Raw genomic sequence first — 56,560 nt, forward strand, 5'->3', positions numbered from 1 at the left:
AGGCGTGTGATTTTCTCAAGTGCTTGGGGAGCGAGTGTTGATCCGTTGTCACCCTCGAGTCCTTGGGTGTTTATGAGTTCAAACGGAATAGGTTTTGTAGTTCCGCGTACAAGAGAGTGATCGTAAAAATTTACACCGAGCCAATCAATTTTAGCATGCAATATCATCTCACTTGTCAGAATATTTCTTTGGAAGATAATTTGTTTATCCCAAATAATTCCAGGTTGTGTGTAACGAAATTCTAAGTGTCCTGTTTCTGTAGCTCTGAGCCAGGCCCAGTTACTTATTTCTGAAAGCTCTTTTGCTGCTCGAACGTCTTGTTCATTTTTGAGATCAAAAGGATCAAAAAGCTTAAACCCATAGGCAACACCCACATTGTTTGTACTTCTGGCTTTGTGAAAAGCATACACAGCTAAACGATGAGCCCGTACCGTGTTAAAGGCCGCTTCAAAACCGTTACTGAGACCTTTTTTATGTGGAGGTATTTCACCATTCACATACGCCAAATGTATAAAACCCATCGGGTCATTAAAGGTCATCCAAAGTCCACAGACGTCACTTAAGTTTTGAGCAACATATTGAGCATAGCGTGCAAAATACTCGGGGCTTTGAGCTGAAAGCCATCCACCATTTTGATTAAACCAAATGGGGTGAGTAAAATGATGAAGCGATATCATTGGTCTTAGACCCAACTCGCGCATTCTCTTAAGCACTGTTTTATAATGAGCCATCACTTCAGAGTTAAAAATGCCAGGTTGGGGTTCAATTTTTTCCCACGATAATGAAATGCGAATGGTATTTAGACCGGTACTTTTTGCAGCTTGAAGGTCGTCTTCGTATCGGTTCCAGTGATCAATAGACAAATCAGCATTATCGCCGTTAGCGATGGGTGAATTTTCGGTAGCAGGATGCTCAAATTGATACCAGTCGCCGTTTTCACCGCCACCAGTTACGCCCTCAGTTTGGTGGGCAGAGAAAGCTGCACCCCAGAGAAAGCTCTTTGGGTATTGTTTTGTCTGTGAATGTGCCGGAAAATTTATGGTGACTATACTTAAAAAAATACCAATGAATAAAAAGGTTCGCATGCTGTACATCAAAGTTCCCCATAAAAATTACCCAGGCTTCTTATGACTCATTGGGCTCAGCATTCCAAGAAAAAACTGCACGGCTAAGTTGTGGTTTTGAAATGTTGACAGTCTAAGAGGTGGGGTCTATGAACATGAAGACTTGGTTCGATAGGAGATCACACGATGTTTACAAAGATTTTAGCAATTGGGTTTGCCTCATTAATCGGTTTTTCAGCTCACGGTGCTGATAAGAAAATTCGCATCGGCCTTTCAATGGACACTCTCAAAGAAGAGCGTTGGCAACGTGACCGAGATCTTTTTGTGAAACGTGCAAAAGAGCTAGGGGCCGAGGTTCTAGTTCAATCAGCCAATGGAAACGATGCTTTGCAATTCAGCCAAGCAGAAAATCTACTCACCCAAGGTGTAGATGTTTTAGTTGTGGTTCCCCATAACGGTGTAGTAGCCGCATCGATAGTAGTAGCCGCTCACAAAGCTGGTAAAAAAGTCGTAAGCTATGACCGTTTGATTCAAAATTCAGATGTAGATCTCTACTTATCTTTTGACCCAGTTGAAGTAGGACGACTTCAAGCCGCTTATCTAGTTGAGCATGTGAAAAAAGGAAATTTCGTGTTGATTGGTGGTTCACCCACTGATTCAAACGCAAAACTTGCACGAAAAGGTCAAATGCAAGCACTTCAACCGGCCATTGACCGTGGCGATATTAAAATTGTAACAGACGCTTGGGCTCGTGAGTGGCAAGCGAGTGAGGCATTGAAGCACACGGAGAATGCTCTAAGTAAAAACAATAATAATGTTCAAGCAATTGTAGCTTCAAATGACGGAACAGCCGGTGGTGCTATATCTGCACTCAAACAACAAAATCTTGCTGGCAAAGTAATGGTTTCTGGTCAAGACGCTGATCTAACTGCATGTCAACGTATCGTTGAAGGCACACAAAGCATGACTGTTTACAAACCCATCCAAGCCCTTGCCTATAAAGCAGCTGAATCTGCAGTTGCTTTGGCTAAAGGCGAAGCTGTTGTAGCCAATACAACAATCAATAATGGTAAAAAAGAAGTTCCATCTTTATTAATTAAGCCAATTCAAGTTGATAAAAATAATATCGACTTAACAGTGGTTAAAGATGGTTTTCATCCTCGTGAAGCTGTTTACAAAAACGTCGCTAAACGCAAATAAAATTCATGACTGACAATGTGCTTCTTGAAATGCGTGGAATTTCAAAGGAGTTCTCGGGTGTCCGAGCGCTTAACCTTGTTTCTTTTAACGTAAAACAAGGCGAAATTCATGCACTGTGTGGTGAGAACGGTGCTGGCAAGAGCACACTCATGAAAATTTTGGCAGGATTTTATCCTCATCGTTCATATTCAGGGGATGTGCTAATTAATGGCAAGACCCAAGAGTACAAAGGTATTCGTGATAGTGAAAAAGCTGGAATTGCCATTATTCATCAAGAGCTATCACTTATTCCTGAGATGACCATTGGAGAAAATATTTTTATTGGCCGAGAACCTTCTTCGTTAGGATTCATCGATTGGAACACTCTTTACACTAAAACTAAAAAATTACTTGATTCAATAGGGCTTAAAATTAATCCGCTAACACCTGTAAAACATTTGGGCATCGGGCAACAACAACTTGTCGAAATCGCAAAAGCTCTGAGCCATAACCCCAGCATTCTTGTACTTGATGAACCCACATCGGCTTTAGCAAAAGATGAAATTGAAATTTTATTAAAACTTTTAAAAGATCTTAAAAACCGCGGCGTCACATGTGTACTTATCTCTCATAAACTTAATGAAGTATTAGACGTGTCAGATAGAATCACTATTTTAAGAGATGGTAGGGCAGTAAAAACACTAGAGCTTAGTGAAGCGACTCAAGATATTATTATTTCCCATATGGTTGGGCGTGAACTTAAAGATTTTTATCCACGTCTTACTCGTAAAATAGGGGATGTACTATTTGAAGCTAGAAACTTTACAGTCGCAAACACAAATATGCCCGGAAAATATATTTTAAATAATGCAAGTTTTGTCGTTAAGCGTGGAGAAATTTTAGGTATCTCGGGCCTTATGGGAGCTGGGCGTACAGAGTTTTTGCAAACTATTTTTGGTGTGAAACTTGGTAAGACCCAAGGTGAAGTTTATCTCAATGGTGAGTTATTAAAAATTTCTTCGCCTCACGATGCGATAAAAGCGGGGCTTTCGCTTTTGCCGGAAGATCGAAAACGTCATGGCTTGGTTTTAGAAGATACTGTGGCAAAAAATATGAGCCTTGCGGGCCTTAATAAAATTTCACAATTAGGAATAGTAAATTTTCAAGCAGAACGAATTTATGCACTCAAGCAACTTAAAGATTTACACATTAAAGCATCATCGATTCAAGCCCCAGTTAAAAGTTTAAGTGGTGGTAACCAACAAAAAGTAGTCATCGCTAAATGCCTTATGACAACGCCTAAAGTTTTATTTTTAGATGAACCTACGCGGGGCATAGATGTAGGTGCTAAAGCTGAAATCTATCAGCTCATGAATGAATTGGCGGCTCAAGGTTTAGCTATCGTTATGGTTTCATCAGAGTTACCTGAAATTTTGGGTGTGAGTGATCGTATAATTGTGATGAGTGAGGGGCGTATTTCGGGTGAGTTTTTGTGTGCAGATGCGACCCAAGAAAAAATCATGGCCCAGGCGACAGTGAGGATGTAATGAATTTTAAAAAATCATTAAGAACATACACCATGGTTTTTGCACTATTTGCGATCTGGGCGATTTTTGAAGTTCAGACAGATGGGGCTTTTTTACAAGCGCGCAATCTGTCTAATCTTTTGCGACAGATGTCGGTGACTTCTATTTTATCAATCGGAATGGTTCTTATTATAGTGGCCGGTCATATAGATCTTTCTGTGGGTTCAGTTGTATGTTTTTTAGGTGCAATCTTAACGGTCGCAAATACAAAAATGGGTTATTCACCTTCAGTTTCTGTGGCAATAGCACTTAGTGCAGGTGCGCTGATTGGTCTGATGAACGGCTATCTCTTAAGTTATCAGCGCATTCCATCTTTTATTGTCACACTTGGCGGCATGATGGCTTTTCGCGGAGCTGCCATGATGGTTACTAAAAACGAAACAATTCCACTTGAGGCCGGCTGGATTCAAACCATGGGTACAGGGTATGTGAATGCAAAAGCAGGTTGGATCATTTGTATTTTTTCTTTGATGGTCACATGCTTAGCACTTATTTGGGGTCGCCAATCAGAAATAAAATCGGGGCTTGAATCAACACCACTTTCAAAATTTATTTTAAAACTGCTTGGCCTCGCATTTATTGTTTTGAGCTCAATGGCTGTACTCGCTAGTTATGAGGGTATACCTATTCCTGTTTTAATAATGATAGGTCTTATGATCATCGTATATCTAGCAGCTACAAGAACTACATGGGGTCGCCATATTTATGCGATTGGCGGCAATAGTGATGCTGCATTTTTATCAGGTATTAATATTAAATTTCGCACTCTAAGTATTTATGTATTGATGGGGCTGCTCTCTGCTATAGGCGGAATTATTCTCACAGCCCGTGTAGGTAGTGCCTCGCCTGATTCAGGGCAACTTCTTGAACTCGACGCCATCGCATCATGTGTTATAGGCGGAACAAGTCTCATGGGTGGTAAAGGAAGTGTTCTGGGCGCAATACTTGGAGCCCTTGTTATGGAAAGTCTTAACAACGGAATGAGTTTGGCGAGCATTGAACCTTTTTGGCAATACATCGTAAAAGGTGTGGTTCTCGTTGCCGCTGTTTGGGCAGATATGCTTTCACAAGATGTGAAGGGCTAAAAAAAAGCGAGTGATCAGCTGATTCACTCGCTCTTATATTTTTATTTTTAAAATCAAACTACTGTTCTACGACCAACTGCTAAGCGATAAATAAACAACACAAGCATGGCACCAATTACTGATGCGATAAAACCTGCGGGTTCGCCTGCAACGTAGAAATTCATAGCTTGACCTAAGTAGCTGGCAAGAAAAGCACCAACGATACCAAGAAGTGCGGTGACAATAAAACCACCTGGATCACGGCCTGGCATCATAAACTTAGCGATAACACCAACGATCAAACCAACTAGCAAAGTCATTAAAATAGACATTGTGTTTCCCTTTCGTAAAAATTTTTAACAATCATTCCTCTGTCATATGTTACTTGAGCAACATCTGGACCGAGTCAGAACACGTTTATTTTAATTTAAAAGGAATAGAGAGAGTCACAATGACTCGCATTGGGTTAACTCGCCATGAAGTGTGATCAAATGGGAAAGCGACAAATAAAAGTAGCGCCATGGCCTAATTGGCTCTCGACTGACGCTGATCCGCCGTGACGTTGCATGATGTGCTTCACAATAGCTAAGCCTAGGCCTGTACCACCTTGTTCACGTGAGCGCGCTTTATCGACACGATAAAATCGCTCAAAGAGTCGTGAATGATGTTCGGGGGGAATTCCAGGGCCATGGTCTTTGATTTTAAGCACGACATCATGGCGTTCTTGAGTCCAGCTAACTTCTAATGCACACCCTATAGGTGTGTACTTATGCGCATTATCTAAAAGATTTACGAGTACTTGTTCAAGGCGTCGTGGGTCAGCGTAAACAATTTGTGCGTCAACATGAGTGGTTACAATTTGTTTTTTGCTTTCAAAATTTCCTTGAAGCTGATTAAGAACGCGAACCGTAACTTCTTGTGTGCGGACTTGCGCTTTTTGAAGCACATCGGTTGACTCAAGAGCTGAGAGATCTAACAAATCGCCAATGAGTGCCATTAAGCGATTAACATTTCTTGAAATAACATCTAAAAATTCTTGTTTGGGTTGAATTCCGCGTTTGCTGTCTTCAACTATTGTATCGGTATAACCCTTAATTGCTGTTAATGGAGTGCGCAGTTCGTGGGAAACATTGGCTACGAAATCAATTCTGATTTGCTCTGCACCTTTTAGTTCTGTGACATCATGAAATATTCCCACAGCTCCGTAAATCTCGCTGTTTTGTTTTCTCAAGGGTGCCACAGAAAGTGAGAAGAATTGTTTAGTATTATTTGTTTGCTCAATTTCAATAGCCTTAACTGAAGTTGATGTACCTCGATTAAGTGCAGCTTTAAAAGCTTCTAAGATTTCAGGGGCTCTAAACATTTCCCACAATCTAATATTTCTTTTTTGTAATTGCTCTTCGTTACCAAAGAGGAGGGCAAAGCGTGTGTTAAAGAAAAGTGGAACGCCTTCTTGGTCAACGGCTAAAATAGCATCAGAAATTGCTGACATGAGAGTGGTTAGTTCTTCACGCTCTCTATTTAAGCTTTCAGATTTGAGTTTGAGATCAGTTCTAATTTTATCAATTGAAAATTCAAGATCAGACCATTCTCCAAAAGAATCTGTTTCTAATGTTTCAGGATCAATCTCTGAATTTTCTGAGTGATCGGTTTGCGCCAGAGCATTTTTTGTTTTAACTAAAAGGCGGCCCAACGGAAACACCATGCGTCTTGCTGACCAAATCGCAAGGGCCATGAAAATTGATGCTACCAAAAGTAAAATAAGTGTTAGTGAATTATCAAAGAGTTTGAGGGTTTCACGTAAAGAGTTTAAAGAAACTGCACCCCAGAGAATCAATTCTTCTGGCCCTAAATAGAGTGCACCATTAAGACTGTTATCACTATTCTTGCGATCAAATTTAAAATCAAAGCCGTATGTGTTTAGTTGTGCGTCTAGAATTTCCTTACGCAAAGCAAGGTTTCCTAAATTTCCATAGTTAGGTTGAGAGTCACACAGAATTTCGCCTGAGCTTGACATAATTAAAAAGCGCATTGTGCCTTCTTTGGTGCGGTGGGTGCACCACGTACGGGCATTAGCGCGATTGAGATCCGGCGACAAGCCAACGAGAGTGTCGTGGAGTTGCTCGGCTACTTGATTGATATATTTTTGTTTGAAAAAATAACGAGCAGCGAGTCCAGATGCGCCAAGTGCTGCAACCACAAGACAAGTCTGAATAAGTACCATGCGAAAAAATATACGCCATGGAAAACTTGATTGGCTAAACAGCTTATTCTTTTTCACTTAACTCCTAATGCGATAACCAATCCCACGAATCGTTTCAACCACGTCTGCACAATCTCCCAATTTTTTTCTGAGTCCAAAAATATGGGTGTCCACGGTGCGATCAATAACAGCTACACCCTGACCTTGAACAAGCTTGATTAAATTTTCACGAGATAAAACACGCCCACGATTTTCTGTGAGGGCTGATAATAATTTAAATTCTGATGGTGTTAGATCTACTTTTATAGAGGCACAGGTTACTTCATGGGCATCTACATTAATGGTTAAGTTGCCGATGTGTTGTTTGTTTGTCTTTGGTTCTAAAAGACTCTTTGCCCTTCTTAACAAGGCACGCACGCGAGCTAAGAAAATAGAAATTTCAAAAGGTTTGGTGACGTAATCATCAGCGCCCATCTCTAAACCCAAAACCATATCAGCCGCATCTGCACGGGCTGTGACCATTAAAATCGGTACTTGAGATTTTGCGTCACTGAGTTGACGAACCCGTTTACAAATTTCAAGACCTGAAACACCAGGTAACATCCAATCTAAGATGATGAGTGCATTGTCATTATTTTGAATGAGTTTAATTGCTGATTCACCATCTTCAGCTTCAATGGTGCGTAAACCTTCACGGTTAAGGTGTAAAAGCATTAAATCACGAACATCTTTTTCATCTTCTACAACTAAGACTTGAGGATTGTTCAATGACTGATCCATCATTTCAACGACTCCTTAATTGATTCAGGTCGTGGAGAATGTCGAATGTCTTCGCCAGTAATAGCAAAAATAATATCTTCTGCAATATTTGTAGCGTGATCACCAATGCGTTCAAGATTACGTGCTACTAAAATGAGATTTAAGCCTTGCTCTACATCTTGGCTGTTGGTTTTTAGATGTTCAATAATATCGGTAAATATTTTATTTTTAAAAGCATCAACCTTATCGTCACGTTTCAAAACATCACGGGCAAGTTCTTCTGAGCTTTGAACAAAGGCATCAAATGATTCGCGCACCATAAATCTAACTTCGGTGGACATTTTAGGAATATCAATCAAAGGCTTAATCGGTAGGCCTTTTAAATATCGACCCGCATTGTGCGCAATATTAACGGCTTGGTCACCCATGCGCTCAAGATCTGTATTGCTTTTTAGAATGGCGATAATTAATCGAAGATCCTTTGCAAGTGGCTGCTGAAGGGCTAAGAGTTTTAAGCAACCATCATCAATGTCGATGTGAGCTTGATTTACCTTTTTTTCGATCTCAAATACTAAATCAAGCTTATGAAGGCTGCCCTCAATAAGTGCTTGTGTAGCATTTTCGATTGCTCGCTCGACATACCCAGCCATAGAGAGAAGTTGTTCTTTTAGCTCTCTTAAACTTGTGTCGAAATGTCGTTCTGTCATCCGAACCTCCCTGTAATATAACGCTCGGTACTGTTCTCTTTTGGTTTAGTGAAAATCTGGGAAGTATTACCAAACTCTATGAGTTCGCCCAAAAGAAAGAATGCCGTGTGGTCTGAAATTCGAGCGGCCTGTTGCATGTTGTGTGTAACAATAATAACGGTAACTGTCTTTCTTAATTCTGTCATCAATTCTTCAATTTTAGCAGTAGAGATCGGGTCAAGTGCACTGGTGGGTTCGTCCATTAAAAGTATACGTGGTTCAACTGCTAACGCTCGGGCGATACAAAGTCTTTGTTGTTGTCCACCTGAGAGACTAGTACCTGGAGCGTGAAGTTTGTCTTTTACTTCCCCCCAAAGGGCCGATTGAATCAAACTTCTTTCGACGATGTCTTTAAGAACATTGCGGCGTTTCACACCCGCTAGTCTTAAACCGATAGCCACATTGTCAAAAATAGAAAATGCAGGAAACGGATTTGGCTTTTGAAATACCATCCCGATATTACGTCTAAGCTGAACGGGGTCAACACCTTTACCATAAATATCTTTTCCTTCGAGAACCACACTTCCAGTTGCTGAAGCTCCCGGCACTTCTTCATGCAAACGATTTAAGCATCGAATGAAAGTAGATTTACCGCAGCCCGAAGGGCCGATGATCGCTGTCACTGTATTTGGGTGATAGTCTATGCTGATATTACGAACTGCATGGACTTCGCCGAAATATGCATTGAGGTTTTTTACCTCAAATATGGGTTTTGAATTTGGCGTTTCCATTAAATACTACTCCCGACTGCCACTAGCAGATTGGTTTCTCATTAACAAAAGTCTAGTTAAAAGATTCATGCAAAAAACAAGCATCACAAGTACAAATGCCCCGGCCCACGCCTGATTATGCCAATCTTCGTATGGAGAAATAGCATACGTGTATATCTGAACGGGTAAAGATGAAATGGGTTGATCAAGTGATTTTGCCCAAAAGCGGTTATTCAAAGCTGTGAATATTAATGGAGCCGTTTCACCAGATACACGGGCAATAGCTAATATGATTCCAGTTGCTATGCCACTCATACTTCCAGGTAATACAATTCGTAAAATCACTTTCCAACGTGGTAATCCCAATGCAAGGCCCGCTTCACGAATATGTTGCGGAACAAGTTTAAGAAGCTCCTCAGCACCACGTGCAACTGTGGGTATCATCAAAACACCAAGGGCTAAACCCCCTGCAATTGCAGAAAATCTTCCCATGGGCATAACAACTACGGCATAGGCAAAAAGACCAATGACAATTGAAGGAATACTTGAAAGCACATCAGTGCTAAAGCGAATGATATGCCCTAATTTTCCGTTTCCATATTCTGATAAATAAATGGCTGTAGCTAATCCCCACGGAATGCCAACACAAGATGCAAGTCCAATAAGAATGAGTGTTCCTACGAGTGCATTGGCCATACCGCCTCCAAGTTCTCCAACGGGAGCGGGAAGGGCAGTAAAAAATGACCAATTAAGGGCAGGTAATCCACGGGACATCACATACCAAAACACACTAAATAGCGGAATCAATGCAACAATGGTTGCTGAAAATAAGAGTGAGCACATCAGAAAATTTTTAATTTTTCTTTTTTTAAAAGTAACAGGAAGTTTATTAGAAAGTTGACCAGTGCGAGTTTCGATTCGTGTTCGTCGATCGGGTTTGTTTTTTAAAACAGTATTGGCTGATAATTCATTTGTATCGCTCATCGGGATGTTCCTTGAGCTTTGGTGACGCGCCAAACAAATACACGAGCCAAACTATTAATCACAAATGTAACAGCAAAAAGAGTTAATCCAATAGCTGCTAAGGCAGATAAATGTTCATCACTTACTGCTTCTGCATATTCATTAGCGATAACACTTGCCATTGTTTGCCCTGGGGCGAATAGTGATGCAGAAATTTCAGCTCGATTACCAATGACCATCGTAACAGCCATTGTTTCTCCAAGTGCTCGACCCAGACCTAAAATGATGGCACCCATGATTCCGGTTTTTGAACTTTTTAAAACTGCAATCGACATTGTTTCCCAACTTGTTGCTCCTAGAGCAAGGGCCGCTTCACGTTGAGATCGTGGAATTGCTTTAAAAACCTCACGAGAAATAGAAGACACCGTTGGTGTAATCATAATGGCTAAAATAATTCCAGCGGCGAGCATTCCCACGCCGTAAGGAGGGCCTTGAAAGAGGGGCAAAAAGCCAAGTGTTTTTGCCAGCATTGGTTCAACTGTGGTTCGGAGCCAAGGAGCTAAAACAAAAATTCCCCATAGTCCATAAACAACACTCGGGATAGCTGCTAACATTTGCACGAGAAATCCTGCAACTGTTGCAATTTTTTTATTGGCAAGTTCATTTAAAAAAAGTGCGATACCTACGCTAAGAGGAGCTGCAATTAAAATTGCGATCAGTGAAGAAACAATCGTACCGAATATTACCGGGAGTGCTCCGTAATTATGCTGTACTGGATCCCAAGCAGTGGATGTAATAAACCCAAAGCCAAATTTTTGAAATGCTGGTTTTGCAGTGCCCCACAAAAATACTGTAATGAGCACTAAAAACAATACGACCCCGAGCGCAACTGTACGCATCGAGGTCGCAAAAAGTCGGTCACCGAAGTGAACGTCTTTTGGTTGTTTTTTTTTCTTACTAAACATCGATTTTACTTCGTAACTTCAATCTTTTTAATTTTAGCATCAATTTTAGTAACCAATTCTTTTGGCAATGGTGCATATTCTAAAGCCGCACTTAATTTTTGACCATCGTAGATTGCCCAGTTTAAGAATTTCACCAAATTTGATCCTTTAATACCATTTTGTTTTCCGTAAACTAAAAGATAAGTAAAACTGCTAATAGGATACGAGTCTTTGCCTTCAGCATCGGTAATCGACATACGGAAATCTTCGGGAAAATCTTTCTTAGGAGTTTTCTTAAGAAAATTTGCAGCTGCAGCCGTAACCGCTTTGGTTTCAGGTTTTACAAATACTCCAGCTCTATTTTTCACTGAAGCTACAGGAAGTTTGTTTGAAGCAGCATAAATTAATTCAACATAACCAATACTTCCTGGTGTTTGTTTAACAAGGCCAGCAACGCCTTCGTTACCTTTGCCGCCAAGACCAACGGGCCAGTTAAGTGCGGTTCCTACTCCTACTTTTTCTTTCCAAGTAGGGCTTACTTTTGCGAGGTAATCTGCAAAAATATTTGTTGTCCCACTTCCATCTGATCTATGAGCCACCATAAGTGCTTGATCAGGAAGTTTTAAAGTAGGATTGAGTTTTACAAGTCGTGGGTCATTCCATTTTGTGATTTTTCCTAAGAAAATATCAGCGATGATTTCACCATCGAGTTTTAAATCACCCTTAACTTCAACAAGATTGTAGGTCAGTACAACAGCACCTAATGTTGTAGGAATATGGTGAACGGTAACTGGAGATTTTTTTAATTGCTCATCTGTCATGGGAGCATCTGATGCGCCAAAATCTACGGTCTTTTCTAAGAACTGACGAATGCCACCACCACTTCCGATGGATTGATAATTAATTTGTACTTCTTTATTTACCTTTTGATATTCAGAAAACCATTTTGAATAAAGCGGGTAGGGAAACGTGGCCCCTGCACCTGTGATTTCGGTAGCTGCAAATGCAGTAGAAGCAAACATTACAGCTGTGAAAATTAATGTCAAAAAAGTTATCAAAAATCGACGCATAAGTCCTCCAGTAGGTTTTAGCCTTTATACTCGGCTATTTCTATAAGAGGCAATTTAAGTCAGATGTTGAGATGCTAATTTTAAGATTTGGTTAGGATTATTAATGACGTGCTATGTAATTTATATAAGTGCGGGGCATCTCATTTGAGATGCCCCGCTATCTAAATTATCGAGCTTCTTGTAGGCGGGCAATTCGTTCTTCAAGTGGTGGATGAGTAGAAAGCAATGCAAAAAGACCTCGCGACTTACCAGATATCTTAAGACTGGCAATTGCAGGTTGAGCTTGCTCTTCATTTTCTTGAATTCCATGACGGCGTTGTAAAGCGCGTAATGCTGCGATCATTTTTTCACGACCCGCAAGGCGTGCTCCGCCGCTATCTGCTCTGAACTCTCTGAGCCTTGAGAAATAAGAAACAACAAATGCGCCTAAGATACTAAAGAAAATCTCAAGAACAATTACAGTCAGCATATGAATCATGTGTCGTGATTCTTCTTTTGCATTTTGGCTGATAGCAAAAGCAATGATTCTAGCTAAGAACATAACAAACGCGTTCACAACCCCTTGAATGAGAGTCATTGTAACCATGTCACCATTTGTAACGTGTGAAACTTCATGGGCCAAGACACCTTCAATTTGTTGATGGTCCATTTGGCTCATAAGCCCAGATGAAACTGCAATGAGCGCTCTATTTTTTGTGGGGCCTGTGGCAAACGCATTTACTTCAGGGCTTTCATAGATTCCGACCTGAGGCATTGTGCTCATTCCGGCATGACGGGCAAGTTCATGAATCTTTCGAACTAACCATTGAAGTTCTGAGTTTGAAACCGTCTCATCAATGATTTTTACTCCCATGAGCCACTTCGCCATTACACGCGAAAGTGCTAATGAAATAAAAGCGCCACCCATACCCCAGACGAGACAAAAGGCCATCAGCTGACCGTAATCAATGCCTGCTTCTGTGATGTAATAACGAACGCCAAGAACATTGAGCACGATTGAAATCGTGGTCATGACCAAGATGTTCACTAATAAAAATAGAAATATCCGTTTTGCAATTGCCATGGGGTACCTTCCTTTTTTCAAGTCAAACTAACATCTATACTATAGTGTTTTTTTCATTACTTAAAATAGATAAAATAGTATATTCAGTTCGTTTTAAACAATGTGTATATTATGAGGGATTTGTCAATGACCTGGCTAAATTATCATCATCTCTATTATTTTAGAACTATCGCTCACGAAGGCTCTATTGCCAAAGCCTCAATCAAATTAAGTCTAGGTCAACCTACATTGAGTACGCAATTGAAACAATTTGAAAATGCTTTGGGTGTTCAGCTCTTTGAACGGCGTAATAGAAAACTTATTATTACAGAAGCTGGCCGCATAGCGCTGGAATACGCTACTGAGATTTTCAATACTGGCGAAGAAATGGTTGAAGCGCTCCAAGATCGATTGGTTAAAAGTCATGTGCATATTCAAATCGGGGCATTAGATAGTGTGCCTAAATATATTATTTCTAAAATGGCACAGTATGCCTACGGCCTAGGGAATTGCACCTTGAGTATTTTAGAAGGTAAGGGAGATGAGCTATTTCGTGAATTAACCACTCATCATCTAGATTTAATTTTGTCTAACTACCCTCCGCCTGTGAGTGATCAGCAAGGTCTTTATGCAAAGAGTATTGCAAAGTTACAGGTGTATATGTGTGGTGCCGAAAAATATAAAAATCTAAAAAATAATTTTCCTAAATCACTTAATAGCCAACCCATTGTATTGCCTACTGTTCACAGTAAATTGCGTCACGATTTAGAACATTTTTTTAAACTCAATAATCTTCAGCTCAATCGTGTTGCTGAAACTCAAGATACGAGTGTTCAAAAACTTTTAGGTGTTGCTGGAGTTGGTTTGTTGCCACTTTCTGAACCAGCGGCTCAAGAAATTGCAGGTGACGGAAAGCTTGTGAAGCTTGGTATTTTGCCAAATGTCTATGAAGAAATATGGTTGATTGCAGCGTCGAGAAAAATTGAAAATCCAATTGCTCAAAAGTTGATTAAATCTTTTGCTTTGTGAATGACTTAAATTTTTTGAAGTTAGTTTTTATGATCAGAAGCGGGTAATCTATTGCCCCGAATGGTTTTGATCTTTTCTTTATTTTTTGAATAAATTGCTTTGGCTTTGTCATAACATTTATTTTGAATGGGCATGATGGCTTTTAAAGCGGGCAAGCCCTCTGAGCATTGAATGGCTACAGATTGAGCCGCCTCTTCTTCGCAGTGTTTTTTATTACTCATTCCAACTTTGGCATTTTCACAAGCTTTAATGGCATCAGCTTGGGTGGTACTAGAAAAAATTACGATGGTCATGGCGATAAATATCAAATGCATTTAAATTTCCCCGGAAGTTTTAGTATTTATATAAGTCTGCGGGTTTTGGAGAGATGATTCAAGGCGGGAGAGTAAAACTTGTGTGAATTCAGATCAAAGTCGAGTTTTATGATCACTAAGAAACAGTGGTGTGTACTTCTAGGGCATCTTTCGTCGGTAGTTGGGCAAATTTCAACCAGTCTTGCTCTACAGATCTGAGTATTAAAATTAAATCATCTAAATGAAATGGTTTTTTATAATAGCAATTTGCATGAAGGTCATAACACTGGCTGATGTCAATTACAGCACTAGAAGTACTGTAAACTAAAACAGGTATTCTGCGCAGTTTAGGATGATTTTTGATTTCTTTTAAAACTTCTCGCCCATCTTTTTTCGGAAGATTAAGATCTAAAATAACTAGGTCAGGAATCTGAATTCCATTTTCTCTATTTAAGAGATAATTAATTGCGGCTTCACCATCATGTACCACTTGAATATCACATTCAACCGTACCACTGTTTAAAACATGTTTTGTAAGGTAGGCATCGGCGAGATTATCTTCGACTAATAAAATTTTGCGTGTGCCATTCATACAATTTAAATCCTTTACTACTAACTGAGAACTGCAAATCATCCAGTGCAGTTTACGTACCAGATAAAAGTTTACTATTTAAATTTAAAAAACAGCTTAGAAGCAGTGTAGGATTTCGTTTTAGGGATATCTTAGAAATTCAAAAGAGTCATATGTGGATGAAGTTGAGGCATTTTGCCCGAAGTGACCCAGGTTTATGTAAAACTTATCGATCACAATCTTTTAAATCATAAAAAGCTCTTTGATATCATATACTTAAATATTTACCAGGGCTTAAGTTTAGGTGGTGATTAGCCGATAAACAAATATGGCAGCGTTTAAGGTGTTTTTACTGAAAAAGTGGAAACATTTATCGAATATACAATTTTTAAAACGGGTGATGATTTTTTTATTCATTTCACCGTTGTTTATTTCTTATCAAAATTGTTCGCCTGGCGGATTTAAAACAAAATCCCAAAGCACACAAGGTTCACTACCCCTTAACCCTGCAATTACAAATCAAGCGCCAACAGTTTCAATTAGTAATTCCGGTGATTGTAATTTTCCGTGTACGGCAACTTTTACGGTAACTGCATTTGATGCTGATGGAGATGATTTAGAAATATTATGGAGTGGTTGCGCATTTGGAAATTTATCAACTGGCACATGTCAGGTCACAAGTCTGGGATTTGTAGAAGCATCTGTAACTGTTAGTGATGGTGTCGGTGGTGAAGCCACTGTTTCATCAAAAATTGAAGGTCTTCCACTTAATCATGCGCCAATTGTTTCTTTAGCATCACCTCCCCATTGTAGTGCTCCATGTACAGTTACTTTTATTGCAACTGTCTCTGATGATGATAACGACATACTCACTAACACTTGGGGCGGTTGTGCCGCAGGTACTCCTGCGACTTCTACGACAGCAACTTGTGCTATGAGTAACTCCCAACTCGTAATTGCAATCTTAACTGTTACAGATAATCGCGGCGGAAGAACGCAAGTGGCTACTGAAGTTGGACAACCACAAAACCGTCCGCCAACAGCTTTTATTGTAAAGTCTGGTTCATGTGTTTATCCGTGCGATCCAACTTTTACGGTTCATGCGACGGATCCCGACGGTGATACTTTAAGTTATCAATGGTCAGGTTGTTCAGTGGGTACGGGGCGAACAATAAGTTGCCATGTTAGTTTTATTGTTCCAGTGGTGGCAACGGTTAGGGTGTTTGATAATCGTGGTGGAGTAACTCAAGTTACTGAGAGCGTGATTGGGCTTAATCATCCACCAACTGCAGTAGTAACTGGCGAAAACTGTTTTTACCCATGTGATGCAGACTTCACAGCAATCGCGACTGATGATGAGAATGATATTTTGACTTATTTGTGGAGCGGTTGTGCAACAGGTACTGCAAGTACAGCAACATGTAATGTTACTGATGGTGAAGCATACACAGCTATTGTAACAGTAAGCGATCATCGAGGGGGCATGACACAAGCTTCAAAGCAAATACGTGGAGTTCGTCCTCTGATAAAAAATATTACAATGTCTAATCTTGCCACCGGTGTAAATTATAACAAATCAACATTTGCCAGTTATAATCAAAAAATCGTTTCTAACGCGCATGGATTATTCACAACACATATACAATGGGCTAATTCAAATGATCCCGCTCTTGTGAATGCAATAACTTGGCATCTATCAATAAGTGTTGATGGAGGCTTAAGCTGGAGTACTTTATTTACTTCAAACGTGACTACATTTTCTCCGGTTGTTGAAACTGATGAAAATGGAAATATTTATTTAATGCATGGCAATTGGGCTAATGGTGATGCTCATTTTTTAAAATTTACATCTGCAAATAATTTCGCGTCACCAGTGATATCTAAAATAATAGCTGGCGGATCAGCGCAAAAGTTTTCATTTATATATGACCAAGCACAAGGTAAGTTTTATTACGCAGCACATGTGAGTAATATTAAATTCTACGTACTTGATATGAATGGCAACGTTTTAAATGGCTCTAACGGAATTGAATTAACACAACCTGGCCCTGAACCGGCTGATAGTGAGTTACCTGCCACATTTCCGCAAGCTAGTTATCCACAATTTTACTTAGCATCCGATGGTGCACTCTATTTGGCCTGGACTGTATCAGCTCGTTGGAAATATCGCTCAATACACTTTGTAATGTCTCGTGATAATAATCGAAGCATTTGGAAAAAACCTAACGGCCAAGTTTTATCTCTGCCAATAGTTTCTGATGATAGCGGGCCTACTGATCGCATTAGTTTTACAGATCATACTGAATTTGCGTGGCTTGCAAGTTTTACGGTAAAAAATAATAAAGCACATTTTGTTTATGGCAAAAATTATATTCGCTATGATCTTACAAATTTTACCTCAGACATTCAAAGTAGAGATTTAAAAGGAAGTACTCTAGGTGCTAGTAATATGTTTGGTTTTTTTGCGACCAAAAAGAATTTATCAAATAGCCCTATTTATTATGTAACTTCACCTGACACAAATGACGAAATTATTGTGCTTGTTAGCCATAACAACGGGCAAACGTGGCTAGATTATGCTCGAAGTGCAAAACTCCCGGTGGGTGCTTCAATTAATCGAGTTGGTGGGGCAAGAGAAATTACCGCTGATGGTTTTATCGTAGGTACTTTCTTAGAGCAAAATGCAAGTTTAGATAGTATGAGAGTTAGATTTATCAAAATTGAAGTGCAGTGATGATTATGATTTTTTCTTTTTTGATTTATAAATCGCATTGGCTGTTACGGCTCCAATAACAATTGTCCCGCCAATAAATGCAGCTTTTGAAGGTTCCTCTCCGTTAATCAGAAAAACCCAAATAGGATTTAAAACCGGTTCAATAACTGGAACCAAAATGGCTTCTAAAGCTGTCACGTGAATAATAGCCTTTGCGTATAAAAAATAGGGTAATGCCAATTGGATGATCCCCATAGCGATAAGTAAATACCAGCCTGTGGCATTAAGTGGTGCTTGAAACATAAAAGGAAGTGTTATGAGAAATGTCAGGATGTTTCCTAGAAAAATTGATTCAGTAGTAGATATTCCCTTTTGTCTTCTTAAAAACAATGTAAGCCAAGCAAAACTGATTCCGCTAGCAATGGCTAAAATATTGCCTAAAAAATTCTCAGTCGATAAGTTATCCACAAAAAAGATGGTCATTCCGCAAATGACGATTACAATTGTTAGCCAATCAAAACGCGTTACGGTTTCTTTAAGATACCAATAACTAAAAATGGCCACATAGATGGGTGCCGTATATTGAAGTAAAATAGCGTTGGCAGCGGTGGTCAATTTTGTAGCGGATACAAAAAGAATAACGGTCGCTACATAAGCGATCGCTGTACTCCATTGTAATTTGCTCCAAGTAAATTTAAATTTTTTCGTACATGCAAAAAGAAAACATGCCGCAACCGCACTTCGAATGCCTGCGATTGCCAGTGGGTTCCAGTGAATTGATTTTATAAAGATTCCGCCAAGACTCCAAAGTAAAGCTGTCAATGTTAAGAGTAAAATGGCTCGTTGGCGTGTCATTTATTAAGCTTTGAATCAGCTTTTTCGCTTAAACTATTAAACTCAGAAAGTGCTTGTTCATATTCTGCTGGTGCTTTCTCAGCTTCAATGAGTTTGGTAGACATCGAGGGTGGTTTACCGTCTACCGAAACACCGTACTGAGTAATAACGATTATCTTTGATACTTCGCTAAGGGTAATGGAATATTCAAGCGCACCTTGAGCGTTTCGTTTTGATACCACTTTCATATCTTCAACAAGCCCTGAAACTGTACTTAGCGTGGGAGCCGTCTCAGCGGGAATGTTGTATTCCACAGGGTCTTTCTCAGGAAACGTCATACGTATAGGTAAGTTAACATCAATGCCGAATCCAAAAATTTTACTCATAATAAAAGTAATCCCGGCAAATGTAGCAATTGTAACAGTCCATTTACCATAAACATTAAGTGCTTTTGTCATTAGGAATTTTCGGATAAAACGTGGCTGGTATTTAAACCAATAGAATTTTTTAACCTGAATATCAATTAATGCAATTTTAAATTCTTCGTAAGCTCTTGGATGTTTAATAAACCATTGCTTTAGCTTTTCTTCTAGTTTGGGGTGATTTTTAAACCAGGTAAATTGCTTAAGATCATAATTCGCCTTAAATAATCTTAGTTCTGAAGCATAAATTAAATCTGGGTCAAAGCGGTGTTTTGCCCAAACTAAAAATCTCCAGAGAACCGGACCATAAATAATTACAGGTGCATAGTAGATTTTGAGCTCGGGGCTTTGTGTTGTTTCGCCAGTCTGTGAAGTTGATTGGGGGAGTAGTTCATTAAGGGCTTTTCTGTCAGCCTCATTAAGTTTATCGTAATTTGCCCGAATATTATCAAAGAGATCGCGATCTTTTGAACGGTCAAATTCGTTTTTCTTAAGCTTTTTTAATATTTTTTTAGTTTGTTCTTCTGAAATAACTTTTGTCTTAACATCAACTGGGCCTTGTGGTCTTTCGCTCTGCTCAACTAACCAGAGATAGCGAGACTTCTCGAACTCATCAAGTTTGAGTTCAGTGCCGTGATCAATCACAGGCTTATTATTAAGCACGATTTCTTTTCCATTTTTCTTAACGAGTGTAATTTTATTGAGTCTAAACATGGCTCTATTTTGATAGCGACCATCAGTTAGGTATTCAAGTTGAAGCGTGCTGCCGTCGGGTAGTTTATCAGCAAGACTCATGACCCCTTTTTTCTCAAAATCTCTCGACTCAACTTCATAATTAAGAACGTCACCTGACGCTTCCATAAGATCTATAAAAGCCTCATGATTACTAAGTTTTGTATCAGGGCGAATTAATGTTTGGAGTTCAAAACCCCGTAAGGAGAGTAGTTTGTTTTTTCCAAAAATTGATTTTGGCTGTTTAACTTTTTCATTACCAAAAGGAGTTTGAGCTTGCATGAGGGTGGCTTTACAATTTTCAGCGATATGTTTTTTATCTTTTTTCCCAGCATGAGACTCATACGGTACAAACAATAAGGAAATAATGACGGCAAATAAAAGTTTTTTCATAGTGAAACGAACAATACTTTAAACTTAGGTAAATCACAACAATACAGCTTTAAAGTTGCGGCGTTTGAAAATTATTCAAGGTTGGCTCTGTTAAAGTTGATCATATTAATGACAGAGAAATTTTCGAAGCCCATCAGAAATTTCGATAAGTTCACGTGTTTGCGCTCGCCGAGCCATCGGCCATTCGTATATTCCAGTTCCCCAGACTTCTTTTGGAGTGTTGGCATAACGGGGAACAATATGAAAATGCAGGTGTGGTGTTTTATCTCCGATGCGAAATATATAAACATGCTCGGCGTTTAAAATATTTTCTAAAGCGGCACTAATTTTTTGAATCCATATACCTAAATATTTAGCTTCATTTTCGTTTAGTTCTGAAGGGCGAGTAATGTGTCTCTTAAGCTCAATAATGATGTGACCAAAATAGGGGTTTGGTTGATTTTCGAGTAATGGAAAATGTGCGATAAAGAGCGCGTCATTTTCAAAAATTACTCCACCGGGCAGTGATTTAAGATCTTGATGTTTTTGGCAGACGCCACACTTATCGGTCGAGCTCATCTAGTGACGACTATCATGTTGACGCTCTAAAAACAACACGGTAAGACATCTACATATAGGGGAGTCGGGTATGTTAAAAATCTTATTTTTACTGTTTCCGTTTATTGCCAGCGCACAAGTTGTTGAAGTAAATCCTCTGCATTCCACTCTTAAGTTTGAAACCTTAGTAACTAAAACTCTGGTCATTCTAAAAGAACATCGAACTACTATTGGTACTGAAACATATAATTCAATTGTATCTGGTAAAGTTCGTGTTGATGAGTTCTCTGATTTTACTTTTGAAGACTATAAGCATTTTTTAATCGAATTTAGTGAACTGGTCAGCACGAATAAACTTACTCTTGAAGATTACTCAACACTTCAAAATCCTAATTCTACAGCTTTAAAAATTATCGAAAACACAATTCAAGGTTTTGCCTATGGCAATCGTATTTATATCAATGTTCGTGATCACACACCACTGCTGCTTGCTTCTACATTAGTTCATGAAGTGAATCATGTTTTGAACCAATCTGAAAAAGTGTATTATAGGGGGCCTCGTCAGGCTTTTAGAGAAGAGTATCGCGCTTACTATGTTGAAGCCTTATTTATGGAACAAGACCTGTGGGATCCTAGGTTTTGCCGAATGCTTAAAATTAAAGTTTTGGGTTTAGTGAATGACACAGATGAGCTAAATCCTGATGAATTTCCTGATAAGCCTGACGGAAAACTTATACCCAGTTTAATAAACTGGGGTTACGGTGTTTAAAGTATAAATTGAATTTGCCTGCATGCGGGTAACTTTGGGGGAAAAATGAAAAAACACATTTTAGTTTTCATATTAGCATCGGTTTTTTCCAGCGTCGGAGTCGCATGGGCCGCATATCAATTTGGTTATGATGGTTATGATGGCCGAGATGGATCCTCGGGGCAACAAGGTCGCGATGGCCAAAGTGTCACCGTAAAAGCGAGTGGTCAAGCCGAGTCTTTAGTATTACGAGGTGAAGATGGAAGTGAGGGTTACAACGCAGAAAATGGTTCTCACGCATCAAGCTGTTGGCAAGGTCGACCAGAATATAACCTTGTCGGGGCTAGGGGTGGCGATGCTGGAAACGGTGGTCACGGCGGAAGTGGTGGTGATGGGGGCGATGTTCTTGCGTATTACGATAATCCCGCACATTTAAAAACAATTCTTGTTGATGCAGCCCCTGGTCGTGGGGCCTACGGTGGTCAAGGCGGTTATTTTCCTGGCAATGGTTGTCGTTGTGAAGTTTCAACTTGGTACATTAGAAAATGCGAAACACATTATCAAAGTGTAACAACTTGCAAACCAGTTGGTTGCACACAGGGTTCTCAAGGGTGCACATGCACAACAACGCAACAGCCTTACCAAGTTTGCACAGACCATCGCTATTACTGTAACGATGGGCGTGATGGTAATTTTGGTAGAAATGGAATAAGCGGTGTAAATGGATCTTACGGCACACTTCGTTTGGTTCCGCGCTTACAAGATTTAGAAGAAACAAATTCAAGTGCAAGTATCTCCGTTTCAAATATTTTAGCTGGTAACACAACACTTGATCGTCATGATTGGGCTCAACGCCAAGGAGCTGCAAATTTATTTCAAGCGGGTTCACGCGTTCAAGATAGCTATAGTCAATGGGTTGGAAAAACTATGAAGACTATTTCATTTAAATGGCTTGATAGTAGACGACAACCTTCATATTTCCCTCAAAGTTCATTTGAATTAGATCTTGAAGGTCAAGAAATTCTGGTTCGTGGATCAAGTAATCTTTGGCATACACATTCTCAAGAAGTTTTGGGTAATCACAAAACGTATACTGTGATAAATGCCATTCGTGATTCTGAAGTGGCAAATATGCGAATCATTGAAGTTGAAGGAAAACTTAAGGATTTAAATCTTGTTATAGAAGACCTTTCAGATGTTTCAGATTTGGTGAGCACAAAAGTTTTAGTGAAATCTGAGTGGGAGCTAGAAGCCGGTGGTGACTTTGAGGGTTGGTTACCAGAAAATTTAATTACTCGTCAGGGAAATAAGATTTACATTAATTTTGGTGGCATATCTGGCATCAAGGCAAAGAAGTTTGCAAAATACTTTGGAGAAAAATTTGAAGTAGATATCAAAATCCAAAGAGAGTTTGCTCGGCGTGCAAAGTATGTGACTAAAGATGAGTTGCCAGTATTTGAATTGAAAAAAGATCTCAAAAAACCACTGCCTCTTGAGATTAAAATGGATGATGAATTTTAATTAATTTTACTTAGCCATTGAACAAGCTCCACCATCGCCAGCGTATCTTGTCTGCAGTAAGCGACAAGGGAATGGTAGAGCTTTTCTTTTTCTTCTTGTTTTAGTGTTCCAAAAGCCATTTTCATAAACGCTTGTTGTGCTTGTTCGCCATGTTGAACCTCAAGATTTTTGTAACTGAGTTTTTCACCTATAATAGCAGGAGCTACACTTTTGATTCCAAAGCTTCCTAAAAAAGCAGGATCATAAACTGAGTTTCTAAAAATCGGTAGCGGATCAACCAGACGTGAGGCAAAATCTTCAAGTGCTTTAGAATATTTTGGAAAATCGTCCGCTAAATCTCTCATCACACCTGCTTCAAAGGCCTTGTTGTAGGCAACGATACTTCCTTTTTCACCAACACCATTGACTAAAGCTTTTGCAAATTCGTCGCGTGGGTCTGATGAGTCTTTGTGTAAGTATTCAAAGTGGGTGAGTTTGTTATCAGTGGTCAATATATGGCAGCTAAACTGAAAAGGAACTTGTTGGTAGGGGCTCGTGCCATCATAGAGTGGTAAAGCGCTGCCAATGGTTTCAAAATCTAAGAAATAAAGTGGGTATTCCCATTCTTTAAGTGAAGTTTTGATATTTTGAACATCAACCCAACGTTTTTTAGTTTGCAAAACTTCAACAGCTTTTTGTTGTTTGTTTTTAAAGTCTGAAAGTTTTAGTTTGTCGATTTCAAAAATTCCTTTTGAGTAAAACTCCCACGCTCGTTGCCCAATGGCGGGAATATCAAACACACTTGGTGTTGGGATGTGCTTCCAGCATTCACTGACAAATGGGCATTCGTAGGGAGAATAACAATGGGGGCCTATTTCTTTTTTTGGTTCAATAGCATTTTCGATGATTTGTTTGAGAGGCGTGATTGTTTTCTCAATATTGTAAATTGCAAGTTCAACAGGTTTTGTGATGTTTTCAATATTAAAAAGTTTATCTAAATCAGGCGCAATGCATGCATTATCAATATGCATGAGTGAAAACTTATCTGCCTTAAAGCCAGCATTTCTTAAAACCCAACTTTGAATAGCTACATCGGTAATATGTTCATCTTTAACTTTTGTTGAGCTTTTAACTTCGATCACATGCCAAGGTGAATTTGCATTTTTGCGCGTGAGAATATCGATGCGGGCAGTGAAGTTTTCAAATTTAAATGTCGCTTCAAAAAGTGTATTTTTACCAGCTTTAATTGCTTCTTGAGTAAGGTAGATGGATTTATCTGTGTCCCAATATTCAGCGTCAATTAATACTCCATCGGGAAATTTTTTTTGTGCAAATACTCCGATTTTATTACCTTCGTCAAAACGGGCTTGCGTTGCTGCATCTGCTTTTGCTTCAAGTTCTGGTTTAAAGACGGTGAGGTACAGACTCTTCTCGCATTGAAGGCCGCGCATAATTCGAGACTTAGATAAGGTCTTTGATTTGGGGTAATTCATGTGTCTCCATATTATATGCTGAGGTCTAATCGCAGTAATTCGTCGGTTTGTTTTTGTACAGCTTTTAGTTTAGTAATAATCTCTGGCCATTCTAATTTTAGCCCACGTGTGATCGGGTCAATGTGTATTGGGTAATAGAAATTAAACGGATCTTTTTCTCGTGGTATTGCAATCTGTATATAAAAAAGTCCGGGAGTAATTTTTCTAGCAGGTAATATGTTAAATTTTAGCTGGTCTTTTGCATTTTCTAAATGATTTATCACTAAACTGAGCAAATCCTTAGATACATTTGCAAATGAGGCAGCGTCTTTTTTGATTTCAACTGTTGTTTTTTGGCCCACATTAATTTTTAAGTATTCAAGTTGTTCTGTGAACCGAGCTGTATCTGAGTATGCTGTAGCCTCGTCTGACTGAAAATGTGTTGAGTAATCTTTGGGTAAACGAGGGTCTAGAATGCCACTTGCTGCTTTAAATCGCAGTGCTCTTAAGAGTGAAATTCCATCAGATGTTTTAATAATCTCTGCATCGGTTCGTGCATGAATCATCTCACGACTTAGTGCCATCACCTTGCGAATCAATGTGACTTTTGGGTTGAGAAGTATGCTTTGAGGGCTTGAGATGTATACTGAGTCTGCATAGCCATAAGGTGCCCAGTTGCCTGACCACTCGGTAACAGTTAATTTCAAATCTGTTTCTGCAATTGTTTTTAATGGCATAAAGAGTGTTATCCATTGGGCTTCATCTTTATAGGCTTCAATATTAAGCAAAAAGTTGCATGCTACAAAATTTGAATCAGCTCTGGCGGGCAAAACAACCAAACTAATGAGTAAAATGAATAAGCCCATGATTGGTTTCACTGTTCTTTTTTTAAACACGTGTCTAAACTCCATACAGTGATTTAACTGTTTTCTTATTAAATCTAATACGACTTAGTAAGCTTGAGTGATTTGTTATCTATCAATTCACATATTTGGATTTTCAATATTGAGGCCATAATGAATATCTGTGAACGTTGCGGTCAGAAATTTGGATGCGGAATAAAAACGGGGAGCTGTTGGTGTCAGAAAACAGCCTCTCTTGTACCAATTCCAAAACAATATAAAGATTGTCTGTGTTCCCCTTGCCTTGAGACTTTTACAAAATCTTCAGCAGCTGCAGTAGGCATTGGAGGGCTCATCGAGGGTGAAGATTTTTATTACGAAAATGGCCTCATGGTTTTTACCCAAAGCTATCATCTAAAAAAGGGTGAATGTTGCAAGAATGATTGTCGGCATTGCCCGTATTGATCGCGGGCGGCATATGAGTTGCTGGATAACTTTATTCAGGAGATGGGAGATAACTCATGAAAAAATTATATCTAGTTTTGATGGTTTTTGTAACCTTGATCACGGGCTCAGCTTTTGGAGCTGTAAAATGCTTCGCTATTCTACAAAACTCAGAGTCGAATCTGGTTTTTGAAGGAAACTGGCATGGGGGCTTACTCGTATGCAGGCGTGCGAAGGCTTCGGCTAAGTTGGCCTGTGAGGCATCCACAGCTTCTGCATGTAGTGTAATTGAATGTATAAATCAGTTTGAAGAAAGGGGAGTTTGTAAGTGAACCTTCACTTATAAATCCCCAGCGTGATTATTTTTTTACAACGCAGTGTTTTTCTTTTACTGAGCAAGGTCGTCCATGGATATAGTCATTGAGCGCTTGTACTTGAGGCTTAAGTTGTCGGTGCAAAAACATCCATTTTCCAAGATCATACATAACATCGGTGGCCTCTTTAACACTTAGGCCCTGATATTTCATTTGGTAATATGCAGCTAGTCGACCTGTGCGGTGGCATCCACAACTGCAACGAAAGGCAATCTTTTTGCCTTGGGCTTGTGCATCTTTTACCCAATTATCAAAGTCGCGCAAAAAACTCTCACTCATCGGAATTTTAGCTGATTGGCTTTCATTGTAGACAACCTTGAGTGTTGGGCAAGCACCTTGATGTTTAAATTCATATTTTTCTGCTGTTCCAGAAAGAACTGTCATTTCTTGAATTCCAAGTTTACAAAATTCTTTCATGTCTTTTTCGCTAGGTCGACTGGTTCGATATATTGCAAAGCCAGTTGTTGGATTTGAATCTATTAAATGTAAATTGTTAGCATTCGCTGTTGAGTTTAATCCTAATGCAATAAAACAAAAAGCAATCCACTTAGAATGAATCATATTTTTTCTCCTCCATGAGAGTTATAAAACTAACGCCTGATTATTTATTATCGAGCTAAGTTGGCCTTATTTTGAAATAATGTGTTTTGTTTTAGAATTTTTAGACGAAAGTCGGCGGGTCTTTAGTAATGATATGAGCCAGACTTTTTGCCTGGCTCATATTTTACTTAATAGTAATTTATGAGGTGTGTAAAGAATTATAATTTGAGTGTAGATAATGCCAGAATGTACAAAGAATGAATGATATCACGGGTAGAAATTCATCATGAGCCAGGCTACATCGATGTACTGAGAGAACTGCGAAACTCTCAACTGCTTTTGCCAATAGAGATTAAATTCGAAATGCGGTCTTGGAAACCACTGTGTGCCTATTCCGTAAGCTCTAGAAACAGTGTTGCTATCATTAAGATTTAGCTGTGAATATTCTTGAGTCACGTATCCGTGAAAACCTTGTATGAATTCATAGTTGAGGCGTTGGTAATTTACAAAGCCTGGCAAAGTTTCTGGTAAACTTTTTGATTTATAACTTTGATAATCAAATTCTGAGAGCAAGAAAAACTTTTGCGTAAAACCCAAAATAAAAAACGGACCCGCTACATGCCTAGATGCAGTGTTGTTTTCGCCGTAAAAATAACTAACCCCTGCTTTATACCGCTCCATAAAGAAATAGCTAACTGAACTGCTCAAGCCCTTTTCACGATTTAAACGAGTTGCATCGGGGCGACCGAAAAGACCTGTAAGATAGGCATTAAGGTTCTCACCTAAGTATGAAGCTTCAAGATTGTAAGTCTCAGTTCCTTGATTAAATCCAAGACCTGAATCATTGCCCTTAGTAACAGCATTGTGTTCAGGCATATTGATGCCAAAGTTATGGAGAAACTTGCCTGCTCGCAAGTGAACTTCTTCAGTGGGCTTATAAATTAAAAAATGTCGCCGGCTAAAGAATTCGCCTTTTTGAGGTGGTGTATGAATACTTCTCTGAACGCCGCCTGAAACAACTCCCGCCCATTTTTCAGATGTGGCAGCCATTTCAAGGTCAGTTTGCATCGGAAAAAATGCAGCTTCTCTGAGTGTTGGGGTATCTCGATAAATTTGAAGGAATCTTAAATCACCTCCGCCATGTATCCATGTTGGAAACTTAATTGCTCCATAGGCGAATGCGCCTTCACCCTCGCGACCCCAAGTTGAAAGAACCTCTTTAGTGAGTTCGCGACCGTAAGGTGTAAGCACCCCGCCGCCTGACGGACTTACGTGACAGGAAATACAGTTAACGTAGCCGTGTCTTACCATTTCTGGAAAGCCAACAGCTTCGTTTGGTCGAAGAAAAATACACACTGTTAAAAAAAATATTATTTTCATCATTACCATCTACCAGTGATAGAGCCCGCATTAATTGACTCTATCGCACATGACATTTGTTCCCATCATGTGACAGCTGTAGCCAATCACTTTGCTATTAGTTAAATAAATCTTAACCTGTACTTTTGCTCCTTCAGGCCAACCTTTGACTCCTGTGTAATTCACAAGTTGGGCAGCGTAATCTTTTTCAAACTTTTCAGTGGCGACTACGATTGATGCAGCCGTCATTGAAGCTTTGTTCCCATGGGCAAAAGAAATTACAGGCAAAAATAATGCGGTTACTACTAAAAGTTTATTGATCATATAGATCTCCTATCCTTTGGTTAATTAATTCCCAGGTGTAGAGCAAGGTGAATCACCTGGCTCACCACTTGGGCGCTCGGGGTCACAAGGTTCATTATCGTCAGGTGGCTCAGTAGGTGCTGGTGTTGGCGAAACTTGGGGTTGATCTTCAAATTCTTTTGCACCGTTTTTAATCCAACCGTAAAGAGCTTTTAATTCCATTTCTTGAAGTGGTGCAGCACCCTTTGGCATGCGGCCAGAAGCTGCAGCCGTATAGAGGCTACTGCTTTCAGGATTTCCAGGAATCACAAGGGGAGGGAAGACGGCATTATTCATGATTTTATCATATGAAGAAACATCAATACCATGAGGAGCCGAAGCCCCAGAATGACAACTCATGCATTTAGATTGAATAATATGTTTTTGAACTGACGCGAATGTCGGCTGGAGTCCACCCTGAGACTTGATTTGTTCAGGAACATGGTTTTTATATTCTTTGAAAGTACAACTCGCAGCAAAAGTAGCGCTGACTAAGATTATACAAAATAAAATATTTCTCAAACCTACCTCCGACGCGATTACATGACCATGAAACTACCTTGAGTTTGTTGGGGAGCTCCATGTATTCCACAACTAAAGGGAAAGGTTCCAGTTTTTAGCGGTGTGATTTTTTGTTTTACAGGTGCGCTGCCCATCGTCATTAACTCAATACCCAGATCAGGTGCGGTGAGCATAAACATTTTATCTGCGCGGCCAGACAATACAATCTCTACTGTTTTGTCTTTGTATATATGAACCATAGTGGGGGAGCATGTTCCATCAGCATTTCCTGTGATTGTTTCAACAGCTGCGACTGGAGTGAGAAGTTCTAAGAGTTCAGCGTATCCCTTTTTTTCGGCCATTGTATAAGCCGTGAGCCCCTGATTATTTTTTAAATCTAATTGCGGGTTCATTCGGAGAATTGTTCTTACCATGAGCTCATTACGAGATTGAGCTGCATAAATGAGAGCGGTGTTTCCGTCTTTGCCTTGGGCATTGATATTTGGCTTTGCATCTCGAAGTGCATTTACCTCAGTAACACTATTAGAATAGACGAAGTTAAGTAATGGTGTTCGTTTTGAAATAGGATCTCTATCTTCAAGATTTGCACCTTCTTCGATAAGAAGCTTGATGATATCTGTTAGAAAAAGTGAACCGCGAGGTCCGCTGAATTGATTTCCACAGCCCGTATCACTCACGCGTAAAAAGGCTGAACAACCAAATTTATCTTTGTAATTTACATCTGCGCCACACCGCAGAAGTCGCTCGATATCTTTTGGAGTGCCTTGAATTGTTGCGGCTGACCAGTCGGTGTAAAGAGCTTCCGGTTTTGGACAAGGAGCTACTTTGGGAAAAAATTCTCCGTCAAATGAACAGGTCATGTTTTCATAGCGACGCTCTAAACCATAACCTTGAGGTCTATTAGGAGGTTGTTGATATAGAATTAAATTACCCATGAATTCTTGTGGATTCTCAATCTTACTAGGAATAGTGAGTTGCAAGAGTATACCAATTGTTTGGTCTCTATAGAGAGTATAGTCGGCCTTACGAACACGTTCAACCATGTACTCGTCTTTGAGTTTATCAGATGGATCTTCACTATTATTTTCTACATTGGCATAGAGATATGCGCGTCCACCAGAGAAAGGTGGGAATTTTGGTTTAATCGTCAGAGTAGTTGTAATCTCTGGGACATCGCCAGTAATAACCGTACATTTTATTTCTTCTGCAGAAGAAATTTGCGTAATCGCAAAAGAACTTAACAAAATAATTTTCAGCATTCTCATCAACTATCCTTCCCATAGGAGTATTCACTTCATGAGTAGACCCATAACTGTCAAATGACTAATTTTAAGTAAGAAAAGAATTACTGTTGCAGAATGTTTAAGGGTGGTGCGTTTTGCACTTTCAGTATCAAAACGTCTCTACTTAAATAATTTTTAAGCACTAGATTCGTTCTGAGTTCTAGAATGGGTGGAATGACTCTTGCTAATTTGACCTTCAGTTGGGAAATTATTATTAACAAATGGAGAGAATTATGAAGGCAAAGTTATTTTTATCAAGCGTATTATCTATACTATTTCTATCCTCGGCATCATTTGCAAGTCATCCGACAGTTGAGGAGATGGCTGAAGTTATGCGATTAGCTCATCGCGTGGCGACTGTTACTGAGCAGGTTCATAAACAAGCTGAGAATGAAGCCTATAACGGTCATGGCGGTAATTATCAAGAGCGAGCTCTTGTTGCGCTACATCGACTTTCAGAAAGTGCAGAACATTTTCATCATCAAGCGGAGGAATACTATCAAAATCCACAACATACAGAACGTGATTTTGAAAACTTGATGCACACTTTTTCAAATACTCGACAAGAACTTTACTACGCTCATTTTTCTTCTTATGTAATGCGTAATTGGTACAGAGTAGAGCGCTCAGTAGCTCGATTAGCATACATGTATGATTACGATGATCGCAGTAATGATGATGACGATCACGGCAGAGGTCCACGTTACCCACGCCGCCGATAAAAATTAAATGCCTCGGGGGCGCCAATCGGCGCCCTTTTTTTTTGCCATGTTTTAACTCAGAAGTTGAGGCAAAAACGCAAAGCCAGCACCGATCAAGTATAAAACAAGTGAGAAAAAATAAATCCAAACGGACCAATCACGAGTGGTAGCACAGGCTTCGCCAAGTTTTGGATCAATGGGACATGCTTGTTTGCGAGCTCTCCATTGCATGTACCCAGCTACTGAAAGCATCACAGCACCAAATATAAAAAAATATATTTTGTGCTCAGAGATCCAAATTAGCTGCGGAAAAATTCCAATGAGGCCAGCAAAAGCTGCACCTGCGCCGAGCACTACAAAAAGTGCTGGGAGCGCACAGCACACAAGCGTGCTGATAGAGGTAAAAAGACTCAAAAATGAACTTATTCGTTTCATCTCTCACTTTCTCTCTATTTTCTCAACGGTGTAACCGGCGTCTTTTAATGTTTGAGTGATCTTCTCATTACTCAATTCTTCGCCTTCTTTAAATTTCAAAGTGACCGCTTTTTCTTCAAGCTTCACATCAACAGTGGCAACCTCGCGTTCGGCTTTGAATTTCTTTGTAATTCCTTGAGCGCAAAAACCGCAAACCATACCATTCACTTCAATTTTAGCTTCTGTTGCTATTTTGCCTTCAGCAAATGATACTTGAGCATTCAAAATTAGAGTGGTTATAAGAATAAAAAATTTCATAAAATATTCCTTTCCTTAAAAGTGAAACATGAAGTTCAACATCCAATCACCCTTAGTGCTCACGCCTGTCTCCCAAAGAACGCTTTTATAAAACATTCTGTAAAGGGGAGTGATTACAAATTTTTGCGTGAGCCCTGGATGATATTGGGCTTGAACCATAAACCAACTAGCAATTTCATTAAATTCTGCCTCGTAAGGTGCCACACCTAAACGAAACTCAGCCTTATGAAATGGATCGGCAAGATTTGAATACATAGATTCCCATCTTCCCAATACGAACCACTTTCGGCTTTCAGCATCCGCTTCAATGCCCACAAGGCCAGCGTTACCATTTATCTCTTTGAATCTTGCGCCGCCGTACCCAGCATAAGCATAAATATTTGCTTGCGACTCAGGGTTATTCCAACGCTTCACTAGGTAATTGATCTGTGGAAAATAGGCTGCAAACTCTCCTTCAGGCATTTGCATTCGTGTAGCACGAGCTGCAATTGCAGCATCACTTGCAAAACTGTAATTCACCCAAGAATCACTCAAAAATGATTGATTCCATGTCATAACAGCAAGCGCATATTTGTAAGATGTCGGATGAGCGAATGATGCAGATGAAATCAAAAATGAAATTATAAATAAAAGTTTAACCATAGATCACCTTCTGTCTGATCCAGCGGCGAGTCACCCAGCCTAGTTCAAGTGAAGTAATTCCGCCTAAGATCGAACCCGCCATCCATGCTAAGGTTAATGTTTCAAATACTTCAGCTCCTAAACAGAGAAATGTTCCGACAGTAAGTAATGTTAGAAGTATTAACTGAAGGGTTTTGTTTTTTCTTAAAACTTGTACTTCTTCTGGGCGCATTGCAATAACCGACGCAAGCAAAGATGATCCGGCAAAAATAACGCCGCAGCCAAACATACAAACCGTTTCGCCGTACTGCATGAGTACATGCATGATTCCATGAGAACCGGTGAGACTAAAACCGAACTGAGGGCAAAAAAGTAAAACTGCAAATCCAACAAGGGCCTGAATAAGACTAATTTTAGAAAACACTTTCCAAGCACTCGGGTTCAGATCTTCTCTGACACGTTTAAGAATGTTTTCGCTAAGGCCTAGTGGTGGTTGCACAGATTCTGCGTCAACAAAGCCTGTGAATTCTTTAATCCAAGTTTTATTGTCATTACTCATTTATTCCCTCGAATTTTTCTAACAGCTCGACTGATTATTTGGCGCACATTTACAGATGAAGTCTTCATTCGATCGGCAATTTCTGGAAAATCAAGACCATCTTGATATCTCAGTGCAAGTGCCTTTCTCTGTGGCTCAGAAAGAGTTGAAAGTGCATCAGAAACCGAAAGTGCAGCTTCAGCGCCCGAAGCGCTTGCGAGATTATCTAAGTGAACTTCATTCATTTCGACTTCTGGCTTTTTTAATCTCAAATAATCAATCAATGTGGTTTTACAAATCGTAAATAGCCACGGAGCAAACAAAAACTGCGGCGTGTATAAATGTCTAGACTTATGAAGTTTCAAAAAAGCAGATTGAAATACCTCGTCACGGTCAGTCCTATTAAAGAGCCTCGAAGAAAGATAAGAATAAATCTTTCCTGAATAACGTTCATATAATTCATTAAATGCAGCCGCTTCCCCGGCTTGGTAGGCTTCCATAAGCTCCTCATCAGTTTTGTTATGGCCAGTTATCATTGAGTTTCAGTGCCTTTCACTGGGTATTACGGTGAGAATCATGATTTGTGACAAATAAATTTCATCACTCATTAAATTGCTAATTTTGCTTATATTTCAAGGGTCATTTGCATTCTAAATTTCAATTTGTGAGTTTTTTGGTATGCCCCATGCTCTAAGTGTAGGTGTTTAGCTAGAGCCGCTGAAAGTTCTCTGGATGAAATGTCCAGTACATAGCGTTTAAAGTTGCAACAAAACTTTTGCTTAAACCAACTGGGCGTTGGTATTAAGGACCTCTGATTTATGGTTAAAAATGAGGAAAAACTTGTATATTTCCTTGTTTTTAACCATAATTAAAACATGAAGAAGGTAGCTAAAAAGCGTGGACGGCCTGTGAGTTTGGATTTTAAGAGCCAAGATTGGGCGACCTACGGTGTTTTGAAAATCAGTGATTTCAAGAAGGCGGGGATATCTACTTCTTCGCTCTACCGTTTGGTCAAGACCGGTGAAGTAGAGAAGCTAGATACTGGTTATTATATCCACAAGAATTCTGAATTGCTGGGGGTAGAGCGTGAGTTTGCATTGGCATGCGCGAAGTTTGGTCGTCAATCGGTTATTGGAGGATTGACTGCACTATTTTACTACTCACTCATAGAGCAGATACCAAGTCAGGTTTGGGTTCTCGTACCAAGTAGTAATAAGAAAAAGCATTCAAGGTATCACTGCGTGCACACAAAAGTTTCATCTAAAGTGGGCGTAGTAGTTAAGGGCGCATATCGGATTGTCACAATAGAAAGAGCATTGGTTGAAGCATTGAGGCTTTCAAGCAAGATTGGGCTAGACACTGCATATGCGGCCATTGGAACTGCGTTGATAGAGAGAACGACAACAATCGAAAAGGTTCATGCTGAAGCGAAAAGTTTAAAGCTTGAAAAGTATTTTAATCAACACTGGGAGGCCATTGTGGCCATGTCAAAAAACCAATGAAAAATCAGAAAGATTTGGCCCAATCAATTAATTCTCGATTAAGTCAGGTTGCTAAAAAGCGCGATATAGAGTTTTTGTACATACTCACTGAATTTTTAATTGAAAGATTAGTTGTTAGACTTCAATCCAATTTGGGCAAATGACTTCGATATTGCTTTCAGTGAGCTTATCACCAAGATTAAAAACTATATCGATTAGTGCTCGTTTAATTAAGTAACAGTGTACTTCCCCCGCAAAGCTCACTAAAATCTAGAAATGAACAAATTTAGCCAAATCTTAAATTATCCAATAATTGTTTTAGGTACTAGCACCATAACTTTATATGGAATTCTTTTAACTCTTGGTTTTGTGCTGGGATTTATTTATGTGAGCTCAAAAATTAAAGGCTGGTTAATCGAAGCCATTTCTAAAAGACATGGAATCGACATTAGTAATTGGCGTGCGGTAATTACATTAAGCTACTATGCAATTTTGGGAATCGGATTAGCTGTAATTTTGCAAACCACTGGTCTTGACCTAAGACTTTTCACAGTACTTACAGGAGCTATCGGTATTGGTGTTGGTTTTGGCATGCAGTCTATTTTTAGTAATTTTATTAGTGGAATTATTATTCTCTTAGAAAAGCCACTTAAGCTTGGCGATCGAGTTGAAGTCGGAACTGTTACAGGTAATGTGCAAAAAATTTCAGTACGCGCGACCACTATTATTACTAATGAAAATTATTCTATTATTGTTCCCAATTCAGATTTTATTTCTAAACAGCTGATTAACTGGAGTCATTCCGGTAAAGACGTTCGTGTAACCATTTCTGTAAACGTATCTTATGACTCTGATCCATTAATTATTGAAAGACTTCTTCTTGCAGTTGCCGATAATGAACCTGGTATATTAAAAACTCCAGCTCCAGAAGTTCGTCTCGCAGAGTTTACAGAGAATGGAATGCGATTTACTCTATTAGTGTGGACCCAAGAATATAGTGACCGTACTAATTCGCTTAAAAGTTTGCTTAACCTCAGTGTTCTTAAATCATTTAGAGCAAATAAAATATTAATGCCTTTTGCTCAAAAAGATCGAGCAACTCACAATGTCTCTGAATTAGAGGCGTCACTTTAATCATTAGTACTCTTATCATTTCAACACGTTGAAACTAAACCCGATATTGATTGTATTAGCCTGATAAAAGGCGCCTACTCAATTGAAGTTATATTTGAATGTCGTCGAATTTTATCTCGAAAGGATAATAATGATTAAAATAAATAAAGTTGTTTTAGCGTTTGTGTCTGTTCTTTGTCTTTTAACCTTCATGGCTTGTTCTACAGGCGGGAAAAAAGCAAATATTCCAAGCAATGCTGATCCTAAAGAAGAAATATCAAAACTTGAAGTAGATATTCGTACAGCGATCTCAAAAAATGTTGATGTACTAGCTCCTGATGAATTCGAAAATTGTAATGAATGGCTCTCAGAAGCTCGGTCAGATTTCGCTGCAAAAAAGAACCAAGAAGAAATTCTAGAAGATTTAAGAAAAAGTCGGGGTTTTTTAGAACAAGCCTACGCAACATCTGTAAATCGCGAGTCAAAAGCTCCTGGTCTTTTTGTTGCTCGCCAAGCTGCTCTATCTGCAGGTGCGAGTTCACAGCCCACTTTAGAGAAAGAACTAAAGAGTGTTGATTCTGAAGTCAGCTCTAATGCTTCAGAGTTAGAAAATCTCAAAACTGATGAAATTGTAAAACTACAAGATCAATACATTAATCTTGAAAGACGTGCGGTTATTCTGACTCAATTAGGTTCGGCGCAAGCAAAAATCAATGGCGCCCGAAAGGATCGTGCAGAAAAGCGCGCCCCCTTAACTTTGAAAAAAGCGGATTTGTCTTTAAAAAATTCAGAATCTGTTATTTCAACAAATGTGCGAAATCCACAGGGGTTTCAAGTTTCAGTAGCTGAAGCAAATCGCGATGCTGCTATGTTGTCAGATGTGATGAATACAATTAAAGAAAACGGCAAATCTTTGTCAGAGGCCGCAGCCATTAAAATGGTTAACCAAAATAACCTAATAAGCGCAATGAATACTGAAAAAACAAACACTGCAAATAAAACTGCAGCCGATGCTGCAACTCTTGCAACTAAAACTGCGGCAGATGCAGAGAATCTTGCGAACACCAATGCTGCAGACGCAGAGAATCTTGCAAACATCAATGCGGCAGCAGCAGCGTCACAAGATGAAAAGAACAGCCAGTTAAATTCAGAGATTCAAGGTAAGGACAAAGATCTTACAACTGCAAATGACAAAGTTGAAATTCAACGGGTCATTGAGCAAGCGCGAAGTGAATTTAAACCCGATGAAGCTGAAGCTTTTCAACAGGGTGGAAAACTTGTAATCCGAATGAAGAACGTGAATTTCGATAGCGGACGATCTGACTTACCAGGTGCTTCGCTTTTAGGGTTAGCAAAAGTTTCTAATATCGCAAAGACCTTAAATGCTTCAGTGATTGAAGTTCAAGGCCACACTGATTCAGTTGGTGGCGAATCAACAAACAAAGCTATTTCTGAAGCCAGAGCAAGTTCAGTTGCATCTTATTTTAAGTCTAACGGATTTAACGAAATTAATGTGCTATCAGCGGGCTACGGTTTTTCTAAACCTATCGCGACAAACAAATCAAAGTTAGGTCGCGCACAAAACCGTCGTGTGGATATTATTATAACTCCAAAAACGACTGAGCCAACTTCGCTTTAAAATTTTATTGATCTTCGAGTCAAAGGCCAGCGCCAGTAGCGTTGGCCTTTTTTTTGCGGCTAATTTAGCCAAATCTAGACCCATTAATCGCACTCATAAGAATGTTAGCTCCTCATCAGGCCCATTCCTGATTTTATCATAAGTAGCCAACCAATTCCTTCGTCCTCAAACTAGACCGAATACCTGTACAGCTTTTTTACCGCACTCCAAACCTATAAATATTCACGAAATTGACGCTCGCTGTGCCGATAAGTAAGTGTGAAGAAATTTAAATCAAATTTTAAGCTGCTTTTTATTTCCATTGTAGTTCTGGCAATCGGAGCAGTCTTTTCGATCATCAGTTGTGCGAAGGTTCCAACTAAATATACTGAGAATAAAATGGAGCCGCAAAAAGCTTCCGTCGAAATTTCAAATATTGATTTTAAGTTTTTCCTTTGGGTTATTTTGGTATTCGCGTTTGTTTGGGTTATCAGCCGTATAAGACGCACAAGCCTCACAAAGCATGAGAAAATTAAGACCTATGCTGGGTATTATGTAAGATCTAAATCAGGGAAGCTTGTGCACCGGTGGGTTGCTGAGAAATATCTCGGTCGTAAACTTTATCCCAATGAGATTGTACATCACATTAATGGGATACGAGATGATAACTCTTTGTGGAATCTTTGTGTGATGGACAGAGAGAAACATGAACATTTTCATGCTTGGCTAAAATGGCAAAAAGAAAAGAATGGGTTTTATCCACAGCCAAATCATAGATATTTTCAATAAAGCAAAAACACAAACTGAAAAAGCCTGGCTCGGCGGAGTCGCTGCCATGGGGGATTTCAGCCAGTACATCAGTCAAACTGATTTTGTATCTAAATTAAACAATTATAAAAGTGAAGTTTCAAAAGCTATGGATGCTGGTTTTGAGGCTAAGGGCTTAATCGACATTGAAACTAATCTAAAAATTTCACCTTCAAACCATAGAATTTTAATTGAGGGTCATGGCTTTTTTGAATCAATCGCTGAAGCAAGAGAAGTAGGCGAGGCTAAAGGCTGGTCTGATTCTGAGACGTTTACCACTTGGTTTAAATCCTATTTCACAGATCTCTCATCACCTGCGGGAATGCCTGTCTTTGGTAAGTTAACTGATGATGCTTATGCGTTTTTGAGATCGTTTGATGTGAGTGAGGAAACAGCACGAGATCTACTCACGGTGAATGGGCAAGAAGCTTTTGAGTCACTTGTAGGTGGCACGTTAGCAGCGTTGGATTATTCATGTCATGGAAGAAACAGGATAAAGACAACTTCTCAAAAGCACTTGGAGCTATTGGTTTAGGTGGCGCTGTGAGTATGAACCCAGTGGTCTTAGTCTTTATCATTGTAGCAGCAGCACTAGGGTATAACACACTTGTTTGTCACAAAGCTGTTACTAGAGGGGTCATTTTTAGTTCAACTACAATGCTGACAAGTTTTTTAATACCCGGTCCATTACTTTTAGGTGTGGTACCTGGAATTGTTTTAGCTACTTATGTGAATAAGAAGATGGGTAAGGATTTTGATCTTTCAGCTCAAGTGAAGATTATTTATGGGAAGGTTATTGATCCTGTTGAGCGGGAGAAGATTGTGGCGAGTGTTGAACGACTCATTGAAGATCTTCGATCGAAGACGTCTGAATTAGTGGATAAAGTTGGATGAGTACATCATAGTGATAATTCACTCAATGCGTGTCATTCACCCGTGTATTTTTAAATTATGCTGCGTCTTTCTTTTCTGTAGGCAAGGGTGGAAGTGCGACAGTTTCTGTTACAGTTGATATTGGTAGTGGAGTGGTTGAAGCAGCGGGCGGCTGGAGAACTGCTGGAACCTCAGCTGTTAAATCCTTTGTTGCAGTTCTGCGTTGTTTCCTACCTGCACGCTTTTGTGACTTAACATACTTTGCTAGTTCAGCTCGTTTTACGTCATTCCAATCTTTAACTGCATCATCGAGACCTTTTTCGACAAGCTCGAATATTGTTTCGATAAGAAGTTCCACATTAACTTTTAATTCAAATTCACCGCGAATAGTCTTTGCTATATTCTTTACGACATCAACAGACAAAATAGCTCGTGCGAGTGATTCAGGAGAAAAAGCTGTAGCTTCTTTTGCAGATTCTTCCCATTCATTTGAATCAAATGTAGATTCGTGAAAATCGGTTAGATACCAACATAATTCTTCTACTGCTTTTTTAGAGATATCTATATCTTCTGCTCCATTTAATATATCAAAAGCATAGACTTCTATGGCGCCAATTTCTGCATCGGAAAAATCATAGAGTTTCCATTCAAAACCATTACTGAGAATACCCCAGCGAATCCCTAGATGATTCAAATATTCGCCAAGTTGACTTAGACCAGATCTATAATTTGATTTTTCAAAATCAAAACCAAGTTTTTTGATTTCAACAATGAATAACGGCTTATTGTTTTTATTAACTATAAGATCAGGTCGTGTTTTACCTTTTGCTTCTTGTGCCGTTACCATATAGCCATTGGTTGCTGTGTAGCCTAAACAGTTTACAAGAACACGTTGGCACCAGCTTTCTACATCAGACTCTTTAGTTGCTGTATTCGCAGCTAAAGCTTTGAGTTGATGTAAATGCTCTGTTACTTGATCAGACATTTGACGGATAAGTTTATCCCGTTTTGTTTCGCGTGCCATTTGTGCCCCCGCAGTTTGTGCATATAGACTATCGGCCAGGGTTAAGTGGTTCTGAAGTTAATCTTAAAAATATTTTCTATTGCTTAATATTTTTACAGAAATCGAAACGTTACTGAAGGGACGGTAGGTGTGTTGTGTGGTTTGTAAACAATATATATATATGACAACGTACTTAACTCAGTCCTATCTTTGTGACCCTTGGGTTTCATATTTTATACCAAACAAATGATTTTAGAAGATGCAAAAAAATACGAATCACGAACGGGCTGGTATAAAGCAAGCCCGAAACTATATCGAGCTGCAATCCAGAGGGAAATTCTTAAACAAGCCTGTAGGCATATGTTCAGGTTGGGTAACAAAGCACAATGCTATATTTATATCCTAGAGTTTCAAGATAAGTCTTTTTATGTCGGAATTACAGCTAATCCTCAATATAGGTTAAATCATCACTTAACAAGACATCCAAAAATAAAAATAAAATCCAAGACTGTTCCATACAAATTTTTACTTTCTCAAAAATTATATCCAGCTGAAATTGCTGCAAAAAAGGAAGCGCAATTAATTCAAACGTATTTAAATAAAGGCTGGTCTTCGATAGGAAACCCCAAAAGAGCTGGTCACCTTGGTGGAGCTCACAGGAAGTATACCACGAAAAAGCAAATTTATGAGGTAGCAGCGAAATGTAAATCCAGAACAGACTTTATCAGGAACTACGTTTTAGCATATGTTACAGCCATTAGCATGGGTATAGTTCAGGAAGTATTGTCTCAATTTAAACCGTTAAAAAAATTAAACGGTTATTGGAACACTAGGACTATTAAGTATTGCTTGTCTAAATCAGCTACGTGGAAAGATTTTCGAGAAAATTATCCACAAGCATATGGAAGAGCTCAGATAATGGGAATTTTGGATTCACTGAAAAAATATTCTTGTCACTTCGGAATATCATACGAAAAAAAGCCACCAGGTTATTGGAGTATCAAAAGGCATAGAGATTTAGAAATTAAACGGTTAAAGAAAAAGTTTAAAAATCAACAAATTACCATTCGTATTATTTTAGAAGAGAGCTCAGGTCTTTATAGGTATTTTTGTAACTCAGGTCAGCTTCAATTATTTAGAAAAAACTTTAATTTGAAGTGGCCATCTCGTTCGTGAAAAAATCACTGCACTCCACCGTCAGATCTCCCAAATCTTTTGTCTTTTCATTGATCCAGGTTTGAATAAATTCAGAATGATTTTGATATTTACTCATCCTGGTCTGCTTGCACTTGACATTTCTGTGTGAGAATTTTGCTCTTGAGCAAATGGCCGTGAGTCTAAAGGAAGCTCCACTACAAATGTAACGCCCCTACTTGGTGTGCTTTCTACTTTAACTATTCCGCCATGAGCTTCTGCAAGGCCGCGCACCAAGGTTAATCCTAATCCCCATCCAGCTTCACCACTCTTTTCAGCAGATTTAGTTCTGTGGCCACTATCAAAGATATTAATCTGCTCTTCGGGAGTTAGTGGTTTGCCTTCATTATGTACTGCTATTTGCACCATTTCATTTATTTGACTTAAACTAATAGACACAGGGGTTTTCGGAAATCCGTATTTAACTGCGTTATTCGCTAAATTCTCGATAACTTTTCTTAAACCTTGGCAATGCCAGTGGCCGCGAATCTCTTTCTTAGCACGAAGAATAATTCTATTTTCGTACATCAAATTCAGCTCTTCAACTGTGGCAGTAGTAACTTCTGTGAGATTGCAGGACTCGATTTGAATTGGAAGTTTATGACCCGACCGAATTCGATTTGCGTCTAAAAGATCTTGAATCATCATGTCAGCTCGTTCAAGGCTTGAAACAATCTTACTGACAGATTGAACCAGGCTGTCTGTTGCCGGCTGATTTCTAATTAAAATTTGAGCGCCTAGCTTGGCCGCTGCCAGTGGATTTCTAAGATCATGGCTAAGAGTTGCCACGAACTTTTCTCGAATCTCGCGCTCCATTTTGAGATTTTCTAAATCTATACGCGACATATCCAAAAGATGTTCGTTCTCGCTTTGAATCCGAACCTGGTCATCAATATCTGTATTGGTTCCAAACCAACGAATAATTTTTTTGTTTAAATCTAGAATTGGCACAGCTCTAGTTAAAAACCATCGCCATTCGCCATTTTTATTTTTAAGTGGAAATGTTAATTCCCAAGGCTCATTTTTTTTCCAGGCTTGAGAAATAAAATCAACCACTCGCTCGACATGGTCTGGGTGATGCACTCGAACCCATTCTTGACCTTTCATTTCTTCAAGTGTTGTTCCTGTATAATCGTACCATCGCTGGTTGTACCAATAAATCCAACCATCTCCATTGGCCATCCACGTTAGCTGTGGAATTGAATCAGCAAGCGTTCTAAATTGGCGCTCGCTATCTTCAATTTTTTTTCGATCTAAAATTTTATCGGTAACATCTATTGCATTAATATGCACACCGTAGGGCTTTCCATGAGCGTTCAAGATTCTCTTATAAGTAAAATCAAAATATCTGTCTTCTGGTGAGCTTTCAGGCTGCCGCTTTAAAAAAACGTTTATCTCCTTGCCAATGAAGGTCTCGCCGGTTTCATAAACTTTATCCAATAATTGTTTAACAAAAGGTTGATCTATCAATTCAGGCAAGGCCTCAAGAAGTGCCTTTCCAACAACATCTCTGTGACCGATGAGTTGCAGATAGACGGAGTTAACTTTTTCAAAAATATGTGTGGGTCCTCGAAGCAAAGCCATTGCAGTTGGCGACTCAGCAAAAAGTGCTTCAAATTTTTCTCGCTCGGTATCAGCATAATCTTTCTGCTGCTTAGTCTCAAGAAGTGACATCTGAAGATTTCGACGAGTCTCATCGAGCGCCATTGAGAGCTCCATCGCCCGCTGTGCAGATTTGCTTTCTGTATCGACCTGCCCTTTTGCCGTTAAACGGACTCGCTCATTGTGAAGGGCTGCCGCGAGGAGTGGAATAAGAACACTTATTTCAAATGCCCGATCAAGATCAGGAGCTCCGCCTAGCAATACCAGAATCGAACCATCTGAAGCGGCAATACCGATTACAAGTGTCAATTGATTGTCGTAAGGAGATATTAAGTGGGCTGTTTGATTTCTAGTTTCCTGGCACTCTGAGATAAATTCTCGCCATTTTCGCCCCCCCTGGAAGAGTTTGAGGAAATCCTGGAGCAGGGAGTAGAATATTTAGAGTGCTATCTTTGGTGAATAACAAGAAATCGACAGCGCCTAAAGCGTTGGCAAACTTTTTTGCAGCTCCAGGACGCTCTGCAAGATCACTCAAACTGCCGATAAAAGTGAGAAGTCTTTGATCTAACACTTTTTAACTTCCTTGCTCCTGTTACTCAGGAAATATGCAAACAACAGCAGTGCAGTTATGAAATCCACTAAACTGACCTTCAACTCGAGCAATTTGGCCGTAGCTGTTGCAGCCAGCGTACTTGGTATTCTGACCTAATGAATTTTGAAGAGCTTGAAGTTCTAAACCAAAATCTTTTCCCATCCTGAGGCGTGTAGCTACACAATCAAAAAAGAGTGCAGTTTTTGGTTTATTGTTTCCAAGCTGCTTTAATGCAGATTCAACAGCAGTTTGTGCGGCATCTTCAGATGATTTATTGCTGGCTTTCATTATGTAAACTGTCGCACCTGTAGGAATATCTGAAGCGCATAATACTGAACCGTCAGCTTGAACCGAAAGAGGTACGCGAATTTTATAGCCGCCCTCTGCTTTAATGCCCAAAGTATTATGGAGAAAAAAGGACATTGGATTAGATTTATCAAATTCTTGTTTTGTAACTTCTGAGTGCTCTTCAAAAACTTCGACAGCTGGAATTGAGTTTAAACTTATAAGCCTCATTCCTTCTGATTCAGTAACTTTAAATGGTTCGCTTGCAACGTCCCAGCCGTGTTCAGCGCCAACTCCTAATGGTTTAACTGAGAGAATTTCAAGCCCAACGACGGCATCTGTTTCAGCTTTGGTGTCATGAAAAACATGGGTTTGACTAAATTTGGCGTCATCACCTGAGCCACCGCCAAAAAATTGATAAGTTCCACCTGTCAGCGTCGTTAGTTCTTCAATCAAAGAATCTGTATAGCCTGCAAGGGCATCTGCAAGCAGAAGTACCGAACGATAAGGGTACGTTGTGTTCTTCCCTTGAAATGTCGAAATTAATTCCCTTGCAGCACCTGAACGGTTAGCACGTATGCCGCGCCCAATATTAAGTGTAAATTTCATATCTGATGAACACATTGCTAAAGCTGAAGCTGCAGAGACTCCGTGTTTACCTGTGATGAACTCTCCAGCAGAAGAGCAGCCTACAATAATCTTAGATTTTGAGCTTACTTTCAGTGCTTCAAGAAGTTTTGTGAAATTGTAATTAGATGATGCGAATACAATCACAACATCAGCAATGGCATCTTTAAACTCTGCCCGAATTTGATTGCCAAGTGCTGTGCCAGTTTCTTGGCTGTCAGTGAGATCACAATAAACAACAGTTGATTCAGTCATTTCATTTCCCACAGCTATTTTGCCGTTTGAAAACTTTAAAATATCCAACGACTTAAATGTTTAACTTGATGAATTATTTAAGATAGGGGGCCAAGCTATCGATATTTTTGGCTTCAATCAAGATTTCTTTCGGGGATTTGGCTTGCCCAGGTGTGGAGTTGTTACCGCCAACCACGATATCTTGTATATAGCGAACATGGATGATTGTGACGTACACATCGAGGAAGTTTGCTCCACAGAAAAAGCGGTGGTCCTAGATGCGATCCTCTTTGAGATTGAAGGTCATGGTGTCTCAAGAAATTTCGTTTTAACAAAGTATTTTCACAACTCTTGGTAATGAGTGTCAATATGCGACCATCTTGAAATGCACTGAAATGTATTGAAAAGGGCTCTACCTTCAAAGCTTATATATTCGATATAAATAGGGTATTATTCCATTTAATAGGGTATTTTGTATTGAAAAATACCCTATTAAGACCGATAATACCCTTATATGGCATCACTAAAAACTAACTACCTAGATGAGCTAAAGTTTGATTCCACACAGTTGGCGACTCTTCGTCAGCTTGGCGAATATCGTGGGAAACAAATCCTCTATTCGAAACAGTCACCTGAGGCATTGGAAAGTCTCCAAGAAACCGCAAAGGTAGAATCAACCGAATCGTCGAATAGGCTTGAGGGTATTGAGGTACCGCACAAGCGATTAGAAGATCTCGTATTACAAAATTCAAAACCAAAAAATAGGTCAGAACAAGAAGTGGCTGGCTATCGAGACGCGTTGGCTCTTATTCATGGGTCTGCGAAGGAGATGAAGTTTTCTAGCAACATCATTTTACAGCTTCATAAGACTATTTATTCATACATGGCGCAACCTGGTGGTAAGTGGAAAGCCACAGATAATGAAATCATTGAGCGGCATCCTGATGGAACGACAAGAATCAGATTCAAACCAGTTCCTGCATTTCAGACACCAATGAAAATGCAAGAACTTGAAGAAAATTATCTTAAGGCTCTTGATGAAGGGAAGTCAGATCCACTTATTGTTATCCCTTTAGCGATTCTAGACTTTCTCTGCATACATCCTTTCAGTGATGGTAATGGACGCGTTGCCAGATTGATTACACTCATCTCGCTTTATCATTTCGATTACCAAGTTGGACGTTATATTTCGCTAGAGAGAATTTTCGAAGAAACAAAAGAGGACTACTATCGCACGCTAGAGGAAAGTTCAAAAGGATGGCATGCAAGTAAGCATGATGTCGGGCCATGGATAAACTACTTCTGGGTTGTACTCTTGCGAGCTTATCGAGAGTTCGAAGAGCGAGTCGGTAAAATCAAACCTGGGAAGGGTTCAAAATCAGATCAAGTGCGCCAAGCTGTGCTGCGCCAAAAAGGTTCCTTTGCAATTTCTGAAATTGAAAATGAATGCCCTTGGATTACGAGGGATTGGATACGCCTCGTATTAAGAGAGATGAAGGCGGAGAAATTAATTCAGCTTCAAGGCAAGGGGCGTGGAGCGAAGTGGAGATTGTTGAAGTGACAGATATCAATCTCAGAGGGGTTCGTTGCGGGAGCTGTCTTTATAGCCGGAGCCCATCTACTTGGTTTAGACCATAAGGATATAAAAAGTGAGATTCAATCTGATAAAAAGGATGTCGATACTATCAACGTGGTTTTACAAGCGAAGGATCAACTTTTAACAACTGAACGTCTTAAAAATTATAGTAGTGAATTATCAACCAATATTTTTGACTCAGTAATTACTAATTCAAGATTAACTGAAAAAAGCCCAGTAGAACAAGATCTGGCGCATAGAACTGAATTGTTGGAAATTAAAATAAATTGAAAGTCAGATTGGAAGTATCTCCACAACTTTTGACAAACCTTGGTGGCAAGAGCCCTCCACGGTTTGGTTAGTGATTATCTTTTGGCTGTTAGAAAAAATATTTGGTCGCATCGTAGTGGATTTGACTAACGTCTATTGGCGGAAATTTGCCAGAAAATTTGGCATTGGACTTTCAGGCGGGGTAAATCCGGAAGAATGAGAAAGCATGCTGCCGAACACCAGTTTGACAGGTTCGTAATGTACTTCGCGCGTCGTGCGCGAAATCTATTTTAAGTTTGCCCCGCGCTGGCGCGGTGGCATGCTCCTCGAACCTTCGGTGGTATTAGGTGTCGACTCATTTCGGTCTCAGCCATACATCAATATCTGGCCAATAAAAAACCCGATCTCAAAAGAGATCGGGTTTTTTAGAAACATATTTTAGAAACCAAGTCTGTTGCCACGTTTTGTGGGGAAGAACCAAGAACCAGAACCTTATTTATGGATGCCGCCGTACCAAAGTACACGAACCACTCGTCGTGGCTCGTGAGTATCGAGCCCAGTGGAAGAAAACAACAAAGAAACAGGTGGTTTTGGTTGAGGCTGGCGTTTTAACCGATTCTAACTAGCTCATAGCGTTTATATTTGATTTGAAAGAAGTTTAGTTTGTTTATATGCTATAATGTCCATCTATGATTGACATTATAGCATTATATTAAACTGAGACATTGCAGATAGTTTGATTTTATGTGATAATGTCAATCATGGATAGACAAAATAGAACTAAGTTAAACCAGCTCTTGCAAAATTGGCCTCGCGGATCGGTGGCTCCGACATCGTGGCTTTTGAGGCAGGGGATATCAAGACAGCTTCTTGATCGGTATGAGCAGTATGGTTGGGTCACAAGAGTTGCAAAGGGAGTCGTTATACGTAAAGGCGAAGATGTTTCTTGGGTAGGCGTAATGTTAGCTCTTCAGGAGTTCCTTGAGATGTCAGTGTGGGTGGGTGGGAAGACTGCCCTGAGGTTGAGAGGGCTAGGCCACTATATCCCTATGAAAAAAAAATTAACAATTAATCTCTACAGTGCGACGCTGAGTCGGTTACCTCGCTGGGTTAAAGATTTTGAAAAAACAGCTGATTTTCAATTTCAGAAAACTCAAATGTTTTCTGAAAAACTTAAAACTATAAAGACTTTTTCAGATTATGAAGAAGACAAGCTAAAAATAAAAATTTCTACCCCTGAACGAGCAGTATTTGAAATGCTTGAATCGGTGCCGTCGACACAGTCTTTTGAAGAGGCTGAACTTATTTTCGAAAACTTAGCAAATATGAGACCTCAAGTTTTACAGAGTCATCTCCAGCTGTGCCGATCAGTGAAAGCAAAAAGACTGTTTCTCTATTTAGCTGAAAAATCTGGGCACACATGGTTTTTAAAACTTAATACGTCAAAGATCGATTTAGGTAAAGGTAAGCGAGCTATTGTACCCCACGGCAAACTCGATTCGAAATATCAAATTATAGTTCCGAGGTAAGAATGAAACAGAATCAATTTTATCCGCAAGTAGAGTTAATGCTCAAGTGCATCCCTATCATTGATAAAGAAAGAGTCTTTGCACTAAAGGGTGGTACTGCAATCAATTTATTTGTTAGGGATATGCCACGACTGAGTGTTGATATTGATCTTACCTATGTCCCAATAGAAAATCGTGAAATGTCTTTGCAGAAAATGAATGAGGCACTCGAAAGAATTTCAGCTGAAATTGAGAAGAGGGTGCCCGGCTCAAAAGTTCGAAAAACAAAGCACGGCCATCAAATAATAAAACTCGTTGTGGCTACTACAAAGACCTCTATTAAGATTGAGCCCAATGCAGTGATACGAGGTCTAACGGGAGCGTCAAAATCAATGGATCTTGTGAAAACCGCAGAAGATTTATTCGAGATGAGTGTCTCAATTTCTGTGGTCCCTATGGCTGATCTTTATGGAGGAAAAATTTGTGCTGCTCTTGATCGGCAACACCCTCGTGATCTTTTTGATATAAAGATTTTATTAGAGAATGAGGGCTTGACTGACAAAATTAGAAAAGGCTTCTTAGTCTATTTAGCTTCTCATGATCGGCCAATGCACGAAGTGATTGCTCCGACTAAAAAGAATATCAAAGATATTTTTGATAAAGAATTCAAGGATATGACAGAAATACCAACGACTTTAGATGATCTTTACCAGGTAAGAAATGCCCTGATAAAACAAATTCATAAAGATATGACGGCGGATGAAAAAGAATTTTTGATAAGTTTAAAATCTGCTGAACCAAATTGGGGACTCTTAGGTATTAAGGGTGTTGAAAAACTTCCGGCCATTCAATGGAAGCTGCAAAATATCAAAAAAATGGCTGTAGCTAAGAGGAATGAGCAATTAACTAAGTTAAAGAAGGCGCTGGAGATTTAGCTACTAAACCGAATGTTATCAAATTTGCCTACCGGCTTTATTTTGTGCTATGAAAAAACATGTCTAAAGAACATATTCAATCTATCGAAGAACGATTACGCATCCTAGATAGCGAGCGAAAAGTTCTTGCCGCTGAGCTAATTACTCTTCGATCAAAGGAACTCGTTCAAACTAGGGTTCTTCTGGGAATTTCAGCCCGTGCTATTCCACCATCAACTCCCGATGACAAAATCGAACTATTTTTATCACTTTTTCGCTGCCGTGAATCCGTCTATCCGAGACTTTGGGAGAATCAGAAACAAGGTAAAAAGGGTTACGCTCCAGCATGCCGCAATGAGTGGGTTAGAAGTGTATGTGAAAAACCAAAAATTAAATGTTCAGATTGTCCAAATCAGGCATTTTTACCTTTAGATAATGTTGCGGTAAAAGGTCATCTCCAAGGTACTCATACGATTGGAACCTATGCAATAAGACAGGGTGATACTTGTATATTTCTAGCTGCTGACTTTGATGGTGAGGGTTGGGAAGAAGACGTTCTGGCATACAAACAGGTAGCGCAAACATTGGGCGTTGAAATAGCCGTTGAACGGTCTCGCTCAGGTAATGGAGCTCACTGCTGGATCTTTTTTCGTGAATCAGTTCCTGCTCGAATAGCTCGACAGTTGGGTACGTTACTTGTTTCAAGAGCAGTTGAACTTCGACATTCTATTAAACTATCAACTTATGATAGATTTTTTCCAAATCAGGATTATTTGCCGAATGACGGTTTTGGTAATCTCATTGCACTTCCGCTTCAAAAAATAGCGCGTGATGCGGGGAATTCTGTATTTATTGATGAAGCCTTTCAGTCTTTTGAGGATCAATGGATATATCTTTCTCAAGTTAAACGTCTGTCCAACAATGAGGTGGTATCAATTCTAGAAGAGTATTTACCAGAGCGAAATACCTTCAGCTTGATACCAGAGATCAATGCACTTGAGACCGACGAGCGAATCATGAAAGTTGCTAAGCCTAAACTATTCAAAGGGCTTTATACTGGTAATGTAGAAATTGAATTGGGCTCACAGCTTTCCATTAAACTCGCTGATCTGCCAGGCCCCCTAGTTACGGCTTTAAAGCGCACAGCTACATTCGCAAATCCGAAATTTTATGAGCTTGAGAGAATGCGCTTTTCAACCTATCCACACTCACGTTTTATTTTCTGTGGAGATGTACAACAAGATACCCTCGTTTTACCAAGAGGCGTTTTGGATCAATGTATAGAATTAGCTCAAGAAGTGGGTGCGCAAACAATAATTCGTGATATTCGACTCACACATAAAAAGATGAAAACTGTATTTAATGGCGAACTGCAACCTGAGCAGAAAAAAGCTCTCAACAAAATTATTGAAAATGATACAGGCGTATTGCTAGCCCCTCCAGGTTCTGGCAAAACAGTTATTGCGTGTGCTTTAATTGCTAAACGAAAACTTCCAACACTTATTTTAGTTCATAGACAACCATTGCTAGATCAATGGAAAGAGCAAATTCATCGATTTTTAGATGTTCCCATAAAAGAGATTGGCACATTTGCCAGTTCCAAGAAAAAGCTCACTGGTAAAATTGATATCGCTATGATTCAAACTCTGACAAAAACAGATGAGATAGAGGAGTTGCTCTCTGGTTATAGCCAAGTCATTGTTGACGAATGTCATCACATACCGGCTGTTTCGTTTGAGTCTTTACTCAAGAGAATTTCATCAAAGTATATTCTAGGGCTTACGGCTACTCCTTATAGAAAAGATGGTCATCACAAGATTTTATTCATGCAATGTGGTCCAATCCGGTATGAAATTAAATCTGCAGACAATAATTCTTTGTCAAAGCGGGTAGTTGTTCATGAAACTACTTTTCAACTCTCGGCTGAGCTAGGCCATCAACCGCCAATACACGTTGTGTGGGAAAAATTAACAGCAGATCAAGAGCGTAATAATCTTATTGTAGAGGATATTACGTCTGCCATTCATGAGGGTAGGTTTCCGCTTGTTATTTCAGATCGAAAAGAACATTTAGAGCAATTGGCTGACAAAACAGCTGAGCGCAATCCAAACATCAAAGTTTTTCGTTTAGAAGGAACTTTAGGTAAAAAAGCGCGGCGCCAAGTGTTTGATGAAATTAGCCTTGGCCTTGAAACAAAAGTGCCACAGTGCTTGTTTGCAACGGCCTCATTGATCGGGGAGGGTGTAGATATCCCTCGTCTCGATACCCTTGTCTTAGCGATGCCTATATCGTTTAAAGGGCGAATGGTTCAATACGCCGGGCGCTTGCATCGTCCCTTTCCAGGTAAGAAAGATGTGTTGATTTATGACTACTTGGACTCATGCAGCGGTCTGACAATCTCAATGTATCGTAAGCGTCTACTAGCCTATAAATCTATGGGATATCAGATTCATTCGCCTGAGCGTAGTTTTGGTGTGAGAAGTGTGCAAAGCAATTTGTTCGCAAAGGATATATAGAAACCTCTTTGAGTTGGAGTTCTGGCACCCATTTAGTTTATCTAAGTGGAATAGGTCGCTTCAGGCTGGCGGTCAAAAGAGTTCAATTGACAATTTATCGCCAATTGGCTATATTCAAAAATAATGAAAGTATCCTTCTATGAAACAGCATCTGGTCGTAGTCCTGTACAAGATTTTATCGAAGGTCTTTCAAAGGTAGATAAGGCAAGATTCGTTGAAGTGTTTGAGAATATTGAGAAGCACGGTTTTGGTTGCCCCAGAGTTATATTTAAACCTCTTCGGGGAAAACTCTGGGAGATAAAATTTCAAAGTGTCGGCGGAGGTTATCGAATCGCTTATGTGATTGTTGAAGCTAGCACTATGGTTTGGCTTCATGTTTTTAGAAAAACTACTCAGAAAACTCCTCTAAAAGATTTGGAGTTGGCTGAAAAAAGAATGAAGGAGGTTTTAGGATTATGAAAGCGAAAAAAGCATATAGATCTGCAAAACCATTTTTTGATAAACTTTTAAAAGATCCCGAAGTGCGTATTTCTTATGAAGAAGAGAAGGCGAAGTCTAAAATTGCAGTTGCGGTTAAATCTGCAAGGCTGCATGCAAATTTAACTCAGGCTCAGTTAGCCAAAAAAATCGGAACTACACAGAGCGTGATTGCACGCCTTGAAGGTGGTTTAGATAAAAGAGTCGCATCTCTACCTCTCCTTGCACGTATTGCAGCCGCATGCGGAGCCCATCTTGAATTTGGTTTTTCTTTTGGTCGAGCGAGCTAATTTCTCGAAAGACGCTTAAAAAAGGCCAGAGCATTTTGCCTCTGGCCTGATTGATCTGAATTTATCTGATTGGGGTTAGTCAACTATCGAAGTGTCATCGATACGAAATTGCAAGTAACTCACTTACAAGATAGATGAATATATCCACCTTCAATATTAACGCTTAAACCAAGAGGTGGGCCACCAAGCGATGAACCATGCTCGGTGTAATTTCCACCGATTACTGTTTTTGCTTATCCGGATGGATTTATAGCAATCGACATGCCGCGGGGTGGTATATTGGATTTAAGGCCTACAGTTGCGTTTAAAAAAAAGAGTTGGTGACAAAAAATGTTGTTTATACACACTTTATATGTATAATTAGAATTGGTTATGCCGGAGATATTCAGGTTCAATAACATTGTTTTCTTCTTCTACAGCCAGGATCACGAACCTGTTCATGTCCATGTTCGGCATGCAGGAAGAAATGTAGTGATCGTCATTGATACCCTTGAAGTAAAAAACAATCGGGGTTTTCGTTCATATGAGATCAGATTGCTGCAAGAGAAAGTTAAGGAACACAAAAACCTTATAAAGGAGATGTGGAATGAGCACTTTGAAGAAAAAGAAGACTGAGATTACAGCGGAAGATTTAGACAACAAAAATATGAAGATTCGCGTTAATTGCTGGATCGACGGCGAAGTCATATTGGAGCTTAGAAAAAAAGCTAAACAGCAAAGAACAAAATACCAGACATTGCTGAATGAGTTCTTAAGACAAGCTGTTCTTGGTGAGAAGCCTGAACTAGAAGAGCGAGTGAAACGGCTGGAGTCGCTTGTATTGAAGAAAGCCTAAAGCGACGAAATGCGACGACCATCATCCTAATAAAAAACAGGTGCTCTCCGGGCTTCTGAGTTGGCGATTTCAAGGCGTCATTTTAGAGCTCTGGTCCGCTTTGCTCGCTTAACTGTTATCTGGAAGCAGCGCTTTAAAAGTAAGGTTGTAAATAAATTGATTCATAAGATTGAGTTATTAACTGATGGATTAAAAATCTACTGGCATGCAGGAGAAAGTCATTTCATAGGATTTGAGTTAGAGAAAAAAAAGACTGTAGGATCGAATAAAAAAGGGGCTAGCGCTACGGGCGCTAGCCCCGGTATTTTTTTGTTAAAATCTGGTTCGAATAGTTTGACAAGTGGATGGGGCGGAAGGATTCGAACCTTCGCATGACGGAATCAAAATCCGTTGACTTACCGCTTGTCTACGCCCCAATAATGACCGAACGGGTGTTAGGCTCTTCCGTCGTCGTCTGATTGGTCATAATCGGGAGTAGATGATTTTGCAATAGTCATTTGTTCTAAAGTTTGGCCCATCTTTTTTAGCTCGGCTTCGTAGACTTCAAAGATCTTGTTTTCGATTTTTTCTCGAGTTTCGTTGTTGAGCGGGTGGGCGATATCTTTGAATTGGCCATCTTTTCGCTTTTTGCTGGGCATTGCCACGAAAAGACCATTTGTTCCGTTAATGATCTTTAAGTCGCGGACCACAAAGCATGCGTCGATGGTGATTGTGACGTAGGCTTTGAGCCTTTCTTCATTAACTGCGAATACTTTTACCTCGGTGATTTCCATTGATGTTCTCCATGTTGATGTCTAATCCAGGGTTTTCGTGATGAAAAAAGAGTGTGAGGCGGGAAATTGTTTTTTGAGGTTCTCATAAGCCAGAATCGCTTTTTTTTGATTCTGGTAAATCCCAAAAACGGAGCTTCCGCTTCCCGTCATGAGACTTGTGAGCGCTCCCCATTGTCTCAGCGCTTTTTTTAACATCGCGATCTGAGGATTTCTCGCTTCAACAGGTATTTCAAGATCGTTATGTGTTCGTTTCACTACTTGAACTGCCGTTAAAACTGAGTCGTCCAAGACCCCAGTTGTTCGATTAAAATTAACATTTGCTGCGGCGCGTGTCAACGCACAATCTTCATCAAACCAGCCATAGGCTTGGTTTGTAGAGATTTGTAACTCGGGGTAGCAGACTACGAAAAATAGCTGTTCAATGTTCACTTCCATTAACTGTTCACCCACGCCTGTCACATGAGCGGGCTTTGCTTTTAAGAAAAAACTCACATCAGCCCCTATCTTTTGAGCAATTTTAGGTAGGGCTTTGAGACTTTCAGCGTTTCCGTATTCAGATTGTAAAAAATTCAAGGTGGTTGCAGCATCAGAGCTTCCGCCGCCAAGACCTGCACCCATGGGGATGTGTTTTGTCACTTGAATCTTTAGATATGGAATTTCAGGCAATAACTCACGCATAAGCTCGAATGTTTTTGTGACCGTATTAATTTTAATATCAAGTGGAGTGCCTGACGGTGTGACAAATAAAACTTCGTCTTTTGAACCTAAACTTTTAGTGATTTTAATTTCATCATAGAGATCTATAGGAACAAAAAGGCTATCAAGTAAATGATAGCCATCTTCCCTAACGCCTGTGATGTGAAGCCAAAGATTTAGTTTTGCAGGAGCCTTTAAAGTAAAATCTAAACTTGTCACACTCTTTGGCCTATCTTGCTTCCATAAATATCAAGAGCGTAACTTGGCCGCGTAAAACGCGCAGACTATTCACACCGGGCTTAATATTTTTTAATGCTTCACGTGCTGAGAGTGCTCGTTTTTTATTCACATCTAAAATGATATCCCCAATTTCAAGCCCGGCTTGGTCTGCTAAACCACCGTCTTGAGTGCCTGTAACTACGACACCTCTTTTTGGAGCATCTTGAAGTTGTAGCTGGCGTGCAATCGTTGGATTAAGATCAGCTAACATCATTCCTAAATTATAAGGAGCCGTCATGCCTTTTGGAAGTCTGGGAGCTCGCGGGCTTTCTTGGGCAACAGATTCTTCGTCCGGGCGCTCGGTGGTTTTAATAGTTAAGTTTGTGGTTTTACCGTCTCTGAAAACTTTTACTTTTGCGGTTTGACCAACGGGAGTTTCGCCAACAGCGTTTGTTAAGCTTTTTGCGTTTTCTATTTCTTTACCGTTAAATTCTGTGACGATGTCGTAAGGTTCGATTCCACCGCGTTCAGCTGGTGAACCAGGGCTTACGTTTACGATCAATGCCCCTCGATCACTTTTGAGATTAAATTGTTTCATCACTCGTTCATCAATATTGCTAATCGCAACACCAAAATAACCTCGAATAATGCGACCTTTACTTTTCAAATCTGGAATGAGTCTTTTTACAACGTTGATCGGAATCGCAAAGCCAATGCCTTGGGCTCGGGCATCAATTGCTGAGTTTACACCGATGACTTCACCGTCGGCATTTACAAGTGGGCCACCGCTATTGCCTGGATTAATGCTGGCATCGGTTTGAATAAATGGAAATGCTGTTTCAAGTTCTGCAATGTCTCGCTCTTTTGCAGAGATAATTCCTTTGGTCATTGAGTGACCATGGCCGTAGGGGTTACCAAATGCAGCGACCCATTCGCCAACTTCGACTTTATCAGAATCACCTAACACGGTGACGGTAAGTTTTTCTGTTGTGTCGATTTTAATAAGTGCGACGTCAGTGCGTGCATCGCGGCCAATGACTTTTGCTTTATAAGTTTTTTTAGCTTTTTCTGTAAGTTGTACGCGAATGTCAGCAGCATTGGCGATGACATGATTATTTGTCACGATAAGGCCAGTTGTATCGATAATAAAACCTGATCCTAGGCTTGCAACTTTTTGTTCAGGTGCTCTGCGCCCTTGGCCCATGTACTCTTGTAAAAACTGTTCAAAGGGGTCTTGGGGCATCCCCGGGAAGTAGCCTTGTCTTCCTCCACCGCGTACACTTTGTGTGGTGTAGATGTTTACAACGGCGGGATTTACTTTTTTGCCAAGTTCAATAAAAAGATTTCGTGGAAGTGGATCATTAGAGCTCAAGGCCATTGCTTTGGGAGCTGCTGTTGCGATGAGAATTAGAGTTAAACTGATATTGATGAATTTAAACAGATTTTCCATGTTTATTTACCTCCACGAATTTTAGTTTTAAATCGGCAAGTACACGGGTCATGAATTCGTCTTCTTCTTTTGCTAAATTTCCTTTTGTCTTTCGCGAAAGCACATCTAGTAGATCAATATTAAATCTCGCCATGTCTACATCAACTTCGGTTTTTTTAGTTTGTGGGTTAGGAGCAAGGCCCAGACTCATTGCAGCAGCTGAAGCGATAGACATTGCTAGTGTGATAAATGAGGCTTCCATTTGATTTGTGTTCACAGTGTTCTCCCGATTAATTTTTTAATGCGTTCTTCTACTGGCGGGTGTGTACTAAAAAGCCCATTGAGCCCACCTAAACTTAATGGATTAACGATAAACATATGAGCTGTCGCTTGTGTGACAGATAAGGGTTTTGCAAAAGAGTAGTTGTGTAATTTCCATAATGCACTCGCAAGGGCATGTGGGTTTTGTGTCATCTCGGCAGCTTCTTGATCGGCAATGAATTCACGATTTCGGCTAACTGCTAGATGAATAATAAAAGCTGCAATGGGTGAGAAAAAAGCTAAGAAAAGTTGTCCCACCATATTTTTGTCTTGGTTTTTATTTTCTTTTCCAAAGATTACAACCCATTTAAATGAATTTGCTAAATACATGACAAACGAACCTAAAGTAGCGGCAACCATCATGATCAGTGTATCTTTGTGATTGATGTGACTGAGTTCATGAGCCAAAACGCCTTCAATTTCTTCTCGACTTAA

At 39.6% G+C, this 56,560-nt stretch carries 62 protein-coding genes and 1 tRNA gene (1 of these 63 cut by a window edge); 25 read left to right on the top strand and 38 right to left on the bottom strand.

Annotated elements, in window-relative coordinates:
- A partial coding sequence (locus SGI74_02345; GenBank protein MDZ4676323.1) for a family 1 glycosylhydrolase occupies positions 1-1,085 on the bottom strand: 1,085 nt, incomplete at its 3' end.
- Positions 1,086-1,250: 165 nt separating this feature from the next.
- Between SGI74_02345 and xylF the strand changes: the two genes are divergently transcribed.
- Genes xylF through SGI74_02360 form a run of 3 tightly spaced genes read left to right on the top strand, consistent with a single transcriptional unit; the run spans position 1,251 to position 4,914 of the window.
- Positions 1,251-2,264 (top strand): D-xylose ABC transporter substrate-binding protein, encoded by a 1,014-nt coding sequence (xylF, locus tag SGI74_02350; protein MDZ4676324.1) that lies wholly within the window; start codon positions 1,251-1,253, stop codon positions 2,262-2,264.
- 5 nt (positions 2,265-2,269) lie between these two features.
- The gene (locus tag SGI74_02355; protein ID MDZ4676325.1) at positions 2,270-3,790 is read left to right on the top strand and encodes a xylose ABC transporter ATP-binding protein; all 1,521 of its coding nucleotides are present in this window, start codon (positions 2,270-2,272) and stop codon (positions 3,788-3,790) included.
- Positions 3,790-4,914 (top strand): sugar ABC transporter permease, encoded by a 1,125-nt coding sequence (locus tag SGI74_02360; protein MDZ4676326.1) that lies wholly within the window; start codon positions 3,790-3,792, stop codon positions 4,912-4,914. Before SGI74_02355 ends, SGI74_02360 begins: the two co-directional genes overlap by 1 nt.
- Positions 4,915-4,967: 53 nt before the next feature.
- Here the strand turns inward: SGI74_02360 and SGI74_02365 are convergent, their stop codons facing one another.
- The 9 genes from SGI74_02365 to htpX form a co-directional block, all read right to left on the bottom strand.
- Entirely contained in the window at positions 4,968-5,225 is a 258-nt protein-coding gene (locus SGI74_02365; GenBank protein MDZ4676327.1) for a GlsB/YeaQ/YmgE family stress response membrane protein, read from the bottom strand.
- Between the two features lie 155 nt (positions 5,226-5,380).
- Positions 5,381-7,174, bottom strand: coding sequence for an ATP-binding protein (locus SGI74_02370; protein ID MDZ4676328.1), 1,794 nt, complete (start codon positions 7,172-7,174; stop codon positions 5,381-5,383).
- Entirely contained in the window at positions 7,175-7,876 is a 702-nt protein-coding gene (locus tag SGI74_02375; protein MDZ4676329.1) for a response regulator transcription factor, read from the bottom strand.
- A complete protein-coding gene (phoU, locus tag SGI74_02380) occupies positions 7,876-8,562 on the bottom strand; it encodes a phosphate signaling complex protein PhoU (protein ID MDZ4676330.1) in 687 nt (228 codons plus the stop codon). The genes SGI74_02375 and phoU overlap by 1 nt, the downstream gene beginning before the upstream one ends.
- Entirely contained in the window at positions 8,559-9,332 is a 774-nt protein-coding gene (pstB, locus tag SGI74_02385; GenBank protein MDZ4676331.1) for a phosphate ABC transporter ATP-binding protein PstB, read from the bottom strand. Before pstB ends, phoU begins: the two co-directional genes overlap by 4 nt.
- Positions 9,333-9,338: 6 nt before the next feature.
- A complete protein-coding gene (gene pstA, locus SGI74_02390; GenBank protein MDZ4676332.1) occupies positions 9,339-10,295 on the bottom strand; it encodes a phosphate ABC transporter permease PstA in 957 nt (318 codons plus the stop codon).
- Positions 10,292-11,239 (bottom strand): phosphate ABC transporter permease subunit PstC, encoded by a 948-nt coding sequence (gene pstC / locus SGI74_02395; protein MDZ4676333.1) that lies wholly within the window; start codon positions 11,237-11,239, stop codon positions 10,292-10,294. The genes pstA and pstC overlap by 4 nt, the downstream gene beginning before the upstream one ends.
- A gap of 5 nt (positions 11,240-11,244) precedes the next feature.
- Positions 11,245-12,288, bottom strand: coding sequence for a phosphate ABC transporter substrate-binding protein PstS (gene pstS, locus SGI74_02400; protein ID MDZ4676334.1), 1,044 nt, complete (start codon positions 12,286-12,288; stop codon positions 11,245-11,247).
- Between the two features lie 166 nt (positions 12,289-12,454).
- On the bottom strand, positions 12,455-13,351 hold the full coding sequence (gene htpX, locus SGI74_02405; GenBank protein MDZ4676335.1) for a protease HtpX: 897 nt from the start codon (positions 13,349-13,351) through the stop codon (positions 12,455-12,457).
- Positions 13,352-13,477: 126 nt separating this feature from the next.
- On the opposite strand from htpX, the gene SGI74_02410 reads away from it, so the two are divergent.
- Positions 13,478-14,359 (top strand): LysR family transcriptional regulator, encoded by an 882-nt coding sequence (locus SGI74_02410; GenBank protein ID MDZ4676336.1) that lies wholly within the window; start codon positions 13,478-13,480, stop codon positions 14,357-14,359.
- Between the two features lie 20 nt (positions 14,360-14,379).
- Here SGI74_02410 and SGI74_02415 read toward each other — a convergent pair whose 3' ends face one another.
- Positions 14,380-14,673: a hypothetical protein gene (locus tag SGI74_02415; protein ID MDZ4676337.1), complete on the bottom strand. Its 294-nt coding sequence runs from the start codon at positions 14,671-14,673 to the stop codon at positions 14,380-14,382.
- Positions 14,674-14,788: 115 nt separating this feature from the next.
- Positions 14,789-15,244, bottom strand: coding sequence for a response regulator (locus tag SGI74_02420; GenBank protein MDZ4676338.1), 456 nt, complete (start codon positions 15,242-15,244; stop codon positions 14,789-14,791).
- Positions 15,245-15,623: 379 nt separating this feature from the next.
- On the opposite strand from SGI74_02420, the gene SGI74_02425 reads away from it, so the two are divergent.
- Positions 15,624-17,957 (top strand): hypothetical protein, encoded by a 2,334-nt coding sequence (locus tag SGI74_02425; GenBank protein ID MDZ4676339.1) that lies wholly within the window; start codon positions 15,624-15,626, stop codon positions 17,955-17,957.
- A gap of 3 nt (positions 17,958-17,960) precedes the next feature.
- Here SGI74_02425 and SGI74_02430 read toward each other — a convergent pair whose 3' ends face one another.
- The 3 genes from SGI74_02430 to SGI74_02440 form a co-directional block, all read right to left on the bottom strand.
- The gene (locus SGI74_02430) at positions 17,961-18,791 is read right to left on the bottom strand and encodes an EamA family transporter (protein ID MDZ4676340.1); all 831 of its coding nucleotides are present in this window, start codon (positions 18,789-18,791) and stop codon (positions 17,961-17,963) included.
- Positions 18,788-20,317: a hypothetical protein gene (locus SGI74_02435; protein MDZ4676341.1), complete on the bottom strand. Its 1,530-nt coding sequence runs from the start codon at positions 20,315-20,317 to the stop codon at positions 18,788-18,790. The genes SGI74_02430 and SGI74_02435 overlap by 4 nt, the downstream gene beginning before the upstream one ends.
- A gap of 105 nt (positions 20,318-20,422) precedes the next feature.
- Positions 20,423-20,875: an HIT domain-containing protein gene (locus SGI74_02440; protein ID MDZ4676342.1), complete on the bottom strand. Its 453-nt coding sequence runs from the start codon at positions 20,873-20,875 to the stop codon at positions 20,423-20,425.
- Positions 20,876-20,945: 70 nt separating this feature from the next.
- Between SGI74_02440 and SGI74_02445 the strand changes: the two genes are divergently transcribed.
- Both SGI74_02445 and SGI74_02450 read left to right on the top strand, forming a co-directional pair.
- A complete protein-coding gene (locus SGI74_02445; protein ID MDZ4676343.1) occupies positions 20,946-21,623 on the top strand; it encodes a hypothetical protein in 678 nt (225 codons plus the stop codon).
- Between the two features lie 45 nt (positions 21,624-21,668).
- Positions 21,669-23,123, top strand: coding sequence for a hypothetical protein (locus SGI74_02450; protein ID MDZ4676344.1), 1,455 nt, complete (start codon positions 21,669-21,671; stop codon positions 23,121-23,123).
- Here SGI74_02450 and SGI74_02455 read toward each other — a convergent pair.
- Positions 23,120-24,595 carry a DUF2779 domain-containing protein gene (locus SGI74_02455; protein MDZ4676345.1) on the bottom strand — a complete coding sequence of 492 codons (1,476 nt, stop codon included), beginning with the start codon at positions 24,593-24,595 and terminating at the stop codon, positions 23,120-23,122. The two genes, SGI74_02450 and SGI74_02455, sit on opposite strands and share 4 nt — an antisense overlap.
- Positions 24,596-24,606: 11 nt before the next feature.
- Positions 24,607-25,470 (bottom strand): hypothetical protein, encoded by an 864-nt coding sequence (locus SGI74_02460; protein ID MDZ4676346.1) that lies wholly within the window; start codon positions 25,468-25,470, stop codon positions 24,607-24,609.
- A 120-nt stretch (positions 25,471-25,590) separates the two neighbouring features.
- Here SGI74_02460 and SGI74_02465 point away from each other — a divergent pair, with 120 nt between their 5' ends.
- Positions 25,591-25,881, top strand: a complete 291-nt coding sequence (locus SGI74_02465; protein MDZ4676347.1) for a cysteine-rich CWC family protein — start codon at positions 25,591-25,593, stop codon at positions 25,879-25,881.
- A 56-nt stretch (positions 25,882-25,937) separates the two neighbouring features.
- Entirely contained in the window at positions 25,938-26,192 is a 255-nt protein-coding gene (locus tag SGI74_02470) for a hypothetical protein (GenBank protein ID MDZ4676348.1), read from the top strand.
- 27 nt (positions 26,193-26,219) lie between these two features.
- Here SGI74_02470 and SGI74_02475 read toward each other — a convergent pair whose 3' ends face one another.
- The 5 genes from SGI74_02475 to SGI74_02495 all read right to left on the bottom strand — a co-directional run bounded on the left by SGI74_02475 (position 26,220) and on the right by SGI74_02495 (position 30,262).
- A complete protein-coding gene (locus SGI74_02475; GenBank protein ID MDZ4676349.1) occupies positions 26,220-26,795 on the bottom strand; it encodes a dual specificity protein phosphatase family protein in 576 nt (191 codons plus the stop codon).
- Positions 26,796-27,041: 246 nt separating this feature from the next.
- Complete coding sequence (locus SGI74_02480; protein ID MDZ4676350.1) at positions 27,042-28,154, bottom strand: hypothetical protein; 1,113 nt, start codon at positions 28,152-28,154, stop codon at positions 27,042-27,044.
- Positions 28,155-28,184: 30 nt separating this feature from the next.
- Positions 28,185-28,457, bottom strand: coding sequence for a hypothetical protein (locus tag SGI74_02485; protein ID MDZ4676351.1), 273 nt, complete (start codon positions 28,455-28,457; stop codon positions 28,185-28,187).
- A 24-nt stretch (positions 28,458-28,481) separates the two neighbouring features.
- The gene (locus tag SGI74_02490; GenBank protein MDZ4676352.1) at positions 28,482-28,997 is read right to left on the bottom strand and encodes a c-type cytochrome domain-containing protein; all 516 of its coding nucleotides are present in this window, start codon (positions 28,995-28,997) and stop codon (positions 28,482-28,484) included.
- A 17-nt stretch (positions 28,998-29,014) separates the two neighbouring features.
- A complete protein-coding gene (locus SGI74_02495; protein MDZ4676353.1) occupies positions 29,015-30,262 on the bottom strand; it encodes an ankyrin repeat domain-containing protein in 1,248 nt (415 codons plus the stop codon).
- Positions 30,263-30,513: 251 nt separating this feature from the next.
- Between SGI74_02495 and SGI74_02500 the strand changes: the two genes are divergently transcribed.
- Positions 30,514-31,002, top strand: coding sequence for a hypothetical protein (locus SGI74_02500; GenBank protein MDZ4676354.1), 489 nt, complete (start codon positions 30,514-30,516; stop codon positions 31,000-31,002).
- A gap of 51 nt (positions 31,003-31,053) precedes the next feature.
- Here SGI74_02500 and SGI74_02505 read toward each other — a convergent pair whose 3' ends face one another.
- Genes SGI74_02505 through SGI74_02525 form a run of 5 tightly spaced genes read right to left on the bottom strand, consistent with a single transcriptional unit; the run spans position 31,054 to position 33,372 of the window.
- Positions 31,054-31,416, bottom strand: coding sequence for a hypothetical protein (locus SGI74_02505; GenBank protein ID MDZ4676355.1), 363 nt, complete (start codon positions 31,414-31,416; stop codon positions 31,054-31,056).
- A gap of 3 nt (positions 31,417-31,419) precedes the next feature.
- Positions 31,420-31,713 carry a heavy-metal-associated domain-containing protein gene (locus tag SGI74_02510; GenBank protein ID MDZ4676356.1) on the bottom strand — a complete coding sequence of 98 codons (294 nt, stop codon included), beginning with the start codon at positions 31,711-31,713 and terminating at the stop codon, positions 31,420-31,422.
- Between the two features lie 15 nt (positions 31,714-31,728).
- Entirely contained in the window at positions 31,729-32,355 is a 627-nt protein-coding gene (locus tag SGI74_02515; GenBank protein ID MDZ4676357.1) for a hypothetical protein, read from the bottom strand.
- Complete coding sequence (locus SGI74_02520) at positions 32,348-32,893, bottom strand: hypothetical protein (protein ID MDZ4676358.1); 546 nt, start codon at positions 32,891-32,893, stop codon at positions 32,348-32,350. The genes SGI74_02515 and SGI74_02520 overlap by 8 nt, the downstream gene beginning before the upstream one ends.
- Positions 32,890-33,372 (bottom strand): sigma-70 family RNA polymerase sigma factor, encoded by a 483-nt coding sequence (locus SGI74_02525; protein ID MDZ4676359.1) that lies wholly within the window; start codon positions 33,370-33,372, stop codon positions 32,890-32,892. The genes SGI74_02520 and SGI74_02525 overlap by 4 nt, the downstream gene beginning before the upstream one ends.
- 375 nt (positions 33,373-33,747) lie before the next feature.
- Between SGI74_02525 and SGI74_02530 the strand changes: the two genes are divergently transcribed.
- The 6 genes from SGI74_02530 (at position 33,748) to SGI74_02555 (ending at position 38,785) form a co-directional block, all read left to right on the top strand.
- On the top strand, positions 33,748-34,374 hold the full coding sequence (locus SGI74_02530; GenBank protein MDZ4676360.1) for a hypothetical protein: 627 nt from the start codon (positions 33,748-33,750) through the stop codon (positions 34,372-34,374).
- A gap of 255 nt (positions 34,375-34,629) precedes the next feature.
- Positions 34,630-35,487: a mechanosensitive ion channel gene (locus tag SGI74_02535; protein MDZ4676361.1), complete on the top strand. Its 858-nt coding sequence runs from the start codon at positions 34,630-34,632 to the stop codon at positions 35,485-35,487.
- 130 nt (positions 35,488-35,617) lie between these two features.
- Positions 35,618-37,105, top strand: coding sequence for an OmpA family protein (locus SGI74_02540; protein MDZ4676362.1), 1,488 nt, complete (start codon positions 35,618-35,620; stop codon positions 37,103-37,105).
- 258 nt (positions 37,106-37,363) lie between these two features.
- Positions 37,364-37,873 carry an HNH endonuclease signature motif containing protein gene (locus SGI74_02545; GenBank protein MDZ4676363.1) on the top strand — a complete coding sequence of 170 codons (510 nt, stop codon included), beginning with the start codon at positions 37,364-37,366 and terminating at the stop codon, positions 37,871-37,873.
- The gene (locus tag SGI74_02550; GenBank protein ID MDZ4676364.1) at positions 37,833-38,426 is read left to right on the top strand and encodes a hypothetical protein; all 594 of its coding nucleotides are present in this window, start codon (positions 37,833-37,835) and stop codon (positions 38,424-38,426) included. The genes SGI74_02545 and SGI74_02550 overlap by 41 nt, the downstream gene beginning before the upstream one ends.
- Positions 38,366-38,785 carry a hypothetical protein gene (locus SGI74_02555; GenBank protein ID MDZ4676365.1) on the top strand — a complete coding sequence of 140 codons (420 nt, stop codon included), beginning with the start codon at positions 38,366-38,368 and terminating at the stop codon, positions 38,783-38,785. Before SGI74_02550 ends, SGI74_02555 begins: the two co-directional genes overlap by 61 nt.
- 55 nt (positions 38,786-38,840) lie before the next feature.
- Here SGI74_02555 and SGI74_02560 read toward each other — a convergent pair whose 3' ends face one another.
- Entirely contained in the window at positions 38,841-39,788 is a 948-nt protein-coding gene (locus SGI74_02560) for a type I restriction enzyme HsdR N-terminal domain-containing protein (protein ID MDZ4676366.1), read from the bottom strand.
- Positions 39,789-40,013: 225 nt separating this feature from the next.
- Here SGI74_02560 and SGI74_02565 point away from each other — a divergent pair, with 225 nt between their 5' ends.
- Positions 40,014-40,943, top strand: coding sequence for a GIY-YIG nuclease family protein (locus tag SGI74_02565; protein ID MDZ4676367.1), 930 nt, complete (start codon positions 40,014-40,016; stop codon positions 40,941-40,943).
- Between the two features lie 93 nt (positions 40,944-41,036).
- Here SGI74_02565 and SGI74_02570 read toward each other — a convergent pair whose 3' ends face one another.
- The 4 genes from SGI74_02570 to SGI74_02585 form a co-directional block, all read right to left on the bottom strand.
- Positions 41,037-42,872: a PAS domain-containing protein gene (locus SGI74_02570; GenBank protein MDZ4676368.1), complete on the bottom strand. Its 1,836-nt coding sequence runs from the start codon at positions 42,870-42,872 to the stop codon at positions 41,037-41,039.
- 40 nt (positions 42,873-42,912) lie between these two features.
- Entirely contained in the window at positions 42,913-43,134 is a 222-nt protein-coding gene (locus tag SGI74_02575; protein ID MDZ4676369.1) for a hypothetical protein, read from the bottom strand.
- 21 nt (positions 43,135-43,155) lie between these two features.
- Complete coding sequence (locus tag SGI74_02580) at positions 43,156-44,322, bottom strand: FIST N-terminal domain-containing protein (protein ID MDZ4676370.1); 1,167 nt, start codon at positions 44,320-44,322, stop codon at positions 43,156-43,158.
- 73 nt (positions 44,323-44,395) lie between these two features.
- Positions 44,396-44,539, bottom strand: a complete 144-nt coding sequence (locus SGI74_02585; GenBank protein MDZ4676371.1) for a hypothetical protein — start codon at positions 44,537-44,539, stop codon at positions 44,396-44,398.
- Between the two features lie 276 nt (positions 44,540-44,815).
- On the opposite strand from SGI74_02585, the gene SGI74_02590 reads away from it, so the two are divergent.
- The 8 genes from SGI74_02590 (at position 44,816) to SGI74_02625 (ending at position 52,687) form a co-directional block, all read left to right on the top strand.
- The gene (locus SGI74_02590; GenBank protein ID MDZ4676372.1) at positions 44,816-45,862 is read left to right on the top strand and encodes a Fic family protein; all 1,047 of its coding nucleotides are present in this window, start codon (positions 44,816-44,818) and stop codon (positions 45,860-45,862) included.
- A gap of 129 nt (positions 45,863-45,991) precedes the next feature.
- Positions 45,992-46,168 (top strand): hypothetical protein, encoded by a 177-nt coding sequence (locus SGI74_02595; GenBank protein MDZ4676373.1) that lies wholly within the window; start codon positions 45,992-45,994, stop codon positions 46,166-46,168.
- A gap of 740 nt (positions 46,169-46,908) precedes the next feature.
- Positions 46,909-47,676 carry a type IV toxin-antitoxin system AbiEi family antitoxin domain-containing protein gene (locus tag SGI74_02600; protein ID MDZ4676374.1) on the top strand — a complete coding sequence of 256 codons (768 nt, stop codon included), beginning with the start codon at positions 46,909-46,911 and terminating at the stop codon, positions 47,674-47,676.
- Between the two features lie 2 nt (positions 47,677-47,678).
- On the top strand, positions 47,679-48,590 hold the full coding sequence (locus SGI74_02605) for a nucleotidyl transferase AbiEii/AbiGii toxin family protein (GenBank protein ID MDZ4676375.1): 912 nt from the start codon (positions 47,679-47,681) through the stop codon (positions 48,588-48,590).
- A 59-nt stretch (positions 48,591-48,649) separates the two neighbouring features.
- Entirely contained in the window at positions 48,650-51,085 is a 2,436-nt protein-coding gene (locus SGI74_02610; GenBank protein MDZ4676376.1) for a DEAD/DEAH box helicase family protein, read from the top strand.
- A 123-nt stretch (positions 51,086-51,208) separates the two neighbouring features.
- The gene (locus SGI74_02615; GenBank protein ID MDZ4676377.1) at positions 51,209-51,544 is read left to right on the top strand and encodes a type II toxin-antitoxin system RelE/ParE family toxin; all 336 of its coding nucleotides are present in this window, start codon (positions 51,209-51,211) and stop codon (positions 51,542-51,544) included.
- Complete coding sequence (locus SGI74_02620) at positions 51,541-51,852, top strand: helix-turn-helix transcriptional regulator (protein MDZ4676378.1); 312 nt, start codon at positions 51,541-51,543, stop codon at positions 51,850-51,852. Before SGI74_02615 ends, SGI74_02620 begins: the two co-directional genes overlap by 4 nt.
- Positions 51,853-52,438: 586 nt before the next feature.
- Complete coding sequence (locus SGI74_02625; GenBank protein ID MDZ4676379.1) at positions 52,439-52,687, top strand: hypothetical protein; 249 nt, start codon at positions 52,439-52,441, stop codon at positions 52,685-52,687.
- Between the two features lie 341 nt (positions 52,688-53,028).
- On the opposite strand, the gene SGI74_02630 is transcribed toward SGI74_02625, so the two are convergent.
- The 6 genes from SGI74_02630 to SGI74_02655 all read right to left on the bottom strand — a co-directional run.
- Positions 53,029-53,103: transfer RNA gene (locus SGI74_02630), tRNA-Gln, on the bottom strand.
- Positions 53,104-53,121: 18 nt separating this feature from the next.
- Positions 53,122-53,460: a septation regulator SpoVG gene (gene spoVG, locus SGI74_02635; GenBank protein ID MDZ4676380.1), complete on the bottom strand. Its 339-nt coding sequence runs from the start codon at positions 53,458-53,460 to the stop codon at positions 53,122-53,124.
- A gap of 21 nt (positions 53,461-53,481) precedes the next feature.
- Entirely contained in the window at positions 53,482-54,375 is an 894-nt protein-coding gene (gene ispE, locus SGI74_02640) for a 4-(cytidine 5'-diphospho)-2-C-methyl-D-erythritol kinase (GenBank protein ID MDZ4676381.1), read from the bottom strand.
- 10 nt (positions 54,376-54,385) lie between these two features.
- The gene (locus tag SGI74_02645; protein ID MDZ4676382.1) at positions 54,386-55,825 is read right to left on the bottom strand and encodes a Do family serine endopeptidase; all 1,440 of its coding nucleotides are present in this window, start codon (positions 55,823-55,825) and stop codon (positions 54,386-54,388) included.
- The gene (locus SGI74_02650) at positions 55,809-56,081 is read right to left on the bottom strand and encodes a DUF1844 domain-containing protein (GenBank protein ID MDZ4676383.1); all 273 of its coding nucleotides are present in this window, start codon (positions 56,079-56,081) and stop codon (positions 55,809-55,811) included. Before SGI74_02650 ends, SGI74_02645 begins: the two co-directional genes overlap by 17 nt.
- Positions 56,078-56,560 carry the 3' portion of a M48 family metalloprotease gene (locus SGI74_02655; GenBank protein MDZ4676384.1) on the bottom strand. Its footprint extends 357 nt past the window's final position, so the window shows 483 of its 840 coding nt (coding positions 358-840); the start codon falls outside the window, past its right edge; the stop codon is at positions 56,078-56,080. Before SGI74_02655 ends, SGI74_02650 begins: the two co-directional genes overlap by 4 nt.

This window comes from Oligoflexia bacterium, from assembly GCA_034439615.1.
Lineage (GTDB): Bacteria > Bdellovibrionota > Bdellovibrionia > JABDDW01 > JABDDW01 > JAWXAT01.

What these genes read in the sequence shown, in the direction of transcription:
- SGI74_02515 (MDZ4676357.1), bottom strand. Translation starts at nt 32,355, where the DNA reads ATGGTTAAACTTTTATTTATAATTTCATTTTTGATTTCATCTGCATCA.
- pstA (MDZ4676332.1), bottom strand. Translation starts at nt 10,295, where the DNA reads ATGAGCGATACAAATGAATTATCAGCCAATACTGTTTTAAAAAACAAA.
- SGI74_02620 (MDZ4676378.1), top strand. Translation starts at nt 51,541, where the DNA reads ATGAAAGCGAAAAAAGCATATAGATCTGCAAAACCATTTTTTGATAAA.
- SGI74_02365 (MDZ4676327.1), bottom strand. Translation starts at nt 5,225, where the DNA reads ATGTCTATTTTAATGACTTTGCTAGTTGGTTTGATCGTTGGTGTTATC.
- SGI74_02510 (MDZ4676356.1), bottom strand. Translation starts at nt 31,713, where the DNA reads ATGAAATTTTTTATTCTTATAACCACTCTAATTTTGAATGCTCAAGTA.
- SGI74_02450 (MDZ4676344.1), top strand. Translation starts at nt 21,669, where the DNA reads ATGAAAAAACACATTTTAGTTTTCATATTAGCATCGGTTTTTTCCAGC.
- SGI74_02560 (MDZ4676366.1), bottom strand. Translation starts at nt 39,788, where the DNA reads ATGGCACGCGAAACAAAACGGGATAAACTTATCCGTCAAATGTCTGAT.
- SGI74_02615 (MDZ4676377.1), top strand. Translation starts at nt 51,209, where the DNA reads ATGAAAGTATCCTTCTATGAAACAGCATCTGGTCGTAGTCCTGTACAA.
- SGI74_02475 (MDZ4676349.1), bottom strand. Translation starts at nt 26,795, where the DNA reads ATGATTCATTCTAAGTGGATTGCTTTTTGTTTTATTGCATTAGGATTA.
- SGI74_02445 (MDZ4676343.1), top strand. Translation starts at nt 20,946, where the DNA reads ATGTTAAAAATCTTATTTTTACTGTTTCCGTTTATTGCCAGCGCACAA.
- pstB (MDZ4676331.1), bottom strand. Translation starts at nt 9,332, where the DNA reads ATGGAAACGCCAAATTCAAAACCCATATTTGAGGTAAAAAACCTCAAT.
- SGI74_02425 (MDZ4676339.1), top strand. Translation starts at nt 15,624, where the DNA reads ATGATTTTTTTATTCATTTCACCGTTGTTTATTTCTTATCAAAATTGT.
- SGI74_02565 (MDZ4676367.1), top strand. Translation starts at nt 40,014, where the DNA reads ATGATTTTAGAAGATGCAAAAAAATACGAATCACGAACGGGCTGGTAT.
- SGI74_02355 (MDZ4676325.1), top strand. Translation starts at nt 2,270, where the DNA reads ATGACTGACAATGTGCTTCTTGAAATGCGTGGAATTTCAAAGGAGTTC.
- htpX (MDZ4676335.1), bottom strand. Translation starts at nt 13,351, where the DNA reads ATGGCAATTGCAAAACGGATATTTCTATTTTTATTAGTGAACATCTTG.
- SGI74_02455 (MDZ4676345.1), bottom strand. Translation starts at nt 24,595, where the DNA reads ATGAATTACCCCAAATCAAAGACCTTATCTAAGTCTCGAATTATGCGC.
- SGI74_02625 (MDZ4676379.1), top strand. Translation starts at nt 52,439, where the DNA reads ATGAGCACTTTGAAGAAAAAGAAGACTGAGATTACAGCGGAAGATTTA.
- SGI74_02480 (MDZ4676350.1), bottom strand. Translation starts at nt 28,154, where the DNA reads ATGAAAATAATATTTTTTTTAACAGTGTGTATTTTTCTTCGACCAAAC.
- SGI74_02600 (MDZ4676374.1), top strand. Translation starts at nt 46,909, where the DNA reads ATGGATAGACAAAATAGAACTAAGTTAAACCAGCTCTTGCAAAATTGG.
- SGI74_02420 (MDZ4676338.1), bottom strand. Translation starts at nt 15,244, where the DNA reads ATGAATGGCACACGCAAAATTTTATTAGTCGAAGATAATCTCGCCGAT.
- spoVG (MDZ4676380.1), bottom strand. Translation starts at nt 53,460, where the DNA reads ATGGAAATCACCGAGGTAAAAGTATTCGCAGTTAATGAAGAAAGGCTC.
- pstS (MDZ4676334.1), bottom strand. Translation starts at nt 12,288, where the DNA reads ATGCGTCGATTTTTGATAACTTTTTTGACATTAATTTTCACAGCTGTA.
- xylF (MDZ4676324.1), top strand. Translation starts at nt 1,251, where the DNA reads ATGTTTACAAAGATTTTAGCAATTGGGTTTGCCTCATTAATCGGTTTT.
- SGI74_02485 (MDZ4676351.1), bottom strand. Translation starts at nt 28,457, where the DNA reads ATGATCAATAAACTTTTAGTAGTAACCGCATTATTTTTGCCTGTAATT.
- SGI74_02440 (MDZ4676342.1), bottom strand. Translation starts at nt 20,875, where the DNA reads ATGAGCTCGACCGATAAGTGTGGCGTCTGCCAAAAACATCAAGATCTT.
- phoU (MDZ4676330.1), bottom strand. Translation starts at nt 8,562, where the DNA reads ATGACAGAACGACATTTCGACACAAGTTTAAGAGAGCTAAAAGAACAA.
- SGI74_02430 (MDZ4676340.1), bottom strand. Translation starts at nt 18,791, where the DNA reads ATGACACGCCAACGAGCCATTTTACTCTTAACATTGACAGCTTTACTT.
- SGI74_02435 (MDZ4676341.1), bottom strand. Translation starts at nt 20,317, where the DNA reads ATGAAAAAACTTTTATTTGCCGTCATTATTTCCTTATTGTTTGTACCG.
- SGI74_02610 (MDZ4676376.1), top strand. Translation starts at nt 48,650, where the DNA reads ATGTCTAAAGAACATATTCAATCTATCGAAGAACGATTACGCATCCTA.
- SGI74_02415 (MDZ4676337.1), bottom strand. Translation starts at nt 14,673, where the DNA reads ATGCATTTGATATTTATCGCCATGACCATCGTAATTTTTTCTAGTACC.
- SGI74_02375 (MDZ4676329.1), bottom strand. Translation starts at nt 7,876, where the DNA reads ATGGATCAGTCATTGAACAATCCTCAAGTCTTAGTTGTAGAAGATGAA.
- SGI74_02410 (MDZ4676336.1), top strand. Translation starts at nt 13,478, where the DNA reads ATGACCTGGCTAAATTATCATCATCTCTATTATTTTAGAACTATCGCT.
- SGI74_02530 (MDZ4676360.1), top strand. Translation starts at nt 33,748, where the DNA reads ATGAAGAAGGTAGCTAAAAAGCGTGGACGGCCTGTGAGTTTGGATTTT.
- SGI74_02540 (MDZ4676362.1), top strand. Translation starts at nt 35,618, where the DNA reads ATGATTAAAATAAATAAAGTTGTTTTAGCGTTTGTGTCTGTTCTTTGT.
- SGI74_02605 (MDZ4676375.1), top strand. Translation starts at nt 47,679, where the DNA reads ATGAAACAGAATCAATTTTATCCGCAAGTAGAGTTAATGCTCAAGTGC.
- SGI74_02470 (MDZ4676348.1), top strand. Translation starts at nt 25,938, where the DNA reads ATGAAAAAATTATATCTAGTTTTGATGGTTTTTGTAACCTTGATCACG.
- SGI74_02645 (MDZ4676382.1), bottom strand. Translation starts at nt 55,825, where the DNA reads ATGGAAAATCTGTTTAAATTCATCAATATCAGTTTAACTCTAATTCTC.
- SGI74_02580 (MDZ4676370.1), bottom strand. Translation starts at nt 44,322, where the DNA reads ATGACTGAATCAACTGTTGTTTATTGTGATCTCACTGACAGCCAAGAA.
- SGI74_02505 (MDZ4676355.1), bottom strand. Translation starts at nt 31,416, where the DNA reads ATGAAACGAATAAGTTCATTTTTGAGTCTTTTTACCTCTATCAGCACG.
- SGI74_02590 (MDZ4676372.1), top strand. Translation starts at nt 44,816, where the DNA reads ATGGCATCACTAAAAACTAACTACCTAGATGAGCTAAAGTTTGATTCC.
- SGI74_02360 (MDZ4676326.1), top strand. Translation starts at nt 3,790, where the DNA reads ATGAATTTTAAAAAATCATTAAGAACATACACCATGGTTTTTGCACTA.
- SGI74_02500 (MDZ4676354.1), top strand. Translation starts at nt 30,514, where the DNA reads ATGAAGGCAAAGTTATTTTTATCAAGCGTATTATCTATACTATTTCTA.
- pstC (MDZ4676333.1), bottom strand. Translation starts at nt 11,239, where the DNA reads ATGTTTAGTAAGAAAAAAAAACAACCAAAAGACGTTCACTTCGGTGAC.
- SGI74_02465 (MDZ4676347.1), top strand. Translation starts at nt 25,591, where the DNA reads ATGAATATCTGTGAACGTTGCGGTCAGAAATTTGGATGCGGAATAAAA.
- SGI74_02525 (MDZ4676359.1), bottom strand. Translation starts at nt 33,372, where the DNA reads ATGGAAGCCTACCAAGCCGGGGAAGCGGCTGCATTTAATGAATTATAT.
- SGI74_02535 (MDZ4676361.1), top strand. Translation starts at nt 34,630, where the DNA reads ATGAACAAATTTAGCCAAATCTTAAATTATCCAATAATTGTTTTAGGT.
- SGI74_02555 (MDZ4676365.1), top strand. Translation starts at nt 38,366, where the DNA reads ATGTCATGGAAGAAACAGGATAAAGACAACTTCTCAAAAGCACTTGGA.
- SGI74_02520 (MDZ4676358.1), bottom strand. Translation starts at nt 32,893, where the DNA reads ATGAGTAATGACAATAAAACTTGGATTAAAGAATTCACAGGCTTTGTT.
- SGI74_02495 (MDZ4676353.1), bottom strand. Translation starts at nt 30,262, where the DNA reads ATGAGAATGCTGAAAATTATTTTGTTAAGTTCTTTTGCGATTACGCAA.
- SGI74_02550 (MDZ4676364.1), top strand. Translation starts at nt 37,833, where the DNA reads ATGGGTTTTATCCACAGCCAAATCATAGATATTTTCAATAAAGCAAAA.